The 57,671-nt window shown below is 49.9% G+C and carries 51 protein-coding genes, 1 pseudogene and 1 riboswitch (1 of these 53 running past the window's edge); of the genes and pseudogenes, 27 read left to right on the forward strand and 25 right to left on the reverse strand.

Going from position 1 to position 57,671, the window contains the following annotated elements; translation table 11 throughout:
* From I0P70_RS00005 to I0P70_RS00015, 3 genes and pseudogenes are all read right to left on the reverse strand, one after another.
* Window positions 1–644: pseudogene (locus I0P70_RS00005) on the reverse strand (serine/threonine protein phosphatase); the annotation flags it as partial.
* Window positions 645–847: 203 nt separating this feature from the next.
* Complete coding sequence (gene guaB, locus I0P70_RS00010; protein WP_007657832.1) at window positions 848–2,317, reverse strand: IMP dehydrogenase; 1,470 nt, start codon at window positions 2,315–2,317, stop codon at window positions 848–850.
* 212 nt (window positions 2,318–2,529) lie between these two features.
* The gene (locus tag I0P70_RS00015; protein WP_196114216.1) at window positions 2,530–2,847 is read right to left on the reverse strand and encodes a rhodanese-like domain-containing protein; all 318 of its coding nucleotides are present in this window, start codon (window positions 2,845–2,847) and stop codon (window positions 2,530–2,532) included.
* 106 nt (window positions 2,848–2,953) lie between these two features.
* Between I0P70_RS00015 and pnuC the strand changes: the two genes are divergently transcribed.
* From pnuC to I0P70_RS00035, 4 genes are all read left to right on the forward strand, one after another.
* Window positions 2,954–3,577: a nicotinamide riboside transporter PnuC gene (gene pnuC / locus I0P70_RS00020; protein WP_196114217.1), complete on the forward strand. Its 624-nt coding sequence runs from the start codon at window positions 2,954–2,956 to the stop codon at window positions 3,575–3,577.
* Between the two features lie 146 nt (window positions 3,578–3,723).
* On the forward strand, window positions 3,724–3,900 hold the full coding sequence (locus tag I0P70_RS00025) for a hypothetical protein (RefSeq protein WP_196114218.1): 177 nt from the start codon (window positions 3,724–3,726) through the stop codon (window positions 3,898–3,900).
* A gap of 649 nt (window positions 3,901–4,549) precedes the next feature.
* A complete protein-coding gene (locus I0P70_RS00030; RefSeq protein WP_196114219.1) occupies window positions 4,550–5,071 on the forward strand; it encodes an AAA family ATPase in 522 nt (173 codons plus the stop codon).
* A gap of 14 nt (window positions 5,072–5,085) precedes the next feature.
* Window positions 5,086–5,961: an aldose 1-epimerase family protein gene (locus I0P70_RS00035; RefSeq protein WP_196114220.1), complete on the forward strand. Its 876-nt coding sequence runs from the start codon at window positions 5,086–5,088 to the stop codon at window positions 5,959–5,961.
* 66 nt (window positions 5,962–6,027) lie between these two features.
* Here the strand turns inward: I0P70_RS00035 and I0P70_RS00040 are convergent, their stop codons facing one another.
* The gene (locus I0P70_RS00040; RefSeq protein ID WP_007654857.1) at window positions 6,028–6,276 is read right to left on the reverse strand and encodes a hypothetical protein; all 249 of its coding nucleotides are present in this window, start codon (window positions 6,274–6,276) and stop codon (window positions 6,028–6,030) included.
* A 232-nt stretch (window positions 6,277–6,508) separates the two neighbouring features.
* Window positions 6,509–6,606, forward strand: a riboswitch (TPP riboswitch).
* A 62-nt stretch (window positions 6,607–6,668) separates the two neighbouring features.
* On the opposite strand from I0P70_RS00040, the gene I0P70_RS00045 reads away from it, so the two are divergent.
* The 3 genes from I0P70_RS00045 (at window position 6,669) to ruvB (ending at window position 12,078) form a co-directional block, all read left to right on the forward strand.
* The gene (locus I0P70_RS00045; RefSeq protein ID WP_196114221.1) at window positions 6,669–9,143 is read left to right on the forward strand and encodes a TonB-dependent receptor; all 2,475 of its coding nucleotides are present in this window, start codon (window positions 6,669–6,671) and stop codon (window positions 9,141–9,143) included.
* A gap of 495 nt (window positions 9,144–9,638) precedes the next feature.
* Window positions 9,639–10,817 carry an acyl-CoA dehydrogenase family protein gene (locus I0P70_RS00050; RefSeq protein ID WP_196114222.1) on the forward strand — a complete coding sequence of 393 codons (1,179 nt, stop codon included), beginning with the start codon at window positions 9,639–9,641 and terminating at the stop codon, window positions 10,815–10,817.
* Window positions 10,818–11,034: 217 nt separating this feature from the next.
* Window positions 11,035–12,078, forward strand: coding sequence for a Holliday junction branch migration DNA helicase RuvB (gene ruvB, locus I0P70_RS00055; RefSeq protein ID WP_196114223.1), 1,044 nt, complete (start codon window positions 11,035–11,037; stop codon window positions 12,076–12,078).
* A gap of 98 nt (window positions 12,079–12,176) precedes the next feature.
* On the opposite strand, the gene I0P70_RS00060 is transcribed toward ruvB, so the two are convergent.
* Window positions 12,177–13,223, reverse strand: a complete 1,047-nt coding sequence (locus I0P70_RS00060) for an amidohydrolase family protein (RefSeq protein ID WP_196114224.1) — start codon at window positions 13,221–13,223, stop codon at window positions 12,177–12,179.
* Window positions 13,224–13,395: 172 nt separating this feature from the next.
* Window positions 13,396–13,842, reverse strand: a complete 447-nt coding sequence (locus I0P70_RS00065; protein ID WP_196114225.1) for a RidA family protein — start codon at window positions 13,840–13,842, stop codon at window positions 13,396–13,398.
* A 268-nt stretch (window positions 13,843–14,110) separates the two neighbouring features.
* On the opposite strand from I0P70_RS00065, the gene queG reads away from it, so the two are divergent.
* Entirely contained in the window at window positions 14,111–15,058 is a 948-nt protein-coding gene (queG, locus tag I0P70_RS00070) for a tRNA epoxyqueuosine(34) reductase QueG (protein WP_230391897.1), read from the forward strand.
* Here queG and I0P70_RS21255 read toward each other — a convergent pair.
* Complete coding sequence (locus tag I0P70_RS21255; protein WP_007653987.1) at window positions 15,049–15,240, reverse strand: hypothetical protein; 192 nt, start codon at window positions 15,238–15,240, stop codon at window positions 15,049–15,051. The two genes, queG and I0P70_RS21255, sit on opposite strands and share 10 nt — an antisense overlap.
* A gap of 290 nt (window positions 15,241–15,530) precedes the next feature.
* On the opposite strand from I0P70_RS21255, the gene I0P70_RS00075 reads away from it, so the two are divergent.
* Window positions 15,531–16,970 carry a BatD family protein gene (locus tag I0P70_RS00075; RefSeq protein ID WP_196114226.1) on the forward strand — a complete coding sequence of 480 codons (1,440 nt, stop codon included), beginning with the start codon at window positions 15,531–15,533 and terminating at the stop codon, window positions 16,968–16,970.
* Window positions 16,967–18,046, forward strand: a complete 1,080-nt coding sequence (gene aroC / locus I0P70_RS00080) for a chorismate synthase (RefSeq protein ID WP_196114227.1) — start codon at window positions 16,967–16,969, stop codon at window positions 18,044–18,046. Before I0P70_RS00075 ends, aroC begins: the two co-directional genes overlap by 4 nt.
* 86 nt (window positions 18,047–18,132) lie before the next feature.
* Here the strand turns inward: aroC and I0P70_RS00085 are convergent, their stop codons facing one another.
* Window positions 18,133–19,524 carry a sodium:proton antiporter gene (locus I0P70_RS00085; RefSeq protein ID WP_196114228.1) on the reverse strand — a complete coding sequence of 464 codons (1,392 nt, stop codon included), beginning with the start codon at window positions 19,522–19,524 and terminating at the stop codon, window positions 18,133–18,135.
* A gap of 263 nt (window positions 19,525–19,787) precedes the next feature.
* Between I0P70_RS00085 and I0P70_RS00090 the strand changes: the two genes are divergently transcribed.
* A complete protein-coding gene (locus I0P70_RS00090; protein WP_196114229.1) occupies window positions 19,788–20,402 on the forward strand; it encodes a NifU family protein in 615 nt (204 codons plus the stop codon).
* A 151-nt stretch (window positions 20,403–20,553) separates the two neighbouring features.
* Here I0P70_RS00090 and I0P70_RS00095 read toward each other — a convergent pair whose 3' ends face one another.
* The 8 genes from I0P70_RS00095 to I0P70_RS00130 form a co-directional block, all read right to left on the reverse strand.
* Entirely contained in the window at window positions 20,554–20,955 is a 402-nt protein-coding gene (locus tag I0P70_RS00095; protein ID WP_196114230.1) for a hypothetical protein, read from the reverse strand.
* A gap of 87 nt (window positions 20,956–21,042) precedes the next feature.
* Complete coding sequence (gene secDF, locus I0P70_RS00100) at window positions 21,043–24,063, reverse strand: protein translocase subunit SecDF (protein ID WP_196114231.1); 3,021 nt, start codon at window positions 24,061–24,063, stop codon at window positions 21,043–21,045.
* Window positions 24,064–24,233: 170 nt separating this feature from the next.
* On the reverse strand, window positions 24,234–24,605 hold the full coding sequence (locus tag I0P70_RS00105; RefSeq protein ID WP_230391898.1) for an RNA methyltransferase: 372 nt from the start codon (window positions 24,603–24,605) through the stop codon (window positions 24,234–24,236).
* Between the two features lie 43 nt (window positions 24,606–24,648).
* Window positions 24,649–25,341, reverse strand: coding sequence for a TrkA family potassium uptake protein (locus I0P70_RS00110; RefSeq protein ID WP_007652125.1), 693 nt, complete (start codon window positions 25,339–25,341; stop codon window positions 24,649–24,651).
* Entirely contained in the window at window positions 25,341–25,958 is a 618-nt protein-coding gene (gene udk / locus I0P70_RS00115; RefSeq protein ID WP_196114232.1) for a uridine kinase, read from the reverse strand. The genes I0P70_RS00110 and udk overlap by 1 nt, the downstream gene beginning before the upstream one ends.
* Window positions 25,959–26,043: 85 nt before the next feature.
* Window positions 26,044–26,622: a non-canonical purine NTP diphosphatase gene (locus I0P70_RS00120; protein ID WP_196114233.1), complete on the reverse strand. Its 579-nt coding sequence runs from the start codon at window positions 26,620–26,622 to the stop codon at window positions 26,044–26,046.
* Between the two features lie 108 nt (window positions 26,623–26,730).
* Window positions 26,731–27,069, reverse strand: a complete 339-nt coding sequence (locus I0P70_RS00125) for a hypothetical protein (protein WP_196114234.1) — start codon at window positions 27,067–27,069, stop codon at window positions 26,731–26,733.
* Between the two features lie 51 nt (window positions 27,070–27,120).
* Window positions 27,121–27,630: a phosphoribosyltransferase family protein gene (locus I0P70_RS00130; RefSeq protein ID WP_196114235.1), complete on the reverse strand. Its 510-nt coding sequence runs from the start codon at window positions 27,628–27,630 to the stop codon at window positions 27,121–27,123.
* Window positions 27,631–27,807: 177 nt separating this feature from the next.
* On the opposite strand from I0P70_RS00130, the gene I0P70_RS00135 reads away from it, so the two are divergent.
* The 5 genes from I0P70_RS00135 (at window position 27,808) to hemC (ending at window position 32,154) form a co-directional block, all read left to right on the forward strand.
* Window positions 27,808–28,053 (forward strand): type B 50S ribosomal protein L31, encoded by a 246-nt coding sequence (locus I0P70_RS00135; RefSeq protein WP_007652115.1) that lies wholly within the window; start codon window positions 27,808–27,810, stop codon window positions 28,051–28,053.
* Between the two features lie 146 nt (window positions 28,054–28,199).
* Entirely contained in the window at window positions 28,200–28,640 is a 441-nt protein-coding gene (locus I0P70_RS00140; RefSeq protein ID WP_196114236.1) for a hypothetical protein, read from the forward strand.
* A gap of 69 nt (window positions 28,641–28,709) precedes the next feature.
* Window positions 28,710–29,915, forward strand: coding sequence for a GlmU family protein (locus tag I0P70_RS00145; protein WP_196114237.1), 1,206 nt, complete (start codon window positions 28,710–28,712; stop codon window positions 29,913–29,915).
* Between the two features lie 148 nt (window positions 29,916–30,063).
* Complete coding sequence (locus I0P70_RS00150; protein ID WP_196114238.1) at window positions 30,064–31,191, forward strand: DNA polymerase III subunit delta; 1,128 nt, start codon at window positions 30,064–30,066, stop codon at window positions 31,189–31,191.
* Between the two features lie 9 nt (window positions 31,192–31,200).
* Window positions 31,201–32,154: a hydroxymethylbilane synthase gene (gene hemC, locus I0P70_RS00155; protein ID WP_196114239.1), complete on the forward strand. Its 954-nt coding sequence runs from the start codon at window positions 31,201–31,203 to the stop codon at window positions 32,152–32,154.
* Window positions 32,155–32,255: 101 nt separating this feature from the next.
* On the opposite strand, the gene I0P70_RS00160 is transcribed toward hemC, so the two are convergent.
* Complete coding sequence (locus tag I0P70_RS00160; protein ID WP_196114240.1) at window positions 32,256–33,821, reverse strand: sodium:alanine symporter family protein; 1,566 nt, start codon at window positions 33,819–33,821, stop codon at window positions 32,256–32,258.
* 294 nt (window positions 33,822–34,115) lie between these two features.
* Between I0P70_RS00160 and I0P70_RS00165 the strand changes: the two genes are divergently transcribed.
* The 5 genes from I0P70_RS00165 (at window position 34,116) to I0P70_RS00185 (ending at window position 38,901) form a co-directional block, all read left to right on the forward strand.
* A complete protein-coding gene (locus I0P70_RS00165; RefSeq protein ID WP_196114241.1) occupies window positions 34,116–34,757 on the forward strand; it encodes a peptidylprolyl isomerase in 642 nt (213 codons plus the stop codon).
* A gap of 322 nt (window positions 34,758–35,079) precedes the next feature.
* Window positions 35,080–35,988 (forward strand): SDR family oxidoreductase, encoded by a 909-nt coding sequence (locus I0P70_RS00170; protein ID WP_196114242.1) that lies wholly within the window; start codon window positions 35,080–35,082, stop codon window positions 35,986–35,988.
* Window positions 35,989–36,110: 122 nt separating this feature from the next.
* On the forward strand, window positions 36,111–37,766 hold the full coding sequence (locus tag I0P70_RS00175; protein WP_007660080.1) for a sodium-dependent transporter: 1,656 nt from the start codon (window positions 36,111–36,113) through the stop codon (window positions 37,764–37,766).
* 6 nt (window positions 37,767–37,772) lie between these two features.
* Complete coding sequence (locus I0P70_RS00180; RefSeq protein WP_192811708.1) at window positions 37,773–37,934, forward strand: hypothetical protein; 162 nt, start codon at window positions 37,773–37,775, stop codon at window positions 37,932–37,934.
* 7 nt (window positions 37,935–37,941) lie between these two features.
* Window positions 37,942–38,901: a ComEA family DNA-binding protein gene (locus I0P70_RS00185; protein ID WP_196114243.1), complete on the forward strand. Its 960-nt coding sequence runs from the start codon at window positions 37,942–37,944 to the stop codon at window positions 38,899–38,901.
* Between the two features lie 101 nt (window positions 38,902–39,002).
* Here I0P70_RS00185 and I0P70_RS00190 read toward each other — a convergent pair whose 3' ends face one another.
* Window positions 39,003–39,386 (reverse strand): hypothetical protein, encoded by a 384-nt coding sequence (locus I0P70_RS00190; RefSeq protein ID WP_196114244.1) that lies wholly within the window; start codon window positions 39,384–39,386, stop codon window positions 39,003–39,005.
* Window positions 39,387–39,735: 349 nt separating this feature from the next.
* On the opposite strand from I0P70_RS00190, the gene I0P70_RS00195 reads away from it, so the two are divergent.
* Complete coding sequence (locus I0P70_RS00195) at window positions 39,736–40,566, forward strand: hypothetical protein (protein ID WP_196114245.1); 831 nt, start codon at window positions 39,736–39,738, stop codon at window positions 40,564–40,566.
* A gap of 61 nt (window positions 40,567–40,627) precedes the next feature.
* Here the strand turns inward: I0P70_RS00195 and I0P70_RS00200 are convergent, their stop codons facing one another.
* Together I0P70_RS00200 and I0P70_RS00205 are read right to left on the reverse strand one after the other, a co-directional pair.
* Window positions 40,628–41,110: an NUDIX hydrolase gene (locus I0P70_RS00200; protein WP_230391899.1), complete on the reverse strand. Its 483-nt coding sequence runs from the start codon at window positions 41,108–41,110 to the stop codon at window positions 40,628–40,630.
* A 24-nt stretch (window positions 41,111–41,134) separates the two neighbouring features.
* Window positions 41,135–42,226, reverse strand: a complete 1,092-nt coding sequence (locus tag I0P70_RS00205; RefSeq protein WP_196114246.1) for a S9 family peptidase — start codon at window positions 42,224–42,226, stop codon at window positions 41,135–41,137.
* A gap of 417 nt (window positions 42,227–42,643) precedes the next feature.
* Between I0P70_RS00205 and I0P70_RS00210 the strand changes: the two genes are divergently transcribed.
* The 3 genes from I0P70_RS00210 (at window position 42,644) to I0P70_RS00220 (ending at window position 48,560) form a co-directional block, all read left to right on the forward strand.
* Complete coding sequence (locus tag I0P70_RS00210; protein WP_196114247.1) at window positions 42,644–46,609, forward strand: AAA domain-containing protein; 3,966 nt, start codon at window positions 42,644–42,646, stop codon at window positions 46,607–46,609.
* 109 nt (window positions 46,610–46,718) lie between these two features.
* Window positions 46,719–47,576, forward strand: a complete 858-nt coding sequence (locus I0P70_RS00215; protein WP_196114248.1) for a hypothetical protein — start codon at window positions 46,719–46,721, stop codon at window positions 47,574–47,576.
* A 117-nt stretch (window positions 47,577–47,693) separates the two neighbouring features.
* Window positions 47,694–48,560, forward strand: a complete 867-nt coding sequence (locus I0P70_RS00220; protein WP_230391900.1) for an SDR family oxidoreductase — start codon at window positions 47,694–47,696, stop codon at window positions 48,558–48,560.
* 114 nt (window positions 48,561–48,674) lie between these two features.
* On the opposite strand, the gene I0P70_RS00225 is transcribed toward I0P70_RS00220, so the two are convergent.
* Window positions 48,675–50,798: a hypothetical protein gene (locus I0P70_RS00225; RefSeq protein ID WP_230391901.1), complete on the reverse strand. Its 2,124-nt coding sequence runs from the start codon at window positions 50,796–50,798 to the stop codon at window positions 48,675–48,677.
* Between the two features lie 386 nt (window positions 50,799–51,184).
* Here I0P70_RS00225 and I0P70_RS00230 point away from each other — a divergent pair, with 386 nt between their 5' ends.
* Window positions 51,185–51,376 carry a cold-shock protein gene (locus tag I0P70_RS00230; protein ID WP_007654403.1) on the forward strand — a complete coding sequence of 64 codons (192 nt, stop codon included), beginning with the start codon at window positions 51,185–51,187 and terminating at the stop codon, window positions 51,374–51,376.
* A 72-nt stretch (window positions 51,377–51,448) separates the two neighbouring features.
* On the opposite strand, the gene I0P70_RS00235 is transcribed toward I0P70_RS00230, so the two are convergent.
* From I0P70_RS00235 to ricT, 3 genes are all read right to left on the reverse strand, one after another.
* Window positions 51,449–52,549, reverse strand: coding sequence for an endonuclease/exonuclease/phosphatase family protein (locus I0P70_RS00235; protein ID WP_196114249.1), 1,101 nt, complete (start codon window positions 52,547–52,549; stop codon window positions 51,449–51,451).
* 197 nt (window positions 52,550–52,746) lie between these two features.
* Window positions 52,747–53,214, reverse strand: coding sequence for a gliding motility lipoprotein GldH (locus I0P70_RS00240; protein WP_230391902.1), 468 nt, complete (start codon window positions 53,212–53,214; stop codon window positions 52,747–52,749).
* A gap of 1 nt (window position 53,215) precedes the next feature.
* Complete coding sequence (gene ricT / locus I0P70_RS00245; RefSeq protein ID WP_230391903.1) at window positions 53,216–54,727, reverse strand: regulatory iron-sulfur-containing complex subunit RicT; 1,512 nt, start codon at window positions 54,725–54,727, stop codon at window positions 53,216–53,218.
* 358 nt (window positions 54,728–55,085) lie between these two features.
* Between ricT and I0P70_RS00250 the strand changes: the two genes are divergently transcribed.
* Window positions 55,086–56,501, forward strand: a complete 1,416-nt coding sequence (locus tag I0P70_RS00250; RefSeq protein WP_196114252.1) for a lipopolysaccharide biosynthesis protein — start codon at window positions 55,086–55,088, stop codon at window positions 56,499–56,501.
* A 65-nt stretch (window positions 56,502–56,566) separates the two neighbouring features.
* Here the strand turns inward: I0P70_RS00250 and I0P70_RS00255 are convergent, their stop codons facing one another.
* Window positions 56,567–57,671, reverse strand: the 3' portion of a protein-coding gene (locus tag I0P70_RS00255; protein WP_076420735.1) for a zinc-dependent alcohol dehydrogenase. 59 nt of this gene lie beyond the right edge of the window; the window shows 1,105 of its 1,164 coding nt (coding positions 60–1,164); its start codon lies off the right edge, out of view; it ends in the stop codon at window positions 56,567–56,569.

Below are 57,671 nucleotides of genomic sequence, written 5' to 3' on the forward strand. Positions count from 1 at the left end.
GCTACGAGCAAAATAAGCGACCTGCCTTTCTTGTTGAACGTCAGGTAGGCGACCCACTTCAGGTTGGTGCATAGAAACAAGGTATAGAGCGCGATCAGACCCAGCAGCGGCATGAAGATCAGGCTGCTGTAGTTGAAGTTGAGCAGTGTGAGAAGCAGCGTAGCAAAGAGCAGGATCTCGTACCAGTCCCAGGCGATCTGGATAAACTTGTTCTTATGGTAGAGTATCAACTGTCGCCACACATAGAAAGCCTTTGCCAGGAACAGCACCAGTAAGCCAAAGTTTACCTGATACACCATGTGCAGCAGCAGTGGCGACTGCACGTTGGAATAGTTGGTAACCATGCGGTACACCATATACAAGGCAACACTCAGGTAGGCGGCTATACCTCCTTTGGCAAAGATGTTCCAGAGATAACCGATGAAGTCGATGCCTTTAAGATTGTCAGCACTCATGCGCTGGAAGCCAAAGACAGAAACGATGAAAACGACGATCAGGAAGTTGTTGACAAAAGGCAGATCCAGGCCATTGGAGCTTTCCTGCCGCAAGCTCTCTGCCGCCAACAGCACATTAGCCAGCAGGAGCGACCAGCTGACCAGAGCCGAAGTAATAAATAGAGATTTCGCGTTGGTTCTATAAAGCATAAAACGGAAAACCGTGCTTAGTTTTATCGGCGACAGAAAATGGCTTGCCCGAGACTTTATCAGTTTGTAAGGTAAGAAAAATTTTTGCTCTTTGGCCAAGTTGTCGAGGTGAGTTTTTAAAGAACAACTTGCATAACGTAAAAAAGAAGAAGTAGGTTAGCAAAAGGCCAACCTACTTCTTTTATTGTTGTGTTATGAAATGACTAGCGGCTGTAGTTTGGAGCCTCGCGCATGATCTGTACATCGTGCGGGTGACTTTCACGCAAACCAGCCCCTGTTATTTTTACCATCTTGGCGCTTTGGAGCGCAGGTATAGTCGGGGTGCCGCAATAGCCCATACCGGCGCGGATGCCTCCCACCAGTTGGTAGATCACCTCTGATACCAGGCCTTTATAGGCCACGCGGCCTACTATACCTTCCGGCACCAGTTTCTTGCTGTCTTTTTCGTTGCCCTGGAAGTAGCGGTCTTTCGAACCCTCTTCCATTGCCTCAATAGAACCCATGCCGCGGTACGTCTTAAACTTACGTCCCTCGTAGATGATCATCTCACCTGGCGCCTCTTCGGTACCAGCCAACAGAGAACCCACCATCACAGTGCTTGCACCTCCGGCCAGCGCCTTTACAATATCACCCGAGAATTTAATGCCACCGTCTGCAATCACCGGCACATCCGTACCCTCCAGACCTCTGGCGGCTTCCATCACAGCAGAGAGCTGCGGTACGCCTATACCTGCAATCACGCGGGTAGTACAGATACTGCCCGGGCCAACGCCTACTTTCACGGCATCGGCTCCTGCATCTGCCAGTGCCTTCGCACCTTCGGCAGTAGCTACGTTACCTGCAATCACATCCAGGTTAGGGAAGTTGTCTTTGATCTTGCGCACTACATCCAGCACACCTTTGGAGTGACCGTGGGCTGTGTCAACGCTGATTACGTCCACGCCAGCTTCTACCAATGCTTTGATGCGGTCCATCACGTCTGGCGTTACGCCCACGGCGGCACCTACACGCAAACGGCCGTACTCGTCTTTGCAGGCATTCGGACGGTCTTTCTTCTTCAGAATGTCTTTGTAAGTGATCAAACCCACAAGGTTGCCCTCACCATCTACTACCGGCAGTTTCTCGATCTTATATTGCTGCAGAATGTCTTCGGCCTTAGCCAGGTCAGTGCCTTTCTCGGCTGTGATGAGGTTTTCGGTCGTCATCACGGCTCTTACGGGCTGAGTCAGGTCCTTCTCGAAACGCAGGTCGCGGTTGGTCAGGATGCCGGTGAGCTTGCCCTTGCCATTGGTGATCGGTATACCCCCGATCTTGTTCTCTGACATGATGCGAACGGCATCGCCGAGCGTTGCATCTTCCTCCAACGTGATCGGGTCGAGGATCATGCCGCTTTCAGAGCGCTTCACTTTGCGCACCTGCTCAGCCTGCGCCTTGATCGACATGTTTTTATGGATAATACCGATGCCTCCTTCCTGTGCCATAGCGATCGCGAGTTCAGCCTCGGTTACAGTATCCATAGCGGCAGAAAGCAACGGGATGTTGATTCTTATGTTGCGTGTAAGCTGTGTGGAAGTATCAGTGTTGTGGGGGAGCACCTCGGAGTAGGCCGGGAGCAGAAGCACGTCGTCGTAGGTGAGTGCCTCAAATACAATTTTGGATTGATCAGCGATCATGGCAAATAAATTAGGGGTCCTTATTTGCCGCGTAAAATTACATAAATTAATCCGGATAATTTAGCAAGAGCTGCGAGAAAATTATTCAAAACCTGCTATACGGCTCCCATCAGAAATATTTTAAATCGTTAATAATTGTTCAGAACTGCTTGCGGGGAAATGCTACAGAAGAAGAAAGAGAACGCCTGACTTCAGCAGGTATAGCGCTATACTTAGTACACGCGCATGGTGGGATCTACCTGTGTAGCCCAGGCATGAATGCCGCCTTTTAGATTAAGCAGATTGTCGTAGCCGAGGCGCTGGGTGAGGTAGTTGATGGCCTGTGCGCTGCGGAAGCCATGATGGCAAACCATGACCACCGGTATGTCGCGCCGGACGCGGTTCACCTGCTTGGGCAAGTCCCCTAAAGGGATGAGTTCTCCACCCAGGTTGCATATCTCAAACTCCACAGGCTCACGCACATCTACAATCTGCAGTTCGGCGCTGCGGCTTAGTCTCTCTTTCAGTTCCTGTGCTGTGATCTCATCCATAATAATAAGGCTCCTGTCTTTGCTATACCTTTAGCTTTGGCGTTTTGGTTTCGATTTACAAACTTAGCAACAAATTAGCCTAAAACATGGGCTTACACAGGTATAGATGACAGATTTTTACAATAGCATTCTGGAAGGATTACAGGGCATGAGCCTGATCGAAGTGGTAGGCGTGATCACAGGTATAGCCGGGGTGTGGCTGGCCGCCAAACAGAGTATCTGGACCTGGCCCATCAGTGTGGTGAGTGTGACAGCTTACGTGTTCATTTTCTACGATGCCCGCCTCTACGCCGACATGGGGCTAAACGCCTTTTACATCATCACGAGTTTTTATGGCTGGTACGAATGGCTTTACGGCGGCAAAGGGCATACCGAGCGCAAAGTCACCAACGTTAGGCAACAAGAGTTGTGGGTGTTAATTGCGCTGGTGGTAGCTTTCACAGGCGGCCTGGGTTATTTTCTTGACAACTATACCGACGCCGATTTGTCCTATACCGACTCGGCCACTACAGCTGTGAGTCTAATGGCCTACTGGCTGATGGCCAAAAAGCGCCTGGAGAACTGGTTGGTGTGGCTGGCGGTGGATGTGGTGTATGTGGGAGTTTATGCTTATAAGGAGCTATACTTGACAGCTTTTCTGTATTTTATTTTCCTGATCCTGGCCACAATAGGCTACCTGGACTGGAAACGGGACATGGAAAAGGAAGCTGTAGCTCATGTTACAAAGTGATTGTTAGAAATGTCCTGTTTTATGTTTCTATCTTATGCAGTCATGGCATGGTATGTGCCGTACATGAGTGTAGCTGAGGCAATCGTTGAATTTTAGTGCGCCAAAGTATGCGAGTACCTATGTTCCACGCTACAACGACACTATGTATGAAGAACCACAAGATTGAATTGCCGGACGAACTCAAGTATGAGAACCGTATGAAATGGGGCTACGAGTCTCCAGACGAAAGCCCCAAGCGCCTGCTGCTATGCCAGCACGGCGATAGGCACCCCAAAGAGGTGGAGGTGTATAATTTCTATGATTATAGCTTCACTGAGAATTAAGTATTTGCCTGTATTAACTGTCCAGGCTGTAGTATAAAAAAAGGATACATAATCTATGTATCCTTTTTTTATACTTTGATTGCATCAGATCGTTCTATGGATTTGGTTTGTATCGTTGCTTACCCTCCGCATATATCCGCCTACCTACTATGATATGTAGTAAACTATAAATAGCAAAAATCCATCTATTTTTTAAGATCTAATAGTGTATTAGGTTGAGGTTTAGCTAGTTGGCGGCTAGTTAAAGGGGTGCCGTCTGCAAACTAATATAAAACTGCTCCTACCTCTTCTTGCTTATCCTATAAGCTATTGGTGAATGCGCTCGTATCGCCAGAATCTGATCTCAAATTAATGAATGCTCAAAATTGTTTAAACCAACCAACTATGTAAAACGCACACTACCTGTAATGTTGATTTGTAATTGAGATGGAGAGGTGGATAGTGATAGATTTTAATATAGTCGGTGCATACAAGCTTAATCAGTAAATCAGACAAAACAACGGTAATAGTTAAACTACTTAAAAAGGAATAGCAGTAGGAGGCTGTTGAATAAGGCTGCCGCCAGTGGGTACTGTACCTGCTGGCGGCAGTTTTTTTATGGCAGGTCCTGTGATGGCGACTTTCATCATAATTGCCCTACCTTTGCGGTATGCTGAAAGTCGCCATCACAGGGCCTGAGTCTACGGGTAAATCTACGCTGTCGCAGCAGTTGGCCGCGCACTACAACACAGTGTGGGTGCCGGAGTATGCACGCACCTATATCGAAGATTTGGCTAGGCCCTATACCTTGCAAGACCTTGAGGAGATCGCCAAAGGGCAATTGGCTTTGGAGGCACAGGTGCAGCAGGAGGCAGGCCGCATTTTGTTCTCTGATACCGACCTGCTGGTGATCAAAATCTGGAGTGAGCATGCCTTTGGGCAGTGCCCTGACTGGGTGCTTCAAAAACTAAAAGAGCAGGATTATAACCTTTACCTGCTGATGGGCGTTGATTTGCCGTGGGAGCCTGATCCGCAGCGAGAGCATCCGCATTTGCGCCAGTACTTTTATGATTGGTACAAACGAGAGTTGGAGGCGCTGCAAGTGCCCTATCTGGAGATCAGCGGACAGCACGAAGACCGGCTCGAAAAGGCAATCGGGCGTGTCGATGCATTGCTCCGGCAACATACCTAAACCTATACCTGACCATGCTATACTATTTGCAGAATTATAACTTTAAAGTGGGCGTCGAAAGCAAAGGCGCCGAGTTGCAGCATTTCATCAAGTTGGATGAGCAGCTGGAATTTATCTGGCAGGCTGATCCGGCAATCTGGGGTAGTCACGCACCTAACCTTTTCCCGATTGTGGGGGAACTGCCCGAAGGTACCTATACCTACGAAGATGAGATTTTCGCATTGAAGCGCCATGGCTTTGCGCGCCACAAGGAGTTTAAACTGATAGAGCAGGAAGATGACAAGTTGGTGTTCGAACTTGATGACGATGAAGAAACCTACCAGGTATACCCCTTTAAGTTCAGGCTCCTGATCGCTTATAAGCTGGAGAATAACAAGCTGTCGGTAACATACCAAGTTTTTAACCGCGACAGCAAGGGCATGTACTTTTCCATTGGCGGCCATCCGGGTTTCAATGTGCCGCTTTACGGTGGGGAACGCTACGAAGACTACTTTATCGAATTTGAGAAAGAGGAAACGCTGCACCGCTACCTGCTGACCGATGATGGCCTGCAGAGTGGCGACACAGAAAAGGTATTGGAGCATGATCGGGTATTGCCTCTCAAGCACAGCTATTTTGACAAAGATGCCCTGGTGTTCAAAAACCTGAATTCTGATAAGCTTTCATTGGGAAGCCGCACCAACCAGCGGCGCATCGAGATGACGTTCGAAGGTTTTCCATACTTGGGCATTTGGGCGAAGCCGGGACCATCGCCTTATGTGTGCATCGAGCCCTGGTGCGGTATTGCGGGCCGAGACGGGGAGTCCGGGGAAATCGATAAAAAGGAGGGCATCAATCTACTTAGTCCCAAGCATGTATTTGAGCGTACTTTTACTTTGGAAGTCTTATAATCAAATTGAAAGAACTTCAATCAAAAAGTCCCCTGCTGTATTTTTCGAGCAGGGGACTTTTTGTTTTCATTGCAGGGAAGGTTCCGGAAACTTGGGAACCTTGATGCGTCTCAGGTCATATTGCGGTTCATAATCATTGATGGGCAATGATATGCCGGGTGGCAGGTCCAGATCTGGCAGATCGTCGCCTAGTGGCTCGCCTCCATCGTCATCATTATCAGTAGAGGAAGACCCTCTGAATTTTTTGCGTGGAGCGAAAGCGTAATATGCCAGTATCGTTAGCAGTGCTAAAGTATACAGTAAGCTGATCATCATCACATTTCTTCTTAAACTCTAAAATTGGTTCAGCCGGCCTATTTTCCTGGCAATTCCTACTTGGTATGAGCGGGTGCTTGAAAATGTGCCTTGTATTGTTTTCAACGTAGTTTGCCCGCATGTGGTTATCGGCTTTTGTTAAAATAAAATTGCACTTAACTACTTGATACAGTGGGTTAGCCATAAATTGCCCTGGTCCGTTTTGTTTTCACAGAAAATCAGCCATACCTTTACAGCAGTTTAGGGGTGCCTTATAACAACGGGCTGAGATCATACCCATTGAACCTGATCCGGATAATGCCGGCGAAGGGAAAAACGCGGGGAAACAATGTAGCAGGCTGCCGGCCCCAGGCAGGTCTGTATGTTTCAACTTATTCTTTTCTTACACACCAATGAAAAAATTACTGATTGTGATGGCAGTCGTACTGTTGCCGTTGCAGTTGCTTGCTCAGTACCAACTGAGCGGCTACGTAACCGATGCTGTCAAAAACGAAGCGCTGGCGGGAGCCACCGTTGTACTGGCTGGCAGCAACCAAGTCACCGTATCTGGCCAGGATGGCCGTTATCAATTCCAAAACCTGCCCGAAGGCGAGTATACCCTGCAGGTTTCTTATCTGGGCTACAACAAAGCCAGCAGACAAATCAGGCTGATCGTCGACACAAGCGTGAACATGGCGCTGCAACCGGCTAGTGTAAGCACTGGTGAAGTGCTCGTGTCGTCTACCCGTGCCAACGAGCGAACAGGTACTACTTTCACGAACGTGACGCGCGAAGAGATAGCCGAACGCAACTTCGGTCAGGATCTGCCATACCTGTTGGAGCAAGTGCCCTCTGTCGTGGTAAACTCTGACGCCGGCGCCGGCGTGGGCTATACCGGTATACGCATTCGTGGCTCCGATATCACGCGCATCAACGTAACCGTGAATGGTATACCTGTGAATGACTCCGAAAGCCACGGTACCTTCTTTGTGAATATGCCGGATTTTGCCTCTTCAGTGGAGGACATGCAGGTGCAACGCGGTGTGGGTACATCCACCAATGGTGCGGGTGCCTTCGGAGCGAGCATTAACATCCAAACCCAAAAGGTGCGCCGTGAGGCCTATGCCGAAACCGACAACAGCTACGGTTCTTTTAACACCTGGAAGAACAATGTGCGCTTCGGAACGGGCCTGATCAATGGCAAATTCGCTTTCGATGGCCGTCTGTCACGCATCAAGTCGGATGGCTACATCGACCGAGCCTTCTCTGATCTGAAATCCATGTACTTCTCGGGTGGCTACTATGGCGATAAGACGACGGTGAAGTTTGTGACTTTCTCGGGCCAGGAGCAAACCTACCAGGCCTGGTATGGCACACCGGAAGCGTTGGTATACGGCAACGAGGCAGATCTGCAGGCCTATATCGATCGCAACGGCATTACAGGTAGTGACCTCGAGAATCTGCGCACTGCTGGTCGCCGGTATAACTACTATACCTACGACAACGAAACCGACAACTATCAGCAGGACCACTACCAGTTGCATCTGTCGCATGACTTCTCGCCGGAGCTGACTTTCTCCGGAGCGCTGCACTATACCTATGGCCGTGGCTACTACGAGCAGTTCCGAAACAACGACCGCCTCTCCAACTATGGCTTACCCAATGTGCAGATCGGAGATCAGACCATCAGCCGTACCGACCTGATCCGCCGTCGCTGGCTCGACAACCACTTCTTTGGTGCCACTTATGCCTTCCAGTATGATCCGTCAGCCAGGCTAAGCGCTACACTGGGCGGTGCCGTCAACAGGTACGATGGCGACCACTTCGGTGAGGTGATCTGGGCTCGCTATGCTTCTACCTCCAACATCCGTGACCGCTACTACGACAACAATGCGGTGAAGACGGATTTCAACATCTTCGGTAAACTCACTTATAGCCTGACGGATCAGCTGAGTCTGTTTGGCGACATGCAGGTGCGCACAATCAACTATACCTTCGAGGGTATCGATAACAACTTCGAGAACCTGGAGCAGGAGGTGGATTATACCTTCTACAATCCGAAAGCAGGTATAAGCTACGAACTAAAGCCAGGACATCAACTATACGCCTCTTATGCCATAGGCAATCGCGAGCCGGTTCGCAAAGACTTTACCGAGTCTACTGCCGATAGCCGTCCGAAGCACGAGACACTGCGCAACCTGGAAGCCGGCTACCGTGGTCAGCTTGGATTGGGCGAACTGGCAGGGCGTACATTAAGCGCCAACGTGGAGGTAAATTACTTCTTCATGGATTACAAAAACCAACTGGTGCTGACCGGTGAGATCAATGACGTAGGCGCCTATACCCGTACGAACATTGATCGCAGTTACCGCCAAGGTATAGAGTTGGCTGGAGCAATGTGCCTGGGTAGCTTTGCGAGTCTGAGCAGCAACCTAAGCTACAGCCAGAACAAGTTGCGCGACTTCGAAGAATACATCGATGATTACGATGAAGGCGGCCAGGTGATGAACAGGTATAGCCAGGCTTCTATTGCTTTCTCTCCGGATTTTGTGTCGGCTACGCAACTGGAGGTAGAAGTGCTGAAAGGTTTGAAAGCTGCTTTTATCTATAAAACAGTAAGCAAGCAGTACCTGGACAATACCCAGAACGAAAGCCGCATCATACCTGCCTACCAGGTAGGGGATCTGCGTTTCCGCTACACTACTGGTTTCACAGGTGTCCTGAAAGGTCTTGAGCTTGGGCTACTGGTGAACAACATCTTCAACGAACGCTATGCTGCCAATGGCTATACCTACAGCTACAAAGCAGGAGGGGAGCTAACAACCGAAAACTTCTATTACCCACAGGCCACACGCAATTTTCTGGCTTCTGTCGGCTTAAGATTTTAACATAGATTGAGATTTTTTGGAAAGGCCCCGCCATTAGGTGGGGCTTTTTTTTGATCAGGATTTTAAATGATAGACAGGACTGCTATACCTAATGCGAGAGAACTCAATACGCTTGTTTTCTGCTTTATGGCATGCAACAATTGCATCGGGACGCTGTTAGCACTGAAGTAAATAGGTGCTCAAAAGACCTCACAGCGTCTCCAAAAACCTGTGAGTGTCTGTGCCGACGACGGTATTATAAACATACTGATTAAGTATTATCTTTTTCGCCAATGACAGGTTTTAGTTATACCTCCATTATGCCTACGCCGCGTAGCCAGCAAGACACTCTAGGGCTTCGGAGACACTGTGAGGTCTACGCACTACCCTCCCTCAGCATTTCAATCCTGAAAATCCGTTGGGGAAGGGGCCCTCTATTTTTATTCCTATAAATCCTGATTCAGAAAACTTGTTATATTTGCGTATTACCCTTTCCTTAAAACAACGAAATAAGCTATGGCCTACGAATCATCAGGAGCTCCTGACTACTATAACATTGACGATTTACTGACCGAGGAGCATCTCCTCATCCGCCATACCCTGCGTGACTTTGTGAAGAAAGAAATTTCTCCGAACATCGAGCAGTGGGCGCAGGATGCCCATTTCCCATCTGAGATTGTGAAGAAGTTTGGTGACGTGGGTGCTTTTGGCCCGACTATACCTGCCGAGTACGGTGGCGGCGGACTGGACTACATCAGTTACGGTATCATCATGCAGGAAATCGAGCGTGGCGACTCCGGTATGCGCTCTACCGCTTCGGTGCAGGGCTCGCTGGTGATGTACCCAATTTATGCCTACGGCTCAGAAGAGCAGCGCAAAAAGTACCTGCCTAAACTGGCGAGTGGTGAGTGGCTGGGTTGCTTCGGCCTGACCGAGCCTGACCATGGGTCCAACCCGGGCGGTATGACCACCAACATCAAAGACATGGGCGACCATTACCTGCTCAACGGTGCCAAGATGTGGATATCCAACTCACCGGAGAGCCAAGTGGCAGTAGTATGGGCCAAAAACGAAGAAGGTCGCATCAAAGGCCTGATCGTGGAGCGAGGTATGGAAGGTTTTTCTACCCCAGAGATTCACAATAAGTGGAGCCTGCGGGCCAGTTGCACCGGCGAACTGGTATTTGACAACGTGAAAGTCCCGAAAGAGAACCTCTTGCCAAATGTAGAGGGTTTGCGAGGTCCGTTGGGTTGCCTTGACTCTGCCCGTTACGGCATCGCTTGGGGTGCTATTGGAGTCGCCATTGACTGCTACGAGTCGGCCCGTAAGTATGCGATGGAGCGTATTCAGTTTGACAAACCAATTGGCGCATTCCAGCTCACACAGAAGAAACTGGCTGAAATGTTGACTGAGATCACGAAGGCTCAGTTGCTGGCCTGGAGGCTCGGTACTCTGAAGAATGAAGGTAAAGCGACCACACAGCAGATCTCGATGGCCAAGCGTAACAATGTGGACATGGCTTTGCAAATCGCACGCGAAGCACGCCAGATCCACGGGGGTATGGGCATTACGGGCGAGTACCCGATCATGCGCCACATGATGAACCTGGAGTCGGTGATCACTTACGAAGGTACACATGACATTCACCTGCTTATCACAGGGGCGGATATCACAGGTATACCGGCATTTAAGTAAGCTTATCCTTTTACTCAAAGCGAGGAGATTTATAAGTATAAGAAGGCAGCTGCGAAAGTGGCTGCCTTTACTTTTGCTAATATGGTTAGATATTTAATGATTTTCTATAAAATAATTAGCAAAATTCGTTAAATTCGTCGGCAGAAATGGAGCGAAAGCAAAGCTGAAACTGTTACCTTTAGGTATAGCTTTTAGCTACAATAATACAGTTTATTCTATGAGAGAAGATTATCTCACCGGTAGCAATGACTACATGTCGCCGGTTGAAAAAGACATTGATAAGGCGCTTCGTCCGCTGAGCTTTGCCGATTTTACGGGGCAGGCGAAGGTGGTGGAGAACCTCAAAATTTTTGTGCTGGCGGCCAAAAACCGTGGCGAGGCTTTGGACCACGTGCTTTTGCACGGACCTCCTGGCTTGGGTAAAACTACGCTGTCGCATATCATCGCTTCTGAGCTGGATGCAGGTATAAAAATGACCTCTGGCCCAGTACTGGATAAGCCGAGCGATCTGGCTGGTTTGCTGACCAACCTCGATGCCAACGATGTATTGTTCATCGACGAGATACACCGCCTCAACCCGATTGTGGAAGAGTACCTGTACTCAGCGATGGAAGACTACAAGATCGACATCATGCTCGACTCGGGACCTAACGCCCGTTCTGTGCAAATCAGTCTGAACCCCTTTACGCTGATAGGCGCTACGACGCGTTCAGGTTTGCTCACCTCACCGCTCCGTGCGCGTTTCAGTATCAACTCCCGCTTGGAGTATTATGATGCGGAATTGCTGACTTCTATTGTGAAGCGTTCTTCAGCCCTGTTGGGAGCGCCTATCCATGATGATGCCGCTTTTGAGATTGCCCGTCGTAGCCGTGGTACACCACGTATCGCTAATAACCTGCTGCGCCGTACCCGCGACTTCGCCCAGGTAAAAGGCAACGGTACCATTACCGTAGAGATCGCCAAGTTTGCCCTGAATGCGCTCGACGTAGACCACAACGGCCTGGATGATATGGACAACCGTATCCTGAGCACTATTATCGACAAGTTTAAGGGTGGTCCGGTCGGTTTGTCGACCATCGCGACGGCTTGTGGCGAAGAGTCTGAAACGATTGAAGAGGTATACGAGCCATTCCTAATCCAGGAAGGTTATATCAAGCGTACCTCACGCGGACGTGAAGCCACAGAAGCTGCTTACCGCCATCTGGGTAAGATTCCGCCGCAGCAGGTGGTAGCTGGCGGCTTGTTTGATCAAGCTGAATAAAAACTGTTTGTGATATATTTAAAACGGCAGGCCTTAGGTCTGCCGTTTTTATTTTGCAGGTATAGGAAGGGCTGAAAGTCTACTTTTGTTTAACAGCTTTATTTTATCCGCGTCCCGTTTTTCCAAATTCCCCAGACGTTGCTCAGGGATCCAATATCGCTTGTTAGATCACCTTCAACGAGTAAAAAATTAGCCTTGCTATTCTCCTTGATAAGTTGGTTCTCCAAAAACCTGAAGGCTATGGCTGGGTTGATAGTCGCCGTTTTTAACACCTCCAAATCACTTAGACCACAGGCCTTGAGCAATCTCAACTCTTCCAGTAGGGCATCATGGTAGTTTATACCCAGGTTAGGTGCATCTGTTCCTGCCAATAAGAGAATCTGGCTTTGATGTAGTCGATGTACTTCAGTCTGTATTTTCTCAAAAGGCAGGTGGTGCAAATTAAGTCCCTGTTGGTCGGCGTACTGCAGAAGTTTTTTTGTGGCGAATAAAGTTGGGATCACGAAAGGTTCTTGGGCAGTCAGTTGAGCCAATTGTTCTTCATCCATTGCACTGTCAAACCAGAGGTGAGCAAATCCATTGATCCTCAAATCGCTGATGGAAAGCGCATCGGCCAAGGTGGAAACATGCGCGATGGCTAACTTGTCATATTGATGGGAGGCCTTAATAAGTGCCCTGATGGTTTCAAAGTCTAAGGTAGATCGTAAGGGCTCCCGGATTATCTTGATATAATCAACGCTTTCATCGGCCCTATCACGAACAAAACGCTTTGCCTCGCCAATGTGGGAGACTGTGGGCACGGGATAACCTAGCTGCGTTCCATGGCCACCGGGAACTGTGGCGCCGGGCCCTGAGGTATAGTAAGTAGCGTAAGGTATAGAATCGTTAAATACCCGAAGTTGCTTCGCTTTTTCATTGGCTGTGTATAGGTCGAGCACTGTGCCTATACCTTGAGCCAGACTCTCTTTTAGATGCTGCGGTTCGTACACATGGGCATGCGCATTCACCAATAGCGGTATAATCGTCTTGCCTTTCCCATCCACCACAATTGCCGCTTCACCTGCTTCATGCTCTCCAATAGAGATAATAACACCATCCGAAATCAGTACATCGACCTGCTCCCGAACTGTTGAGCCGTCAAACAACCTAACCTGTTTTATTAACACAAGCTGGCTGTTGTTTCCACATCCAGAAAGTAAGACGCAGCACAAAAGGACCGCTATTATAAGGGCTTGCGTGAGAGCTCGGGAAAGCATGGCATTTTGTTGATAGAACAAGGCAAATGTATGCTATTCCGGTAATAAGTACATACTAGTGTTACTCTGTCTTCCTGATCTCCGCAATAACCTCTATTTCCAACACGGTATCTTCCTCAAACAGCCTCGATACCTGCACCCAGGTAGCGGCAGGGGTATGGGTTCCGTAGTATTTCCTGCGGATGGGCTGGCTTTTCTTGGCTGCCTCGATGTCTGTTGCATACAGGTTTTCCTTCACCACGTGGGTCAGGTCAAGTCCGTACTGCTTCAAGGTTAGTTCGATTGTCTGGTAAACACGCTCCATCGCTTTGTTCATATCGCCTTTCCCGACGGTGCCTGATAGGTATAGCATGTTGCCGCTGCGGTAAGCCTGGGCATAATTCCATTCCTGTTCGCCCTTGGGGTGCAAATGAAAGACTTTTCCATCCTGTAATTTCTGGCCCTGTGCCTGCACGGTATAAGCCAAGCCAATCAGAAAGGCGATCAGTAAGAGGAGATTCTTTTTCATAGTTGTGAAGCTTTTATAGGTTTCTTCTCCTATACCTAAGATTATGCCAACTCAGGAATTGTGCTCAGGAGAGCCACAAGCGTAATTTGAGTGTCAGCACGTCTGCTCAGTATGTTCAAAATAGTACAGCACTGTCCAAAAGCGGGCGATTAGGGCAGCATAAAAGCAAAAGGCATAGTGAGCTCGGCAAAATAGAAGGGAATCGGATTTATTTCTCCGTAAATTTGTTCTTCTCCAGGTATAGCTATACCTGAGCGACACGCATATTTTGAACAAAGCACAATACACATACCTCATCAAGCAGAAAGCACAGGAACTGGGCTTTATGTACTGCGGCGTTTCCAAGGCTGATTTTCTGGAAGAGGAGGCTCCACGGTTGGAGAACTGGCTGAAGCAGAACATGCACGGGCAGATGCACTACATGGAGAACCACTTCGATAAGCGATTGGACCCGCGCTTGTTGGTAGAGGGAGCCAAATCGGTGGTGTCGCTACTGCTTAACTACTACCCGGAGAAAGAAAATCAGCAGTCTGAGGAAGATACTTATAAAGTATCAAAGTACGCCTACGGCACTGATTACCACTTTGTGATCAAAGACAAGCTGAAGACGCTGCTAAACTATATCAACGAGGAGGTAGGAGAGGTAGGCGGTCGTTGCTTCGTAGACTCGGCCCCGGTGCTCGATAAGGCCTGGGCTAAGAAAAGCGGACTGGGTTGGGTTGGCAAGAACTCGAACCTGATCACACCACAGGTGGGCAGTTTCTACTTCATCGCCGAATTGATCATCGATCTGGAATTGGAATACGACGGTCCCATCAAAGACTATTGCGGTTCCTGCACCCGCTGCCTGGATGCCTGCCCGACTGATGCGATCGTGGCGCCTTATGTGGTAGACGGGAGTAAGTGCATCTCTTACTTCACCATTGAACTGAAAGACCAATTGCCACAGGAGATGAACGGGAAGTTTGGAAACTGGATATTTGGATGCGACATCTGCCAGGACGTTTGTCCCTGGAACCGGTTTAGCAAGCCACACCAGGAGCCTGCCTTTGAGCCGCACCCGCAGCTCAAGGAAATGAAAAAGTCGGACTGGGAGGAAATCACGCAGGAAGTCTTTGCGCAGCTGTTCAAGAAATCAGCTGTGAAACGAACAGGTTACAATGGCCTATTGCGCAATATCCGCTTTGTGGAGCAAGGCCCCGGTTCTCAGACCTGAGCTCTGGAGAAAACCTTGTTCAACACAAAGAGATACATCTCCGAAAACTTTTCATAGCACCATTGTTTCAGCTGTTTTAGCTCCTCTGGGATCAAAACCTTGAAGGCTTTTCTCAGTTCTTTTTCAAACAGCTTTCTGTCAAAGCTTACCTTCAACAAGATCGTTTTAACGTACTCCAGCATTTTTGTATATGGTAATTCGGTATTCTAATCTGATATACGAAATTAGTCTAAAAAGTTGATTCAGTTTTGATTAATTTGTAGAATTTTTAGTTAATCAGCTGATCTTGAATGATAATGCACTGACGATTTCTATCACTTAGCTACTAATAGAACGTTCATAAAAGGCTCGTATTTCACAGAAATGGGGAATCAGGGAAAGGTGCAAAAAATTGGAGGGGCGCTAAGAATTGGACAATAATATTCCGGTGGATAGCGACAAGAATTTGTAAATTTGCTATTATACCTGAATTATGCGCCTTACTTTCCTACTTGTGCTGTTATACCTGTCGGTATTGGTGCCTGCCTTTGCGCAGCAGGCCCGTATTGAGTTGGGGAAAAGTCCACTGCCGATCAACACCTACTTCACGGTTTCCATCAGACTGCAGGATCAGCAACTAAAAGACTACTCGCCTTTTCCGGAGATCGAAGGATTCAAAAAAAGTAATCGCTTCTCGTCCACCAAAACGGTCATAGCAGGAGGTAAAACCACCACCGTGCTCACCATTACCCAGAACTACGCAGCCCTGGCCGAAGGCGACTACGAACTAAAGCCGTTTCACATGACCGTGAATGGACAAGCTTTGCAATCTCCCGGCATGAAGATCAAAGTGGGGCCAATGGCTGCTGTCAGTCCGCAGGGGCCTGACCTGGTGATTCCACAGCAGCCGGAGCAGGGAGAAGAGCAGCCCCAGGAGTATGTAGATCAGGAGGACAATGCCTTTCTCACGCTTTATACCGACAAGAAAGAGGTATACGTGGGCGAGGGCCTGAACATAGTGCTCTACTTCTACCTGGCAGAGGAAGATCAACGGCTGCTTGATTTCCATGATTTTGGCAACCAGATAACGGGTATACTTCGCCAACTGAAACAGCCCAATGCCTGGGAGGAGGTGTTTGAAATAGACGAGGTGACTCCTGAGCAGGTGATCGTGCAGGGAAAGCCATACCTACGCTTCAGGCTATACGAAGCCGTGCTATACCCGCTCACAACTGAGCCGCTGCATTTCCCGAAGCTTTCATTGCGCATGCTCAAATACAAAGTGGCCGTCAATCCTACCCTGCTGGAAGATCGCCTTGAAGGGTACAAGACCTTCTTTGCCCGTGAGCGCATCATACCTGTCAAAGAACTGCCGCCGCACCCGCTGCGCGATGTAGTACCTGTGGGAGAATATACGTTGCGCGAAGGGCTGTCAAGCAAGTCAGTGCCGCTGAACAAAAGCTTTAGGTACATGTTTGAGCTGGAAGGGGAAGGCAATCTGGCTGCGATCATGCCTCCAAGCCCTACTACCACAGGGACGTTAGACTTCTATCCGCCCGATCTGCAGCAGGATATTACGTTGCGTGCCGGACGTGTGCAGGGTATGAAGCGTTTTAGCTATTCGGTGCTGGGTCGTGTGCCTGGCACTTATAATCTGGCCGGCGACTTTCAGTGGATTTACTTCAATCCGGTGACTGCTACCTACGATACACTGCGATCTGAGCTGAGTGTGACGGTAACAGGTATAGCCGATGCTGGTACCATGGTGCTGGCCCGCGACCTGGGGCCTTTTTACAAGATCATCGAAAACGAAGACCATACACTGGTTAGCATTTACCAGGATGAGGCCATTAAGCGCTATACCAACATCATTCTGCTGGTGCTTTTGGCTGTGTCAGGGTTTATCTTCTTAAAATACCGCAAAACCAAATGAGCAACACATACGGCAAGATTTTCAGAATAACCACCTTCGGGGAGTCCCACGGCCCAGCAGTGGGCGTGATCGTGGACGGCTGTCCGGCAGGTCTGGAGATAACCACAGACGAGATACAGGCTGCCCTTGACCGCCGTCGGCCAGGCCAGTCAGACATCACCACACCCCGCAAAGAAGAAGATAAGGTAACTATACTTTCAGGCGTGTTTGGAGGTCGTACCACAGGCACGCCTATTGCGATGGTGGTAGGCAACAAGGACCAGGCAAGCCACGATTACTCGCATGTGGCGCAGGCATTCCGGCCATCACATGCCGACTATACCTATACTGCCAAGTATGGCCTGCGCGACCACCGGGGCGGTGGCCGCAGCTCTGCCCGTGAAACCGTGGCACGTGTGGCGGCCGGTGCTTTGGCCGCTAAACTCCTGCAGCATTATGGCATCACGGTGCGCTCCTATGTGTCGCAGGTGGGCCATGTAAAGCTCCGCAAGCACTATACAAAGCTGGATTTGTCGCAGATCGACAGCAATAAGGTGCGCTGCCCTGATGGGAAAATTGCAGCCCGCATGATTGGCCTGATAGAAGATGCACGCGATAATCTGGATACCATTGGCGGCGTAGTGAGCTGCGTGGTACAGAGTGTGCCATCAGGCTTAGGAGAGCCAGTATTCGATAAGTTGCACGCCGAATTGGGCAAGGCCATGCTGAGCATCAATGCTGTAAAAGGCTTTGAGTACGGCAGTGGCTTTGAAGGTGTGAAGCTGCGCGGCTCGGAACACAACGACCAGTTCTATACCGACGAAGAAGGCAATGTGCGTACCCGTACCAACCACTCAGGAGGTATACAGGGGGGCATCAGCAATGGACAGGATATCTATTTCAATGTAGCCTTCAAACCAGTGGCAACCATCCTGAAGCCGCAGCAAACCATTAACGATGCCGGTGAGGAGATCACCCTGCAAGGCAAAGGCCGTCATGACCCCTGCGTGCTGCCACGGGCCGTGCCGATCGTAGATGCAATGGCTGCGCTCGTGCTGGCTGATTTTCTGTTGAGGCAGCGGGTGAATAAGTTGTAGCGTTCTTTTATACTCGTCACTGAAATTAAAAAGAGCCGCTCCCTTCATAAAGGAGCGGCTCTTCTATTATAGCTATACCTCTCGGTTTAGAACAGTCTCAGGTGCACCACCAGGAACCAAACCAGCAGGAAGATTGGAAGCAGGAATGGAATAGAGTAACGCAGGATGTAAGCGAAGAATGATGGCATTTTCACACCGGCACTTTCCGCAATCGCTTTTACCATGAAGTTAGGTCCGTTACCAATGTAAGTGAAGGCACCGAAAAGTACGGCTGCTAACGAGATGGCTTCGAGCTGAATCAATGTTTCCATACCTGCGGCAGAAGTACCGGCGGCAAACTGCCTAACATCCTCTACGTTGTTCTGAGCCAGGTCAAACTTGGCCATAGCCAGTGAAAGGAAGTTGGCATAAGTTGGGGCATTATCCAGGAAGCCAGATAGTGAGCCCGTTGCCCAGTACAAGAAGTTTGGAGTGATGAAGTTAGCGTAAGCAGGCGACGAGGCAATCTCGGCTGAAAGCTGCAGAGCTGGCATCATAGTAAAGAAGATACCGAAGAACAGGAACACTACTTCCAGAATAGGATGGAAGTTGAACTGGTTACCTGCCAGGGCTTCTTTGCTTGAGAAACGGAAGCACATGAAGGCAGCTGATAGCTGGATTATCTCACGGATGTAAGAGAACTTGTTGCCGTCGTAGTAGATGTGTGGCAGAGCATCGATCACGTTCGGGTCCAGGAATACGGCACCGATAATGATAGCCAGCCAGAACAGGTTACGACGACCTGTGAAGCTGAATTCTGTTTTGCCTGTGCTTGGCTCTGGTGTGTCGAGGTGAGCTACGATTTCATCTCCTTTGTTGCGGCTATCCACAAAATAGAACAGTGTGCAAAGCAGGATAATAGAGATTACCCACGGAATAAACAGGTGCTGTAGTGTCCAGAAGAACGGTACGCCTTTGATGAAGCCAATGAACAGCGGCGGATCACCAAGCGGCGTCAACAGACCACCCGCGTTACTCACAATAAAGATAAAGAATACGATCTGGTAAGGCTTGAGTCGGTGCGCGTTGAGGCGCATGAACGGACGAATCAGAAGTAGGGAAGCTCCTGTGGTACCAATGAAGTTGGCTAAAACAGCACCTACGGCTACCAGCGCCACGTTTATGAGTGGCGTTGCTTTGGCATTCACATTCAGGTATATACCGCCAGCCGCAATGTAAAGGGAGCTAAGCAGTACAGCGAATGTAAAATATTCGGCCAGGGTATGGGCAGGCATGTGTACATCGCCTAGCACAAACAGGTAGTAAGCCAACACGGTCAGACCAAGTGTAACGGCTATTTTCTTATAGTTGTGTTCCCAAAAGTGCCCGAAAAAGATAGGACCACTTGCAATAAGTCCGATCAGGAGCAGGAAAGGGATAATCAGAAAACCAGGAACGGCATGCTGCGCTTGCGCCAGCAGAATGTAGTTGTAAAGCATGTTAAACGTGCTGTGTGTTTAGTCGGGACAAAAATTTAACTGCGTCACAAAGTTACATTTTCTGGGCTAAATAGCTAACCAAATTGTTGTATAGACATCGCTAATGCGGCACGATACCTGCTCTATAGACAAGAAATGTACAAGTGTCTTGTTGTTTTGTGAGCTGTGCGCCTTTGCGAGGCACTATCACTTGTCAGAATAATTGAGTAATTTTGGAAACTTTAAGGCGCAGGCCTAAGTTTTAACATAAAACGCTGATATCCATGTTAGATAATAAAGAAAAGACAGTTTCGGTATATGCCGAAGCTAACCCGAACCCCGAGTCCATGAAGTTTGTGATGAACGTAGGCCTTCTGCCAGACGGCCAGAGCGTGGACTATCCTAATTTAGAGAGCGCTGCTGATTCACCTTTGGCACAAGAGCTCTTCAATTTTGATTATGTGTCTCGTGTGTTCATCGCCAGCAACTTCGTGACAGTAACCAAAGCCGCTAACATCGAGTGGGTGAAGCTTATACCTGAGCTGCGCACCTTCCTGAAGTCGTATGTAGAGGCAGGTGGCCCGATCTTCGTTGAAGGTTTCCAGGCAAACAAGCCAGCCACAAGCACTGAATCAAACGGAGAGGTGTCTGATGACGATGCTGCAATCGCGAAGAAAGTAACTGACCTGCTGGAAAACTATGTGCGTCCGGCTGTAGAGCAGGATGGTGGTAACATCTCCTTCAAGTCCTACAAAGACGGTGTGGTAACTGTACACCTGCAAGGTTCTTGCAGCGGTTGTCCATCTGCCACTGTTACACTGAAGGCTGGTATTGAGAACCTGCTGAAGCGCATGGTTCCTGAAGTACAGGAAGTAGTGGCTGACGGTGTGACGATCTAAGCAAGCCCTGCACTATAAAATATAAAGGCCGGCTCTCTGTTAAGGGAGCCGGCCTTTATATTTTGTGATCGTATCATAACGCATATAGCATGATTAGTTCTGCTGCTTCATCTTTACAGGCAGTCGGGTGCTCGTTTCTAAGTATAACGCATCATTTTGTGTGCTTTAATTCGTCTTTGATTTTGGAAAGGTATTTAACTGCTTTTTGTCGATAGGACCACGGTTTCACGTGTGCTGGCAGCCTGCTCAGCCAATGTGAGTTAGGCCCCATGTGGCCAGGCCTTTTCTCGCTTAATGCTGTAGTGGTAGGCAACAATTTCATCGAAAGGATATCGATGCAATGGTCAAGCTGCTCGACCGATGAAAACACAAAAGTAAACCCATCAACTTCTATGTGATAGATTTTGTACATACCGTTTGCGTTTTTCTGGGGCGCTGGCGGATCGAAAGCTTGAGCAGCATACCAAGGCATGCCGTCCTGCTCTATATGCACCCAATATGCCATAGGAAAAGACCGCCAATTGTCGCTGTAGCTTATACTAAAATGCTTCATGGTGTTAAATTAACCAGAACGCCAGAACAAAAAAACTCCCACCCCTTTGCAGAGGCGGGAGTTTTCTGTTTATAGGCTAAGCTTGGCTTATGCTACTTTAGCAGATACAGCTGGCGTTACTTTCTCTTTCACCGTATCCACCACGATTGGCGTCGCGATGAACAGGGAAGAGTAGGTACCAGCCAGTACGCCGATGATCATGGCGAACGAGAAGCCTCTCAGTACTTCACCACCGAAGATGAACAGGATCACCACCACTACAAACAGGGTAAGTGAGGTAATGATCGTACGGCTGAATGTGCTGATCAGGGCTGGGTTCACGATGTCACGCAGCGGCTTGTTCGGGTTGTCGTGCATGTACTCACGCACACGGTCAAAGATTACCACGGTATCATTAATAGAGAAACCGATGATCGTCAGTACCGCTGCAATGAACACCTGGTCCATTTCGTAAGATACGCCAAATAGGTCGAAGATAGAGAACACGGCGATGATCATCAGGGCGTCGTGCAGCAAGGCAACCACACCACCCAGTGAGAACTGCCACTTGCTGAAACGCAGCATCACGTAGATAAAGATACCTACAAGCGCCAGCAATACGGCCACAAGAGCTGTTTTCTGGATGTCGTCAGCCATAGTAGCACCTACCTTAGATGAGCTCAGGATTTCCGGATTCTGGTTGCTGTATTGCTCCAGACCCTGCATCAGAGCAGCTTTCACACGCTCGTCAGCCTGAATGCTTTCATCATCTGCCAACCAGCTGGTTGTGATCTTCACACGGTTAGAAGCACCGAATGTCTTCACTTCTGTACCAGCAGACTCAAAGTCATCCAACAGGGCTGAACGAACATCCGGAGCTGCAATAGCTTGGTCGAAGTTTACAACATAAGAACGACCACCTTTGAAGTCAACACCCAGGTTAGGGCCACCATTGATGTACATGGCCACGAAGCCAAACACGATCACAGCAAGTGAGAAAGCATAAGCTGGCTTTCTGAACTTCATCACATCGAACTTCACGTTGCGGAACATGTTAGCTGAAAGGGCAGTACCGAATGACAGTTTACCGCTCTTCTTGAACACACGCTCTACCAGGATTCTTGAAATGAATACAGAAGTAAAGAAGGAAGTTACGATACCGATCATCAGGGTGATCGCAAAGCCTTTCACAGGACCAGAACCGAAGAAGTATAGGATAAAGCCTACAATGAAGGTTGTTACGTTCGCATCCAAGATAGTCGAGAAAGCTTTGTCATAACCTTTGTTGATCACTTCACGCATGCTGAGACCTTTGAGTGACTCTTCACGCATACGCTCAAATATCAGTACGTTCGCATCCACGGCCATACCCAGTGTCAGTACGATACCGGCGATACCAGGCAATGTAAGTGCTGCACCAAACTGAGCAAGCACACCCAGGATGAAGAATACGTTGAACAACAGGGCAAGGTCAGCAATGAAACCGCCACGGCTGTAGTAAGCGATCATGAAGATAACTACCATGATCAGACCAGCGATTGTAGAGATCAGACCTTGGTTGATAGCTTCCTGACCCAGTGAAGGACCTACGATGGCTTCTTCCACGATACGGGTAGGAGCTGGCATCTTACCGGCCTTCAGGATGTTGGCAAGGTCTTTTGCTTCTTCAATCGTAAAGTTACCAGTGATAGAAGAGTTACCACCTGTAATCTCGCCCTGCACTACTGGCGCAGAGTATACATAGTTATCAAGTACGATCGCCACTTGACGGCCTACGTTGTCGCCTGTCAGCTTAGCCCAACGCTTGCTACCAGCAGGTGTCATGGTCATGTTGATCTCCGGACGACCGTTCTGGTCGAAGTCCTGACGGGCATCGTTCACGGCATCACCTGTCATAGGTGCTTTGCCATCACGGCCTTTCTTCACAGCGTAGAACTCTACGAATTCCTGACGGTTGTCACCCACAAGTGGCTTCACACCCCACAGGAACTTCATGTTAGGAGGGAAGATAGAACGAACATCAGGTCTGTTGAAGATTTCGTTGATTTTGGCAGTGTCGCGCACATTAGCACCGATACCACCTGGCATCATCGTGAACAGACGGCCCATTACACCCATTTGCTCTTCCTGAAGTGACTGAAGTGCATCAGCAGAGTCAGTCTGTGCGGCAGAAGCAAGGGCTGTTGTGTCGGTAGAAGCAGCAGCGGCAGTGTCGTTAGAGGTAGCGGCAGCTTGTGCCAGTACATCGTCAGCAGCAGCATCCTGTACGGTAGCTGGCGTAGTAGCTGAAGACTGTGTGCGGGCTGTTGAAGAACGGCCGATGTTCAGACGACCAGCTTTCTCTTCAGCGTTCAGGTGTTCACTCAGCTGTGTGAAGTAAGGAGAAACTTCTTCAGGCGTCCATACTTCCCAGAACTCCAGGTTGGCCATACCCTGCAGGAGCTTGCGCACACGATCCGGGTTGTCGATACCTGGCAATTCGATCTGGATACGACCGCTGTTGCCAAGGCGCTGGATGTTTGGCTGGCTCACACCGAATTTATCCACACGCGTACGCAGGATGTTGAATGAACGCTCAATGGCATCTTCAACTTCCGTATCAATCGCGTTGATTACATCAGCGTTGCTGGACTCGTAGCTGATCTTGCCACGGTTGGCTGTGTTAGAGAAGATGCGGCTCAGACGACCGTCTGGCTCAATTTCTCTGAAGGCTTCAGCGAACAGGGAAGTGAATTTCTCCTGGCTGTTGCGCTGCATTTCCTGCGCACGGGCAAGGGCTTTGAGGAAGTTAGGGTCTTTGCTGTTGCCAGACATAGACTTGATGATCTCGATAGGAGACACTTCCAAAACCACGTGCATACCGCCACGAAGGTCAAGGCCAAGGCCCAGTTCGTTTTCTTTTACCTCCTGATAGGTATACTCAGCACCAAGGAAGTTGTAAACAGGCTCTCTCCACACCGAATCAAGGTATGACTGCTGTTGGGCGTGGTCTACGTTGCCTTGTGCGTCTGTGGCGTAGGCCTCAGCGTCTTTCTGCACACTGCGGGCAACGAACGAGAATGACAGGTAGTACAGGCAAAGCGCCGATACTATCAAGGTCATAACGATAATAAAATTCTTATTCCGCATGGGTTGGTTGATAAATAAAGTATAGTTGAAATAATGATAATGCTCTGATAATCACAGCGGTGCTATCTTCTAATAACCAATAAATGCTGTGATGCTGTTCCGCTATACCTGAGAAAAAGGTATGCGCAACGGGACAGGACCATGGGAGGGCCTGTGGGGAAAGGGTTCGCTTAGGGAGCGTTGGGTTGAATGGAAATAGGGAGGAAGCGGGCTACAAAGCCAACTCCAGGCGCTCTGGCTGCATAAGCAGGCAGCGCTTCATCAGTAGGTATAGCAAAGGCTGGTACAGGAGTGGGCTTCAGCGCATCCTGCTCCAGATTGAGCACTACGAAGGAAGTTGTAGCCTCCAGCGTAACCTTTTGCTTGATAACCGTTTTTTCCTGCGGAGCCGTGGCCAGTTGGGAGGCCGACTTAACAGGAGTGCCTTGCGCCGTGTAGGTATACGCCACCACTTCCTGGCCATTGAGCATAAGCGCCCAAAGCAGGGTTACGGTCATCAAAAGATGACGGAAGTGAGGAAGTATAGCGTTTGCGTTTGGCATATAGAAAGCAAATGTAAAAGCTTTCGTTGAAAAATAAAACCTGTTAGCGGTTTATATCAATAAATCGTTTGATATCGTGCTTCTTTCCGATAAGAATCAGAATGTCAGAAGGATAGATAATGGTGTCGGCCTTCGGAACACCGATGATGTGCTCCACCTGCGTCGGTTTACCGTCCTGGATCTCCTCAAAGAAGCGCTTAATCGTGATCATGTTGAGGTTGTACTTCTCACGTAGCGATATCTTCGCCAGGCTCTTGTTGGCAATGCCACGCGGGGTATTGATCTCCACAATTTCGTAGTTGTCAGGCAGCGGCAGGAAGGTGCGGATGTTTGGCTGCAACAGTCGCTCGGCCACGGTTTTACCAACCTCGCCTTCCGGCGAAAGGATCTCCTGCACGCCCATTTTCTCCAGAATACGACGCTGCTGCTTGTTCGAAGCACGTGTGATCACACGCTTGATGTTCAGCTCCTGCAAGTTAGCTGTAGTAATCAGCAGGGCCTCGAAGTCCTCGCCGATAGCCACGATGGCCGCATCCATGTCCTGCACGTTCTGTGCTTCGAGGGCACGGATGTCAGTGGCGTCAAGGGCAACGGCGTAAGCCACTTCGTCCTTAATGGCTTCCACGTGGTCTTCGTCATTATCGATGGCGAGCACTTCTGCGCCGCGTTCAGCGAGTGTGCGGGCAATGGAGTTGCCGAAGATACCGAGGCCGATTACTACGAACTTGTGTCGCATTATTTTATCTTGGAGTTAAGGTATGTGGTCAGCACATCCAGCCCGCGGTCGAAATTCTCGTTGTTCGGGATGATGATGTCTGCGTCGTTCTTGTAAGGCTTGATGTACTTCTCGTAAGTAGGCGCCACATGGTGGGTATAGCGGTACAGCACATCGTCCAGGTCATAGCCGCGCTCCACTTTGTCGCGCACGATGCGACGCTGCAGCTTGATGTACTCTTTGGCGTCGATGTATACCTTTAGGTCGAGCAGTTTGGCGATCTCCTCAAAATAGAAAACAAAAATACCCTCTACCACCACGATCGACGCTGGTTTGAACTCCAGCTGCTTCGGTACCACATTGGGGTTGTTGAAGGTATATTCTTTGCGGAAAACGCTTTCGCCACGGCTCAGCTGCAGGATGTCCTGTGCATAAGCGTCGTCGTCGATGCAGGAAGGGAGGTCGAAGTTGACAACCCCGTTGAGGTCGCGGGTCTGGTGCTCGCGGTCTTTGTAATAGTTATCCTGAGAGATCAGACAAATATTCTCAGGCGAGAAAGAAGCAAGTAGTCTATTCAAAAAAGTGGTTTTCCCTGAAGCACTACCTCCTGTAATTCCGACGATGAATGGCTTTTGCATTGGAAGTTATGGTATCAGGCTACAAAATTAGTCTTTTAAGGCCAATGTGGCTACAGCCTGTGCTAATTATTTTACCTCCCCAACGCTATTGTGCTTTCAAAAATTCCACCAGCTTCCGGATGGCCTCGCCACGATGACTGATGGCGTTTTTCTCCTCTGGTGTCATCTCTGCGAAAGTACGGTCATAACCCTCCGGTACAAACACCGGGTCGTAGCCAAAACCCTTATTCCCTTTCCATTCGGTGGTAATCTGACCGTTCACGGTGCCTTCGAACTGATGCTCCTGCCCATCCAGGTATAGCGTGATGGAAGTGCGGAAGCGGGCACGGCGGACGTCGTGGCCCTCCAGGTTCTTGAGCAGGTGGCGGATATTGTCGACGTCGTTGCGCTGCGGACCGGCATAGCGGGCAGAGTATACGCCTGGCTCGCCGCAGATAGCGTCTACTTCTAATCCGGTGTCGTCAGCGAAGCAGTTCACTTTATACTTCTCCCATACGTATTGTGCCTTCTGGCGGGAGTTGCCTTCCAGCGTATCCTGGTCCTCGGCCAGCTCCTCGTGGCAGCCAATGTCCTCGAGCGTGAGCAGTTTGTACTTGCCTTCGAGCATTTGGCTCACCTCGGCTACTTTGTTTTTATTGTTGGTGGCGAAGCAAAGTTCTTTCATTGATCAGGATTCTCAGGATTTAAGGATTGGCAGGATTGCAATATGCATCTCCTTAGCCAAGTTGAGTATTACGTGCTGAGATATTGTAGGATTAGCTTTAGCCTAAAATCAGTCTTTAGCGGAAGCAGTGACAGTTTGTGAGCGGCGTTCCATGTTTTTGAGCTGGTTATACCTTTTGGTATTGGCGTTCCAGTGGTAAGCATGTATGCCCAGACCGATCGTACTGTAGATCAAAAGTCTGATAAAGAAGTCAGAAGAGGTATAGGCTTCGGCAAGTGCTGCGGTGTCCCAGGCCTCTAGCGCATCCCATGCCTGGAAGAGTTTCGAAAAGATACCTACCAGCACTCCCCACAGCAAACCGCGTGTGATAATGTAGCGCCATTGACCGCCTTCTTTCACTTTGGCCCATTTGCCAATAAAGCCCACTTCTTCTTTGTTTAACTGCATAGCTTCAGTTTAGAGTTTTCACCTTCTTTTGTAGAAGGCGCTGGAATATTTTTAATGTAGGTACGCTGCTATTTCATTTTCCTGGAGCACCACATCCACACGCTCCCGCAGGGTAGTGGCCAGCGAGTAACCGGTATAGGTAGACGATACCGGGAATAGGGTATGGTGACGGTTCACCAGCGTCGCGATCTCCACTTTTTTGGGATTGTGCGGCAGCAGGGCGTTTAAGGTATAGGCCAGTGTTTTGCCTGTGTTCAGCACATCATCCACAATAATCACGACGGCATTCTGGAGCGCAGTTCCCTCCGGGCTGATGGCAACCGGTGTTTGTAGCGGAGCTGTTTTGTCGAGTGTGACTTGCAGGAGCGTTACCTTGATAGGCGAAATCTTCTCCAGTTCCTGTGCCAGCATGCCTGCCAGGGTATAGCCGTTGCGGTGTATGCCTGCCAGCACAAGGGTCTGTTCCTCAAAGTTCTGCTCGTATACCTCATAAGCCATGCGGGTGATCTTTTGCTGGATCTGGCCCTGGTCGAGTATCAGGTTTTGCTGTGGGTGTGTCATGTGGGTATCGGTGTAATGTATGGCGCTGTGCCTGAGACAAATTTATATAATTATCGATAGCAACTGCATACCTGAGTAAATGAGTAAAATAATTTGGTTAGTAGCGTTTTAATTTCAAAAATACTTATTAAATTTGCAGTCCGATTCAGAAATTAAGGTTAATTAACGTTTATAATAATGAAAAAAGGCATTCACCCAGAATACAGAGATGTGGTATTTCAGGATATGACGAGTGATTTCAAATTCATCACGCGTTCTACGATGAACTCTGACGAGAAAATCACGATGGAAGACGGCAAGGAGTATCCAGTGATCAAAGTGGAAGTTTCTTCTGCATCACATCCTTTCTACACTGGTAAAAACATCTTTGTGGATACTGCGGGTCGTGTGGAGCGTTTCAACACACGTTACAAGAAAAAATAAGCAGGTATACCACCTGGTTAAAACGTTTCAGAAAAGTCTTCCTGAGAAATCGGGAAGACTTTTTTATTTTTACCTTCAGTCGAGGCATTTGGCCCGGTTTCTGTTATAGCAAAAACTATATATAGATGCTTACTAAACCACTGACTATGAAACTGAAAGCTACCCCTCTGTTTGCCATGCTGTCGCTCCTTGCCTTCGCCTCCTGCGACAAAACCGAAGAAGTTATACCTGAGCCCGAGCCTGTCGATAAGACGGTGGTATTCCAGGTCTTTGGCAATCAGAATTTCTCTTACAGTCAGTATGCGGAGGAGGAGATCACGATTGAACTTTTGATTACCCGAACGAACAGGGATGTAGCAGATGCGATTGAAACGGTGGTTTTCGACAGCACCTTTACGATGGCCTTGAAAGAGATACCTGTGCGGGCTAACAGAATCGTAATCAGGAAAACTGTGCCGGCGGTGCTGGATGCCGAAGAGGATGTGTTTATCGGAACAGGCTATACCTACAGGCAGAACTCCTTTGGCAAGAACCAAACCTTTCCTGCCGGCCAGCAAGAAAAGAATGTGGAACTGACGGTCTATTAACGAAAAGATTATACCTAATTAAGCCAGTCTTCCTGAACTATTTCGGGAAGACTTTCTATTTTTGTAGCTATGAATATCATTCTCTTCGATGAACCTGTTATCCGGCAGTCGCTATTGCCGCTGACTTTCACAAGGCCAGTGGCCGAGATCCGCGTTGGTATTATGACCATTGCGGAGAAGTGGCAGACCTATGCGGGGGCAACCGTGTCGTATCTGACGCAAACATACCTGCAGCATAAGTTTCCGGCGATTTATGACACGCACAATGTTTTTGTGAATGGTGCCGTATGTCCGGATGAAGAACTGATGGAGCAGGTGAAAACCCTGAAGGTAGGAGAGGGTCTGTATTGTGAAGGTTTGCTGGTTGCACTCAATGCCGATAACCTGGACCTGCACGATGCGGCAGACCTGGTCATGCATTCTTCTGCGAAAAAGATTGAATGTGTACCCAAGAGCATCATTCGGGAGGTGTGGGAGATTTTCGTGCAGAACGGGGATCAGATCCGCAGCGACTTCAAAGTGTTGACGGAAGGTCGCATCAGCCAGCCTGTTGGTGACAAGTATACCATGGTGTATGGCGAGGAGAATATCTTCATCGAAGAGGGTGTGAAAATCCGTGCGGCCATACTCAATGCGGAAAACGGCCCTATTTACATCGGCAAGAATGCTCAGATACACGAAGGCGCAATCGTTAAAGGTCCGTTTGCGATCTGTGAAGGCAGCAACGTGAATGTTGGCGGTAAGATGCGAGGCGACGTAACCATCGGGCCTTTCTCTAAAGTAGGCGGGGAAGTAGCCGCTTCGGTGATCTTTGGCTATACAAATAAAGGCCATGAAGGCTACCTGGGCAACTCGGTGTTAGGCGAATGGTGCAACCTGGGTGCCGATACAAATACATCAAACCTGAAAAACAACTACGCCGAGGTGAAGATCTGGAGCTACGCCAAAGGCGGCTTTAAAAGCACCGGTCAGCAGTTCTGTGGCCTGATCATGGGCGACCACAGTAAGTGCGGTATCAATACCATGTTCAATACAGGTACAGTAGTAGGTGTGAGTGCTAACATCTTTGGGGCTGGCTATCCGCGCAACTTTATACCTTCCTTCGCCTGGGGAGGCGCCGCCGGCTTCGAAACCTTCCAGCTGCGCAAAGCAAACGAAGTAGCCGAGAAAGTAATGGAGCGCCGTAACCTGGCTTATGACAAAATAGAACAGGATATTATGGCGGATATCTTTGAACAAACCCGCGAATACCGGGTGTGGGATAGGAAAGTATAATTGTTGGTTGTTAATTGCTAATTGTTGGTTTAAAAATGGGAATTGTCTCCAATTGATAAAGAGACTACTTCCATTATTTCCAACAATCCGATTAGTATAGAGCAATTGACAATCATCAATCAATAATTAACAACCAACAATTCAAAAATTGCATTTCTCTCAAATAATAGGACATCAGGAAACGAAAACCTTGCTGGTTAATTCGGTGCGGCAAAACCATGTGGCGCATGCGCAGCTGTTTCTGGGGCAGGAGGGAAGTGCCAATCTGGCTATGGCGCTAGCCTATGCCACCTACATCAACTGCGAGGACCGGCAAGCCGATGATTCATGTGGAACGTGCAATAGCTGCGTGAAAATGAACAAGCTGGTGCACCCCGATTTCAACTTCGTGATGCCCGTGACCAGCACCAAGTCCGTGACCAAGGATGTACTGAGCCAGAAGTTCCTGACGGAGTGGCGGGAGTTTGTACTGGCCAACCCCTATCAGGGGCTGAATGAGTGGATGCAGCATATTGGTGCCGAGAACAAGCAAGGGAATATCTCCAAAGAGGAAAGCCGTCAGTTGGTGAAGCTGGTTTCACTGAAAGCCTTTGAAGGGGATTATAAGATCGTGCTGATCTGGCTACCGGAACTGATGCACCCATTCGCCGCCAATGCGCTGCTCAAATTACTGGAGGAACCACCCGCTAAAACACTTTTTCTGCTGGTGTCGCAATCAGCCGAGAAATTGCTGGCGACCATTACCTCCCGTACCCAGATTGTGCAGGTGCGGGCTTTCACTGAAGGTGAGGTCATCTCATACCTGCAGGAGAAGCACGGTCTTGACGACACAGCTGCTTACCAGGTAGCACAATTGGCTGAAGGTAGCCTGAACGCCGCTACCAAACTCACCAGCGAGGTCAGCAGCGACTATTTCACCTTCTTCACCGACTGGATGCGAAACTGCTATAGCTACAAATTCGACAAGGTGGTGGACTTCAGTGAGGAGTTTCAGAAGCTGGGACGTGAGAACCAGAAGAACTTTCTGCTCTATGCGCTCAACCTCTTCCGCAAGGTGATGCTCTACGGTGTGGATCCTTCGCTGATCGCTTATTTGCCCTCAAACGAGCTCGATTTCGTACAGAAGTTCTCGAAGCTGATAACACAAAACAATGCCGATAAACTGACGCAGGAACTCAATGAGGCACATTATCACATAGAGCGAAATGCCAATCCGAAAATGGTTTTCGTGGACAGCTCTATCCAGATCGCCCAGTACCTGCGCAATGCTAACTAAGAAGATATCATGGAAAATAATACAGCGATAAAAACCATCAACATCGGAACACGCGGCAGTAAGCTGGCACTTTGGCAGGCGCACGCCGTAGCCGACAAACTACAGGCCGCAGGTTTGGATACTGAGATCGTGATCATCAGTACTAAAGGCGACCAGATATTAGACCGCTCCCTCGATAAGATCGGCTCGAAAGGCGTATTCACTGAAGAACTGGAAGTAGGCCTGCGAGACGGCAGCATCGACATAGCCGTGCACAGTGCTAAAGATGTGCAGTCGTCTATACCTGAGGATCTGGAACTGGTAGCCTTTATGGAGCGCGAGCAGGTGAACGATGTGATTCTGTCTTTTAACCCGGATTTCAAGCTGGAGCGCGACAGCAAGGTGGTAATTGGCACTTCGTCAACGCGCCGCAAGGCTTTGCTCAGAAAATACTACCCGAACGTGACCACCGCCGAGTCACGCGGCAACCTGCAGACGCGTTTGCAGAAACTCAAGGACGGACAGTTTGATGCTCTGATGCTGGCTTACGCTGGTGTGTTCCGGATGGGTTATGACGACCTGATCGTGCATACCTTCCCGGAAGATGAGTTTATACCTGCCGCCGGTCAGGGCAGCGTGGCTGTAGAGTGCGCCCGCAACCTGGAGCCGGAGCTAAAGCAGCAACTAAAAGACGCGCTTGACCATGCAGAAACCCATGTTTGCCTGGTGGCAGAACGGGCTTTCCTGCGCACCATGGAAGGCGGCTGCAGTATACCTTCTTTCGCACTGGCTACCTTAACAGCTGAAGGCAAGGTGAGCATTCAGGGTGGATTGGTAAGTCTGGATGGACAGCAGCACCTGTACGATAAGTTTGAGGGCGATCAGGCAGAAGCTGAGTCGCTGGGTGTGAAGCTGGCTGAAACGATTCTGGGTCGTGGTGGTGATCAGATATTGAAAGACATCAGAGCTGAAAGAGGCGAATAGCCTGTCAGAAAACTATACCTCCGTAAAATAAAAACGGGTCGCTTGCTTTTCGCAGGCGGCCCGTTTCTGTTGTAGGTATAAAGTATACCTGTTATCTATACCTATGCCTCAGCTTCAGCTTTTAAATGTGCCGCTTCAACCGCCGCCGGTGTGAACGGCTGTTTTTTACTGGAGCGTGCATAGGCTAGGAAAGCCTGCATCTCGTTTTTCACGACCGGGGCCAGGATGAACAAACCTATCAGGTTCGGAATACTCATCGCAAAAAGCATCGCATCAGAGAAGGCTACGACACTATTGAGTTGGATCGGTGCACCCAGTACCACGAAGGCGCAGAACAATACTTTAAAAGAGATATCAGCCGACTTAGTGTGGCCAAACAGATAGGTCCAGGACTTCAGACCGTAGTATGACCAGGTAATCATGGTAGAGAAAGCGAACAGGATAACTGCAGCAGCAAGTATAAGCGGAAACCAGTCGATTACGGTGGCGAAAGCGGAAGAGGTAAGTGCAATGCCGTCGCCTGTGTCCTGGGTATAGGCACCCGTAACAACTATTACGAGGGCCGTCATGGTACAGACAACTACTGTGTCAATGAAAGGCTCCAGTGAAGCGACGAAACCTTCCGTTACAGGCATGTTGGTTTTCACGGCGGAGTGCGCAATGGAGGCCGAGCCTATACCTGCCTCGTTCGAGAAAATACCACGGCGCAAGCCTTGAATCATAACGCCAACCACACCGCCGCCAATGGCCGTTGTAGTGAAGGCACCTTCAAAAATAGCCACAAAAGCTGCTGGGATTAAAGTAAAGTTGACCAGCAAAACTATAATAGCAGCCACAATGTAAACGCCGCACATCAACGGAACCACTTTCTCGGTTACCCGGGCTATGCTCTTCATACCTCCCAGAATCACCAAACCTACCAGCACAGCCATAATCAAACCGAACATCCAGGAATTACCGCCTCCAAAGAAGGAAGCCTCTGCGCCGCCCGTTACGGATATAAACTGCTGCGTTGCCTGATTGATCTGGAACATGTTGCCTGCTCCCAGTGCACCGCCTATACACATCACTGCAAAAAAAGCAGCCAGGAATTTACCCAGGCCCGTCATGCCACGTTCCTGCAATCCCTTTTTTAAGTAGTGCATCGGTCCGCCTGATACGGTGCCGTCGGCATGCACATCGCGGTACTTCACACCCAGCGTACACGAAACAAACTTAGTGGACATACCGAAAAGGCCTGCCATGATCATCCAGAAGGTAGCACCTGGTCCGCCGAGTGATATGGCGATGGCCACACCCGCAATATTGCCCAGGCCTACTGTGCCAGATACAGCAGCTGTCAGCGCCTGGAAGTGGGACACCTCTCCGGGGGCACCGGGCTGGTTGTACTTGCCGCGCACAATGTCCAGCGCATACTTAAACCCTCTGATGTTGACGAAGCCCAGGTATACAGTAAAGAATAGCGCGCCAGCCAGCAACCAGACCAGGATAAGTGGTATACCTGTGCCAGCCACTTGTACTTCATAGAAGATGATGTCAGAAATGAACTGCGCAGTAGGAGCTACGGCTGCTTCAATTTTTTCGTCGATAGTGGTGGAGGGAGCCTGTGCCTGCGCACCGCCTGAAGCAGCAAGGCTAAGACCTGTTATGAGTAGTACTTTTTTCATTAAATAAGGGTAGGTAAGTTTAGTCAGCATGCATGAATATAACTTTATTTGACGGAAGTAGGAAATTAACATCTAATTTGCTTCCGCAGGTACAGCATAAAGTTCTTAAAGTGCAAGCTATACCCTGTATACGAAAGGGCTCTCTTCACATGATGCTGTGGGTGTGGATTTTATTCTGAAATAGAAGTATTCGTATGAGGGGGCAGAAAATGAGGTCAATGCGTGAAAAGGTGCCAAAAAGGCTTAAATTTGAAATTTAGACCTAATTTTAGACGATAAACCTATACCACAAACATGAATCTGCTTAGAAAGATCGCTACTTTCATGATACTGCTGGCCTTGTTGCCTATGGCCGTACTGGCTCAGAAAGCTCCGAAAGGCAAAGACCAACTGGTAACCATCTCTACGCCGCATGGCGAAATGAAACTGCTGCTCTACGACGACACGCCTCTGCACAAAGACAACTTCCTGAAACTTATCCGCGAGGGCTACTACGACGGCACTACCTTCCACAGGGTAATCGATGGCTTTATGATACAGGGGGGCGATCCGAACACCAAAGACGATGACCCGCGCAACGACGGTATGGGTAATCCGGGCTATACCATTCCCGCTGAGATCAAGCCGAAGTACAAACATGTGCGGGGCGCTCTGGCCGCTGCCCGTATGGGTGACCAGGTGAATCCTAAAAAAGAGTCGAGCGGTTCGCAGTTCTACATCGTGGAAAACCACCAGGGCACGCCACAATTGGATGAAGCTTATACAGTGTTCGGGCAGGTGATCGACGGCCTGGATGTGATCGATAAAATAGCTGAACAAGCTGTAGACGGCCGTAACCGACCGCTTTCGGATGTGAAAATAACTGTGAAAGTGGAGGACGTGAAAAAGAAGAAGATAGCCCGCAAGTACAACTATACCTATCCGCAGGCAAATTAACTTTCGTTGGAGCTGACTGTCTGTTTTTCATTTAATAGAGAAACGCACAGTAACTGTAGAATCTTAAGCCAAATGGCAGTTTCCTTTAGTGGGAGAGGGCTGATGCACTTGTTATCATGAACAGGGCTGTTTTATTATGAGAAAACAAGCTCCCTTCCCCCAGAGGTTAAGCCAATGCCATTTGCTACCAAGATCCTTTCAGGATGACAAAAGTAAAACGGAATGACCTCGCTCCCAAGTGGACTTAGTTTGCAAGCTAATACCAAACCAAGCATAGAAGAACTCTACTGAGAATCTTCACCTAAACCAAGAAACAGAAAACATGAAAAGAATACTGATTACAGGCTCCAACGGCCTGCTGGGCCAGAAACTGGTTACCCTGTTACTTCCTCGCACCGATGTAGAACTGCTGGCAACCAGCCGTGGCGATAATAAATTAGCTGAGATCTTCCCGACATTGGCTTTTGCCTCGATGGATGTGACCAACCCGATAGAAGTGGAGCAAGTGGTAGCAGACTTTAAACCAACGCATCTGATCCATACCGCTGCCATGACGAACGTGGACCAGTGCGAGTCTGACCGTGAGGGTGCTCTCAGGCTCAACCGCGACGCAGTGGCCTTTGTAGTAGAGGCCTGCGAAAAGCACAATGTCCACCTGATCCACCTCTCCACCGACTTTATTTTTGATGGAGAGGATGGTCCTTATGACGAGGAAGCGGAGGGCAACCCGATCAGTTTTTATGGTGAAACCAAACTGATGGCCGAGGAGATCGTGAAAAAGGCGAAATGCAAGTGGACGATACTCCGCACCGTGCTGGTGTACGGCGTGGTGCACGACTACGGCCGCACGAACATTGTGCTGTGGGTGCGTGATAGCCTGCGGGCCGGCAAAGTGATCAAAGTAGTAACCGATCAGTTCCGTACCCCAACGCTGGCTGAGGACCTGGCCATGGGCTGCTGGCTGGCCGTGCAGCACGACGCCGAAGGCATCTACAACATCTCAGGTAAGGAAATGTACACACCTTATGACATGGCAATGCTCGTAGCTGACTACTTCGACCTGGACAAATCACTCATCGATAAAGCTGATGGCAGCACCTTTTCGCAACCTGCCAAGCGTCCGCCGCGCACTGGTTTTATCATCACCAAAGCCGAGCGTGAACTAGGGTACAAGCCCCATACCTTTGAAGAGGGTATAGCCATGGTCGCAGAACAGGCTGATATGTATTAAAAATATTGAATTTAATATGGTTCAATCAGAACCATTGTTTAAATTGTAAGCTTTAAATCCCTATTATCCGTGCCTTTACACTAAACCAACTAATCTAAACTAACCAACCTTTACCTCTTTTTATGAGTGCTAACAAAGAATCATGGGGCTCCCGGGTGGGTCTCATTCTGGCCATGGCCGGCAACGCAGTGGGTCTGGGAAACTTCCTCCGTTTCCCAGTGCAGGCGGTGCAGAACGGCGGTGGAGCTTTCATCATACCCTATCTGATCTGCTTTCTGGTAATGGGTATTCCGCTCCTCTGGATTGAGTGGTCCATGGGCCGCTTCGGTGGTAAGTTCGGTCACCACTCCACACCGTTTATTGTGGATACGATGCACCGCAACCGCCTCTGGAAGTACATCGGGGTATTTGGTATCTGGACCAACATCGCGGTAGCCTCATATTACTGCTACCTGGAGTCCTGGACGCTCTCTTACGTGTTCCACTCCATCGGCGGTACCTTCGCCGGGCTTGATCAGAACGGCGTGTCAGCTTTCTTCAACGAGTATGTAAGCCTGGGTGAATCTACCTTCGGTATACCTTACGAACCGATCGTTTTCTTTGTGATCTGCTTGCTGCTTAACACCTGGATCCTTTCTCAAGGCCTTGCCAAGGGTGTGGAGCGTGTTGCCAAGATCGGTATGCCCTTGCTGATTCTGTTCGGTATTTTTCTGGCTTACAAAGGCTTCACTATCACGGCAGGTGAGAATGGCGCAATCAACGATAGCTCTGTAGGTCTCAACTTCCTTTGGACACCGAACTTCGATGAGCTATGGTCGCCAAGTGTATGGCTGGCAGCTGCCGGTCAGATCTTCTTTACCTTGTCGGTAGGTATGGGTACCATCCATTGCTACGCTTCTTATGTGCGCTCCAAAGACGATATCGCCCTTAATGCGATGTCTGCCGGTTGGATGAACGAGTTTGTGGAAGTGGTGCTAGGTGCTGCTATCCTGATCCCGATCTCTATTGGTTACCTGGGTGTTGACGGTGTGACTGAACTGGTGAACAGCCAGGGTGGTCTTGGTCTTGGTTTCCGTACGCTGCCATACCTGTTCTACCAGTGGGGCGATGTGCTGGGTGCTGTAGCCGGTGTGATGTGGTTCGGCCTCCTGTTCTTTGCCGGTATTACTTCGTCACTTGCCATGGGTACGCCTTGGATCGGCTTCCTGCAGGACGAGTTCAACTGGAGACGCAAGCCAGCCGCCTGGTCGTTTGGTCTGATCGTGTTGCTGCTAGGTATGCCAACGGTGCTGTTCTTTAAATATGGTGTATTCGACGAGTATGATTACTGGGCGGGAACCGTATCGTTGGTAGTGTTTGCGCTATTTGAATCTATTCTGTTTGCCTGGGTGTTTGGAATGAACAAGGGCTGGCGTGAAATCACCTCCGGTGCCGACATTCAAGTGCCTAATTTCTATAAGTTCATTATCAAGTTTGTGACGCCGCTACTCTTGCTTTGGGTATTTATAGGCTCGCTTATTACGCCAAAAGGCGGTGACTGGGCCGGAGCCTTTGCTAATGGCTGGGAACTGGACGATAGTTCGATCATCAATAAGATCAAGAACTCCAGCCTGAAACGACAGCTTGCCGAAGCGACTGATCCGGAAGTGATTCAGCAGTTGCAGGATACACTGTTCTTTGTGAACGCTTCGCGTACATTGTTAGTAGCTGTATTCCTGAGCATTGCGCTGCTGGTATACATTGCCTACAAAAAAAGAGTTAGAGAAGGAAGAATTTAGGAAACTATGAATACATCTGCACTTGTTGTCATGCTCAGTACCATATTGCTGGTAACTGGCTTAATGTCATACTTCTTTTACCGGGTGCTGAATGCACCTCCAAAGCCGGAGCCCGATTCGTATCTCGACAATGATGACGAGATAGAGCGGCAGGCTCCACGGGCATAAATTAGAAATGAGAAAACTCAAGTACTGGATTCGACGCAACTTTGGCTTCTCGCAAGGTGAGGTAAACGGGTTTCTGGTACTGATAGGGGCAATGGTGCTGCTAACGGCAGCACCATTGCTATTTAAATGGGTTACAAAGTCTGATCCCACCTCTACTGATAGTAGCCCATCCGACAAGCAGCTGCTTGATAGCCTGGTGGCTCAACTCGAAGCCAAACAGCCAGAGCCGACAGGTAGGGGACAGGTATACCAGTTGCCTGTAACACTGCAGCCTTTCAATCCTAATAATCTGACGGAAGCGCAATGGCAGGAACTGGGCATGCCAAAATACATGGTGAAACGCATCCTCAACTTCCGTAACAAAGTAGGCGACTTCACTTACAAGGCACAGCTCGGGACCATCTACGGCCTACCTGATTCGGTTTTCCAAAAGCTGTACCCTTATATCCAACTCCCCGAAACCAAACCTGATAGGTATAGCCGCAACCAAGGTATAGCCGGTAGTCCACGGACTGCGCCCAATCCCAATTGGACCAGTAACCCACGCCCAAGAGAGCGGTTTATCCTGGCGCCTTTCAACATCAACTCCGCTGATACCACGGCGCTAAAACAGATAAGAGGCATAGGCAGCAAACTGTCGGCAAGGATCGTGAAGTACAGGGATGGTTTGGGTGGTTTCCACAGTATGGCGCAGGTGCAGGAAGTTTTCGGGCTGCCACCGGCCGTAGTAGACAGCCTGCAGAAGTATACCTTTGTGCCAAAAGCTTACACCTTGCAGCAGCTGTCACTTAATCAAGCCAATGCAGATCAGTTGAAGGCACATCCTTATATCAGTTCTAATGTGGCGCGAGCGATTGTGGCTTACCGCGAGCAGCATGGTGCTTTTACATCAGTTGAAGATATTAAAAGAATTAAGATAATAGATCAGGAAATATACCAAAAGGTTAAACCTTATTTAATACTTTAATACTATATATTTACCATCAGTAAATATATATAGAGCTGAGAGAAAAAGAGCCCAGACATATTCATATCTGGGCTCTTTTAATTATTCTAAACTAGTGACTTCTACTGTTTCTGCGTAGTTGGTTTAGCATCAAGCTCCATATTATAAACTTTAGGCTCGTATTTCATAACGGCACCTGTCAGTGCATCTATGCCCCAAGCAAGTGGAGATAAGAAGTTTAATACGCTAACAACATTAAATGCTTTTTGTAGCTCGAAAGTTTTAGTCTCATAGCCATCAGCTTTTAGTGTTACAACCTTGTCATTTAAGCTTCTTTTTACGCGAATAGATTCACCAGTATGACCCACTTGGATGCCATCAATCTCTATTTTAGCTTTCTGATCTGAATTGATAACAATTGTGTCTTTTGTACCAGTAAAGAGGGTTGCACAACTCTGTGTGAGAATCATTGCGACAAGAATTAAGCTTGTAGATAATTTTTTCATAAGATGAAGTATAAAATTATTTGATAGTAGACACAAATGTAGAATTAATATTACATAATTCATATATAATAATTACTATATATTACTTGTCCTATTAACATTATGAATGGAAACGTGCGGCAGATCAAGATCGTGACGCAGGAGCTGTTTGAGAAGATCAGCCCTTACCTGGTGTTGTAGGGTGTTCAAATCTAAGCTGTGCGAAAATAAGAGAGTCGATTGTGTGAAAATTGCACAGCATCTCACCTTTCTCAATACAGATATAAACTATATTTGCTGTCAGCCAAAATCATTTGAAAGACAAACAACAGCCTACCTGGCAGAAAACTGCCGACAATCATTCTACCTTATGAAACAGCTTCTACTTTCACTTCTGTTGCTCATCACAACTCAGTACAGCTATGCCCAAGCTGATACACTCTTCACGACCAGCGCAACCATACCTTGCATCGTAAAAGAAATAACTCCGGAAATGGTGAAATACTCTCATGTAGGGGAGGAGTTAGTCAACTCAGTGTATAGAAATGCTGTGCAGAAAATTGTGTTCCACAATGGACGTGTGCAGACGTTTACGGAAGCGGCTGCATTTAAAAAAGTAAGCAATAGAAAGGACTTTGACAACGTGACCGTAACACAACTCGAAGGAGATGTGAAAGGCTTATTTAAAATTGGAGAAATCAGCTCGGCAGCTCAGGGGGCAACGCTATTTTCTGATATGGGAGCGGTAAAAGAACGGGCATTCCGGAAGATCAAAATTATGGCAGCAATGATGGGTGCAAACGTCGTATACCTGACGCAGAACCAAACGGTAGCGAATAGTTTCAATATTCATAATAACAGCACAAGCGCAACCGCCGGCACATTTCTTTCAGGTGCAGTCTATACCACGCAATTATTAAACGCTGAAGAGTTCAAAGCAAGACTAGCTGGCAAAACTGAATTTAATGTGGTCGAAAAAGCAAGCTTCAAGAGTGGCTCAAACGACATGACAGTATATCCTTCCAAATATAAATTCAAACTACGGGAGGTAAAGGATGACAATGGCCTGATTATACTGGATGGTGATCTGCAGGGGGCAAGCAAGTATAACAAGTTCAGGATAGCGTCTTTTGACGAAGACTTCTTTTACATTTTCTACGAAGAAAAAGGCGTCTACTATAATGTAAAGCTTGTGATATAGGCTGTACGAAAAGTCGTTATGATCAATTATTTGTGGGTAGGTGACTGGCCAGAAGCGAAATCTATTTCTCTGTTTTATGGATCAGTTGCTCCGCCTTTTCCAGCGCCTGCCGTTCGCTTTTGAAAGACAGCAGTTCTTTGGCCGCTTGCAAGTCTACCCAACGGGCTTCGTTCACTTCCCAGTCGTGCTGTCCGATATCGCCTGTCTTGTAAGCCAGCAGAAAGAAATGCACAAACTTGTGAAATCGAACTCGCTGTCCGGCCTTGTTTCCCACATACCAGTACTCAATCGTATCGATCTTCTCAACCAGCGTGGCTGTTACGCCTGTTTCTTCCTGCACTTCACGTACGGCAGTCGTTTCAGGTGTCTCGCCGGGGTCCACGATGCCTTTAGGTAATTGCCAGCGGGCGGGCTTGCCAACCGAGATCAGGGCCACTTCTATACCTGACAGTCCGTGCTGAAACACGACTCCTCCAGATGACACCTGCTCTAGCGTAGGCAGGCCAGGTTTAGCTTGTTCTTCTTTTTTTGAAGCGTCAGACATTGGCTCGATCTATCCACATAATGATCACTGACCAGCCACAGGCTCGGCCGGAGGGGCTGGCATCTTCTTCTGCTGTTCATTCAGCCAAAGCAGACCGGGGTTATAGGCCATGTCGTGCACACCCTCAAACAGGGTTAGCCTGACATTAGCTGACTCCCGCACAAACACAATTTTGGGGTCTTTCGCTCCGAAATATTTGTCGCGGGTGGTAGCCCCTTCCATCCCTTCGGGCAGGGCCTGCTCTTCCAGGATATAGTCAATTTCCTTTTGGGAGATGGTATCGGCAGGATTGGCCAGTATGTTAAAGGCCCTGATGGAATGGTCAGGTGGTACGAGAACATCGACTGTGCCATGTGCCAGGAAGATCGGCACCTCTTTGGCATTGTGGATGTAAGTGCTCGGGCTGCGGCGCTTGCATTCTTCGGCGGCGGGCGTGCCAGGTATAGGCTCTCCGCCACAAGCTGTCACCACGTGCCGGTTGTAGTCGCGGTGCGGGTAATTCTGGCTGAAAGCATACCAGTCAACCAGGTCGAACACGGGCACCCAGGCCACTACACCTGCCCAGATTTCGGGGTGTCGTCCGGCTGCCACCAAAGCAGTCATAGCGCCGCCCGATGAACCCAGGATGTAAATGCGCGACTCATCTATTTCAGCGTTTGCTTTGGCGTAATTCACTGCGTCTACCAGGTCCTGAATGGCCAGGTCAGAAGCCATGGCTTCCGGTTTGTTGAACTTGCCACGGTAGTTAGGGTGTATAAAGGCCCAGTCATACTCCTTGGACCAAAGCGCGAAGGGAATGCTCACTTCCTGCAGATACTCGCTGCTCCAGCTGTGCAGCATCACCAACAAGGGGCGAGGGCCAGTTGTTTCGGAGGTATAGAACAGCGCCGGCTGCTCGTTCCCGTCGAGCGTGGACTTGATCTTGATTTCCTTTATTTCAGGCACCTGCTCTTTCCACTTTTGGATACTCTCGTCCGCAAACTTGGAAGGGTATTTTTTGGAGGTAGTGTACTCGTCCATACGAGCTACTTCTTTCTCCATCCGCTCTTTGCGGCAGGCAGACAGCAGCGTGAGGACCAGCCCGAGCAACAGGAGCAGATTTATGGGTTTTCTCATAGTAAATATTGGTGCAAATCGGATGCAAGCTACAGCTTGTGCGTGATACTACAACTGCTGTTCAGGTGAAAATGTTATAAGGAAAGCAGATCACAGAAGCGCAAAATAGCTTAACCGGAATTTTTATTCCATACGGTTAAATATGCACTATAGGTTAAGCGGCGGCGGGTTTATGCAGTTTACAGGTTAGGAGATGCCTAGGCTATGATCCAAGTGATAGTCTGTCGCTTTGTGTGGCAACAGGAAGGCCAGAAAATAAAAAACACTCCTGTATACAGCATACGCGCTGCCGGAGTGATGACGATCTTATCGCTTCCAAGTCCACTAAATTCATGCTAACTTGCCGTAATGCTGCCAAGTTGCCGTATAGCTACAGACTATTCTGCAATTCCATCCGTTTTCGGAGCAATACACTTTATGAAATCCATCCTCAAATGCTATCGCCATCGCCTGCTCAACCTGAGCGCCGGCAACAGAGCCCTGCTGCTGTTGCGGCTTTCGCGTGAGCTGCATCTCGATGTTAGCGAGCTGGATTTCATCAACAACAAACCCGCTTTCCATGTGCTGGAGAAGGTACTCAGTGGCAAAAATGCCGTGCTGGCCCCCTTTGCTGACAGTCGCTACGCTCCTGTGACGCCAGTGAGCCAACGCTTGCGCTACATTCGCCGCAAGGCTGACATGATCGAAGAAGAGCGTGGAAGCCGGGAGCTATACCTTGGCTGGCCTTTTGTGCATGGCAAGTTTGCCGATGGTACCACCGTGCGCTGCCCGCTGCTGTTTTTTCCGGTACGGTTGCAGATCAATGGCAAGCAGGAATGGGAGCTTATACCTGATCCGTCGCAGCCGGCACAGTTCAACCAAAGTTTTGTGCTGGCATACGCGCATTACATGGGTACCCCGTTGGCCGAGCCCTTACTGGAGCTTGATCTGGGCACACTGCCCACGCACCCGCTGGAGTTTCGCACGCAGGTATACGAACTACTGAAAGAGAACCAGCTGACAGTGCATGCAGGCCGTGATTTTTTTACTGATAAACTCAAGCCATTCCACGATTTCCGGAAGGCCGACTATGAAGCTGATCTGAAACCCGGTCAGCTATACCTGGAGCAGGAAGCTGTGCTGGGGCTATACCCGCAGGCTGCCTCTTATCTGCTAAGCGACTACGATGAACTGCTGCAGCGTGATGGTCTGCAGGAGATGGAAGACCTGTTTGCGGTACCCGATGCAGGTATAGGCCAGTCAGCCACACAAGCGCAGCATACCTTTACCGCTTTTGCCATGGATGCCTCGCAGGAGGCCGCCTTGCAGCAAGTGAAGTTGGGGCGCTCGCTGGTGGTGCAGGGACCTCCGGGTACGGGCAAGTCGCAACTGATTTGTAACCTCGTCTCAGACTTCACGGCCCGGGGCAAACGGGTACTGGTGGTGAGCCAGAAACGTGCCGCCCTCGATGTGGTGCACCAACGTTTATCGTCTGCCGGTCTGGGTCCGTTTGCAGCACTGGTGCACGATATCAACGCCGACCGCAAAAACATCTACCAGCAACTGCTGCTGCAGATAGACCAGCTGGAAGAATACAAGAAGCAAAACCACGCCCTCAACAGCATCTATACCGACCGTACTTTCCTGGAAGTGAGTCGTGGCATCAACCAATGCCTGCAAAAGCTGGAGGCTTTCCGTACAGCCCTGTTCGACAGTAGCCGCTGCGGCTGGTCACCCAAGGAGCTATACCTGCGCAGCAGCCTGCAGCAGCCTCATGTGCAGCTTCCGGAGGTGTTCAGGCAGTTTACAGCTGATACCATCCATGATTTTTTGCCTCGTCTGCGGGCTTGCCTGCAGCAGGGCATTGTGCTGGAGCAGCCTGGCTTCATCTGGAAAGAGCGCCACAGTATGCAGGGCTTTGGCTGGCCGCAGCGGCAGGAACTGGAGCGTACCATCGAGGCACTGTCTGAGCAGTACCGTGCCCTGCGGCAAGGTATAAGCCAACTCAGCGGTTCTGACTTTGAACTGAGCAACCTGGAGCGCTACCGAAGCGCCTACGACACCTTAGACGAACTGCAGCACATGCTCGAGCAAGAAGGTGTGCCCGAAGTGCTGCAACCCCTGCTGCGCAAACAGGCCAAAGCATCAGAATTGAAAAAACTGGTTCGTCAGCTCAAAGGGCTATACCTGGTGTGCCCCGCTCCGGACGCAGCCATACCGGTCGAGCAGCTGACGCTGGTGAAATCGGCCATCTCAGCTTATGAGGCGCAGCAGAAAGATTTCCTGAAAGGTATAGGCTGGTTTTTCTCACAGGATAAAAAAGTGCTGCAGCAGGCATTAGGCAAATACAAGTTTGACCTGACCCCTAAGGGGGTAGGCGAACTGCAGCGGCGCATCGAACTGCGGGAGCAGGCTCAGGAGCTGATCAAAGCCATCAACAAGAGCATTGGCTATACCCTGCGACTGGAAGACAACCCGACACCGATGCTGCAAAAACTGGAGGTAGCGGAGCAGGCTCTGGAGGCGCACCAGTTGCTCAGGCAGCTGCATCGGGAGCGTGTGCTGCACGAAAAGATGTGGCTGGAGACAAACCTGTCAGGGCACTTGCAAGCCCTGGCACAGGCACTGCAGGTGTTTGAACAGCGCTACGGGCAGTGGGAGCAGTGGCTCCCTAAAACACAGATAGAGAAGCTGACAGAACAGGAAGGTTACAGCAAGCTGATGCTGGACGCTCTGCAACAGTATTTCGATCAAATAGTAGCTTACGACGAGCTGAATAGTACACTGACTTTAGCCCAACGGGAGGTATGCCACCAGGTGCTGCACGAAGGTATAGCCACTGCACAAGATGGAGAAGTACTGTTCCTGAACAGTCTGTACCTGGCCTGGCTGCACGAGCTCGAAAGCCAGAAGCCTGAACTTCGCATGCCTGACAGTGGCGAGCTAGACCGTGTAGAAACAGAACTGCAAAGCCTCCTGCAGCAAAAGCAGGACCTGAGTCAGGAAATCGTATTGTCGCGACTACGCGAGCAGACCTACCGGCACATGGAGTATAACCGGCTGGGTAATGCCGTGACCTATCGCCGCCTACATGCCCAGGTCAGCAAAAAACGCAGCCTGTATCCGATCCGCAAACTGTTCGAACTGTTCAGTGAGGAGATCCTGAACCTGGCACCATGCTGGCTGGCATCGCCCGAAACAGTATCGGCTGTTTTTCCGCTGGAGCGCTGCTTTGACCTGGTGATCTTTGACGAGGCCAGCCAATGCTTTGCTGAGACAGGTATACCGGCCATGCTGCGTGGGCAGCAGGTGGTAGTGGCCGGCGATGAGCAGCAGTTGCGACCATCAGACCTGTACCGCTCACGCTGGGGCGGCAATGGTGACGAAGAACCGGAAGAGCTTACGGCGGAGTCGCTTTTGCAGCTTTGTGGGCTATACCTGCCGCAGACCATGCTCACACAGCACTACCGCAGCCGCTTCCCCGAGCTGATCGATTTTTCTAACCGCCACTTCTACCGCAACCGCCTGGAACTTATACCTGAGTTACAGGATGTGAATGCCCGTCAGCCTGCTATCCAGTTTGTAAAAGTACAGGGCCTGTGGCAGCAAAACAGCAACCTGCCAGAAGCGGAGAAAGTGGTAGAGCAGGTACTTCAGCTGCTACAGAACGGTGCACAGGATATAGGTGTGATCACTTTCAACTACAATCAGCAGATGCTAGTGCAGGACCTGCTGGAGCAAAAGACCCAGTTGCAAGGTATAGCCTTGCCACTAACCGTGACGGTTAAGAACATCGAGAACATGCAGGGGGATGAGAAGGAGGTCGTGATCTTGTCGGTAGGGTATGCGCCGGATGCCAAAGGCCGTATGGTAATGCAATTTGGTAGCCTGAACCAGGCTGGCGGCGAAAACCGGCTGAATGTGGCGATCACCCGTGCCCGGCAAATGGTGATCGTGGTGAGCAGTATCCGGAGTGAGCAGTTGCTGGTAGAAAACGCGCAGCACGCCGGCCCTAAGCTGCTTCGCGATTACCTGCATTATGCCCAGCAAGTCAGCCGTCGCTACTTCAAGTACGAACCACAGGTACTACCTATGCCGGCACAGGTACCGATGCTAAAAGAGCAGCTGGCGCAACTGGTGCCTGCTTTGCAAGCCGCCATGCCTTTTGCTGACCTGACCACCGTGGAGGACGGCAACTATAGCAGCGTGGTACTGACCGATGACGACCTGTATTTTAACAACCTCTCGGTTCGCCACGCCCACGCCGACATCCCCAAACTACTACAGCAAAGGCACTGGCCCTTCCAGCGCGTGTATAGTCGCCAATTCTGGGCTAATCGCAAAGCCTTACTGGATAAGTTCAGGAGTCTGGAAAGTTTGGAAGGTAGAAAGTTGAAAAGTTAGAGAATAGACGAACTACAGCGTCAGACCGCGACCTGTCACCAATCGTGCATCAAACCATTCAATAGCTGATAAATCATCAATTAACAGTTAAAAATCACCCACCAAATAAATGCTCATCAAACTTTTCACCCTGTATGTATACCTGCAAACTGCTTTGTGCGGCTGCGGAGCGGACAGGCGCAACAGCGACTTTGAGCGATTGCGGAAAGATTATAAGGTGAAGGTGCAGCGAATTGGTCGTTTAGATAGCCGCATGAAAGAGAGCTCAGGGCTTGCACATGCATCGGACAGTACCTTCTGGACGCACCCTGACAGTGGTGCTCCGGCTGAGCTATACTTGTTTAACCTGAAAGGGGAGCTGCTGCGAACAGTACCATTGCCGCTGCCCAACCGGGACTGGGAGGAGCTGGCGGAGGACCGAAAGGGGAACTTGTATATCGGTGACTTTGGCAACAATGCCAATGCCCGCCGCGATCTGCGAGTGTTCAAGGTGCAGCAGGAGGGTATGACCGTGCAGGACACTATCAATTTCAGCTTTGCTGATCAGCAGGAGTTTCCCCCACCCACACGGCAGCGCCACTTCGATCTGGAGGCCTTTTTTTATCGTACTGACAGTTTGCATCTTTTCACCAAAAGCCGCGCCCGCAAAGGCATCACCCATCGCTATACCCTGCCCGCTTTAGGCGGCACCTATACCCTGGAGCCACAGGAAAAACTTCGTGTCAGTTCTGCGATCACTGCTGCTGACAGCGCCCCGAACGGAAAAGATTTTGCCTTGCTCGGGTATGGGCGGCTATACCTGTTTGAGCCCGAAGATGAGCAGGTACAATTTGCGGGCAAGCGCTACTGCCTGCCACTGGCCCGCACAGGTCAGGCCGAGGCGATGCTATACCTGTCGCCTAGCGAGTTGCTCATTAGCAACGAAAATGGAAAGCTATACCTGGTCAGCTTTGAGCCGAAGCGCTGATTTTCTTCATCCCCTTCAACCTATCACTAACATGATCAGTTTATAAGTAAAGCTGTACAATGACACGGCAGAAGGCCTTGGCACGTATAGCTAACATACCCCTTAACAGATAAGACTATGCGACAAACGATATTGGTAACTGGCGCTACAGGTACAGTAGGCCGTGAAGTTATAAAACAACTGGCCATGCAGGATGTGAATGTGCGGGCAGGCGTGCACTCCGTTATAAAAGGCGAAAATCTAAAGCGATTGCCCGGTGTGGAGATTGTGGAGACCGACTTCCGGGACCCTAACTCCCTGCACGCAGCTTTCACGCATGTAGATGGGCTCGTGCTCATCACGCCACTTTCTGAAGACCAGTTGGAGATGGCTCGTAACCTGGTAGAAGAGGCCAAGCGGCAGGATGTAAAGCATATCGTAAAACTTTCAGCACTGGGAGCCGGAGCTGAGCCGGGTATACAGCTCGGCCGCTGGCACCGTGAGATGGAAACTTATGTTGAAGAGAGCGGCATCCCCTATACTATCCTTCGGCCGGCTGGCTTTATGCAAAACCTGGTGAACTACAGTGCTGATTCAATAAAAGGTGAAGGCAAATTTTACATGCCAGTAGGGGAGGGAAAGGTCAGCTACATCGATACCCGCGATATAGCGGCAGTGGTTGTAGAAGTGCTGCTGTCAGAAGAACACATGGGAAAGGTATATGAACTCACCGGACCAGAGGCCCTTTCGCATCATGAAATGGCTACCTTGCTGGGCGAGGCAACAAGTAAGAAGGTAGACTTTGTGGATGTGCCGGAAGAAGCAGCCCGCGAAGCCATTAAGTCGCATCGTACACCTGCCTCAATTACCGATGCTTTGCTGGAGCTATACGCAGCGTACAAGGCGGGTAAATCAGCTAAGGTAAGCAACACAGTGCAGGAAATCACAGGCCGGCCTCCTCACAGCTTCCGTCAGTTCGCACAGGACTATCAGGAGTGCTTTTGATGGATCAGGTATAAAGTGGTCTGCATAATCCAGCATGTGTAAAGTTGGAGAACGACAAAAAAAGAGCGCCTTCCCTGATTCAGGGAAGGCGCTCTTGCTTTAGCTTATTGCTGGTTAGTCCAGGTCACGGTAGCGGTCGCTTCTTCTTGTTTCGAAGCCGCTGTCGTCGCCGTAGCTGGAACGTCCGCGCTGTGAGTAATCCTGGTCACCCATGCCGCTGCGATAGTTTTCGCGGGAAGATGAACCTTGGTTATCGCTGTAGTAAGACGTGCCGCTGTCCATAGAACCGTAACGGCTCTGATCGCCGCCGCGTCCGCCCTGGCCATAACCACCTTCACGGTAACCGCTCTGGCCATAGCCACTCATGCCGCCGCCTCTGGAAGAGCCGCCCATAGAGCCACCACCGCCAGACGAACTGCCGTAGCCGCCACTGCTCATACCTGAGCCCATGCCGCTTCGTGAGCTACCATAGCCGCCCTGCGAAGAAGAACCATAGCCGCCTTGTGAGCTGCCGCGTCCGCTCATAGAGCCATAATCGGCACCTTGTGAACCATAGCGGGAAGAGCCGCCGTAACCGCCCTGCGAACCAGAGTTGTCATCATAAGAACGGCCGCTTCTGCCGCGGTCCTGAGATGAACGATACTCGTCATTATAGGAGCCGCCACGAGATCCGTAGCCGCCTTGTGAGCCATAACCACCCTGCATGGAGCTTTGGGAGTCGTACCCTCTTTGCGAACCATAGTCATCTCTATCATACTCGCTCATACCTCTGGAAGAGCCATAGCCCATAGAACCATGTCGGTCGCGATCACCGTAGCCGCCGCCCTGGGAGCCACCCATAGAGCCACCGCCTCTGGACGAGCCGCCATAGCCGCCGCTCATGCCTGAGCCCATGCTGCCGCTAGAGCCGTAACCTCCTTGTGAGCTGCCGTAACCTCCCTGAGAGCCACCGCGGCTACTCATAGAACCGTAATCTCCTTGAGATGAAGAACTGTAGCCGCTGCTGTCGCCGTAGCCGCGTTGCATGCCGCTACCCTGAGACGAACCATAGTTGCCCTGTGAGCCACGCTGACCATAGTCACCCTGACCGTAACCTTGTTGGTAACTGCCCTGGCTGCCATAGCCGCCGTGCATATTTGTTCTGGATGATCCGGAGCCAGTCATGCTGGAGCCGTAGCCTTCCTGGCCACTCATGCTACCACCATAGCCGCTCTGAGATGAGCCGCCGTAACCACCTTGAGATGAGCCACCATAGCTGCTGCCCTGGTTGCTGCTGCGATAGCCACCGCCTTGCTCATATCCACCTCGGCCGCTGTCGTAGCTGCCATAGCCACCCTGGTTAGAGCCGCTGCCCTGCATACCGAAGGAGCCTTGTGAACCACCGTAGCTCTGGCCACCGATGTTATCACCTTCTCTGTCCTGCATGCCACCTTGCATACCTCCTCTTGATGCACCAAAGTCCTGGTCCTGGTAGCGGGCGCGATTGCCTTCCATGCCACCCTGGTTGCCATAGTTGAAGCCACCCTGTGAACCCCAGTCAGACTGAGAGGAAGAGCCGTAGCCACCGCTCATGCCACCGCCGCCGGAGCCACCACGGTTCATAGAACCATAGCCGCTGCTGTCGCCGTAGCCGCGCTGCATGCCACCGCCTTGCTGTGATGAGCCGTAGTCACCCTGATAACCGTAGCCACTCTGGCCGCCATAGCCGCCGCTGTGCTGCGAGCCATAGCCATAACCACCTTGTGAGCCATAGCCCTGCTGGTCGCTAGAGTTCTGGCCTCCCTGCTGCGAACCGTAGCCGCCCATGCCGCCTTGCTGACCACCCATGTTGCCTGAGCCCTGGTTGCTTTGCTGCGAACCACTCAGACTGCCATAGTTTTGGTCGCTGCTACCCATAGATGAGCTACTGCCCATTGAGCTGCTGCTACCTGAGTCGCTGCTCTTGCCGCTTTTAGAAGTAGAAGATTTAGATGTTTTAGAATCAGAAGACTTGGCAGAAGTTTTAGAGCCTGACTTGGCTTTGGTGCCCGATGCTGTCTTGCTTTCAGAAGAAGACGACTTGCTGCTGCTGCTCTTGGAAGTAGGATTAGAGCCTGAAGAGGATGATGCGCTTGTGCCGGAACTTCCCTGGTTTGATGATCCCATATTGGAGCCGCTTTGGCTGGAGCTACCCGATGACATGCCACTCGACATGCTTCCAGACTGGCTGGACGATTGGTTTTTTTCGTTTTCTTTCATAGTTCTGATCTCCTCAGTTTATAGTTATAGATTAATTTGGAATGGTAAAAACCCATTAGTACATCTCATTGCCACAGCCCGACACCAGGTGTCAGGGAAGTGGCAAATCCCTTGTTCAGTCGGAAGCAAAAAAATGGTAATTATACCTTTTTACTTAGTGTAACTGAACGTTTTAGCTATACGAACCTCGTGTGGGAGGGTTATTAGGCATGATAGCAGAGAGCACCCGAAAAGACTCACCGCATGCACATGCGCCGATGGGGCATGAGGGAGCAGGAAGATCAGCTATGTTTCTGATTCAGATTGGCTTATTATATTTTTCTGAATTTGGTTATTTATAAGAACTTATTTTTTACCTTTGCTTCCATTATTAACAATTATTTATCATGCAAACAGGTAAAGTAAAATTCTACAACGTATCGAAAGGCTTCGGATTCATCATTGCTGACGATACAAACCAAGACATCTTCGTTCACCAGACTGGTCTTGTTCACGAAATCCGTGAGAATGACCGTGTTTCTTTCGAAGTGAAAGATGGCAAAAAAGGATTGAATGCAATTAACGTAGAGCGTATCTAAGTTAAAGATCATATAGCCCTTTAGGCAGGGCATTCATCTATTTTGACCCGCTCAGTTTACTGAGCGGGTTTTTTATTTTACCCCATTTTCGGCTTCTTTTTCTTCGCTGCGCTCCTCACCTTTTTCCAGGCCTTCCTGTATCAATTCGTTCGCCTCTTCATGGTCTTCGGCATCTGCTTTGGGAGGCTGCTGTTCCTCCTCATGTTTCGGTTCATAGTTTAGCGTGATCAGAATGGGGAAGTGATCGGAGCCGAACTTTGGCAGGCGCTCCATATGTACAAGCCGGAACGAAGGATCATAAAAGACATGGTCCAGGGGGTAGCGGAATAGTGGTACGTAAGCATTGTACGTGTTATAAAAGCCACGGCCAACCCTGGGGTCCAGCATGCCGCTGATCTGCTTGAACAGCTTGGTGGTGCTTGACCAGGCCACATCGTTCAGATCACCGGCTACAATAGAAGGGTGCGGTGAATTCTTGACAGCCTTGGCAGCAATCAGGAGTTCTGCTTCCCGGGTCTCGGTGTTCTGCATAAGTCGCGGCGGCTGAGGATGTACTGTGTACAAGTCGAACTTCAGACCGCTCGGCAGCTCCACGACTGTATAAAAAGAAGGGATGTCGTCTTCCACCATAAAGCGGATCTCACTATCCAGCAGCTTGAATTTGCTGTAGAGCAGCATGCCGTAGGTATTCTCCAGCGGCTTTTTGATTGCATAAGGGAACCGCTTGTCTAACTCAGGCTGAAGGTGTTCATGCCAGGCATGGTTAGGTTCGTTGATCAGCACAATGTCAGGGTCGGTACGCAGTACGAGCTGCAAGAACTGCTCATACTTTTTATTGGTCATGCGCACATTCGAAATCATCAGGCTAATAGTGTTGGCGGGCTGTTGCACTTCCGTGCGCAATGCTTCTCTGGGAGCAAGAGGCGTAAAGTAATAGACAAAGCGCATCTCGTTGATAATAGCCAGACCCCACAGCACGAGCATAGCAGTCTCGCCGGTGCTACCTGTCACACCATATAGTGCGATGTATGCCACTAGCACACCTGTCAGCAGTATGGCCACGTGAAAGCGCGGAAAATCAAGCACTCTGATCCACCACAATGGGGACTTAATGAGTGGCAGAAAAGAAAATAGCGTCAGGACGAATCCGGCTATTTGGAGGGTGAGCTTCATATAAGTGCAAGCTAATAGGGATGGTACAGTAAGATATACTGCATACTTTCAACTGTAATTTTTTGTTGTAAGTACCTTCGGTTTCTTGCCAGGGTATAAAGTAATCGCTATAAAGTATAGGGAGCTAACCGGTGCAAAAGAAAAAGGGCCGAAGCTATACATTAGCTTCGGCCCTTTTACGGTAACTGTACCTGTTTCTAATTGGTAACTTCTTCTACACGCACGCCCACTGCCAAAATATTAGGAAGCGGATCACGACGCATGTATTGCGTCAGCTGCAGGCGGTAGGTACCTACTTGTGGGAAGGCAACCTCCTTTAGCACAAGTGACTGCATATCGTAGATGTCGCTCGAACCTTTTCCTTCAGGTTTGCCTGTTTTGGCATCCATCAGATGCAGCTCATGCAGCGCTGCCGATACCTCACTGCTATCAGGAGCCGTCAGGCGGTGCTGCAGGTATAGGTTATAGTAGTCATAAGCCAGTGAATAGCGCACATTGAAGTACACGTTATACCTTTTGGTCGTGTCATCAATGGCAAACTCAAAAACCGGCGCATTGTCCACTGTCCAGTTTTTATCAGGCAGTTCTATATTCTGCTCATATACCCGCGAGGGGTCACAAGCTGTCAGTAGAAAGGTGCATGCTACTGACAGCATTAGCATCATGTTACGCATCAGACGAAGGTGTTTTTGGTTGGTTTGGTTTTGGACCACGGTTCGGTCTGCGTGACTTCTGACGTCTGGGCTGCTGGGATGCGCCATCGCCCTGAGGCTGCTGGCCATCCGGTCTGCCTTCGCCGCGCGGTTGTCTGGGCTCTCCACCTTCCCGAGCGGCTCTGGGCTCACGAGGCTGCTTCTGGTCTCCTCTTGGTTGTCTTTCCTCCCTGTTTTCACGTCCTTCGCGATTGCCACGGTTGCGTGGCGGGCGCTGCTTTTTAGGTCGCTGTCCCTGTTCAGATGGCTGTGCTTCGGTGACTCCTGATTGAGGAGCTGTAGTAGCTTTAGCCTGCTGGTCAGCCGCCTTGGCCTCACGTGGACCTCTGTCACGGCCACGGCCATCACGAGGGCCTTTGCCTTCCCGCTGTCCTCTGTCCTCACGTGGGGCACGCTGCTCTTTAGGCTCACGTGCGTCACCCTGATTACGTGGCTGGCCTTGTTTGACCTCTGCACCTTCAGCGGCAGGTTTTTTCTTCTTTTTCTTCTTTTTCTTATTCTTAAACTTATCGTCGAGTCGCTCAAGGCTGCCTTCTACCTGGGCCACAAACTCATTCTGCTTCGGCTCGTTTACAGGCTCCTCTACCAGCATTTCAGGCACTACACCCTGGCTGTTCATCTTCAGGATTTCCTGCACGCGCTCCACCGGCACCGGGTACCAGTTGTTGTCGCCTCTGTAGCCAAACCACATCATCTTTTTGAAGATATCGGTTTTCTGCAGCATGGCGTCTCCCTGCTTGGTCTGCAACGGACGCGACACAGTAGGTATATCCTTAAGCGCCGCCATGTAAGTTTCCAGCTCGTAGTTGAGGCAGCACTTCAGGCGCCCGCACTGTCCAGAAAGCTTACTTGGATTAAGAGAAAGGTTTTGGTAACGGGCCGCCGTGGTAGACACGCTCTTGAAATCGGTGAGCCACGTAGAGCAGCACAGTTCGCGTCCGCATGAGCCTATACCTCCAAGGCGGCCGGCCTCGTGACGCAGACTGATCTGGCGCATCTCGATGCGTACCTTAAATTCCTCAGCCAGCTTCTTGATCAGGTCACGGAAGTCAACGCGGTCGTCGGCAGAGTAGTAGAACGTCGCCTTGGAACGGTCGGCCTGGTACTCCACATCCGAGAGCTTCATTTTGAGGCCCGTCTGCTGGATGATCTCGCGAGACCGGTACATGGTGGCAGCTTCCTGCTCTTGCACTTCGCGCAGTTTTTCCAGATCACGTTCATTGGCGATGCGGTAGATGGTGCGGATCTCCTCGTTATTATCTACCTTCTTTTTGAGCATCTGCAGGCGCACGAGTTCACCTTTCAGCGACACAGTGCCGATGTGATGTCCGTTGGGTACGTCTACTACTACCGGGTCACCGGTTGTCAGGTCGAGTCTGTTTATGTTGCGGAAGAAATCTTTGCGTCCTCCCTTGAATCTTATTTCTACGATGTCGAACTCCTCAAACGCGGTTGGTATTTCCATATCGCTGAGCCAGTCGAACACATTTAAACGGTTGCAGCCTCCAGTGCTACAACCGCCGTTGCTTTTGCAGCCACCCGGTTTTTCGCTGGTGCCGCATCCGCCACTAGAACATGAACTACATCCCACTATTTATATCTCCTATATAGCCGTGAGGCTTCTTGTTTTCTTGTTGTCTGAATTAACAAATATACTAATTTTTTGAGCTTATGCTCAATTAGCGGCAATTGTACCTGCGCACTGAAACAGTGCAGAGCACAATTTAGTGCTTTTACCGCGAAATTTTAATCTGGAGTTGCCTATTTCTGAAAATGCGGATACGCATAGCGGCTGTGTACATTTTATACCCTATTTTTAGGGAATGCTACGCAAACTCCTGTCACATGCTGCGATCTACGGTCTGTCTGCCCAACTGCCCCGATTGGCAGGCGTGCTGGCCCTGCCACTGATCACGCAGTACCTGACACCTACCGATTATGGTGTAGCAGGGGTGATAACAGCTTACTACAGTGCTCTTCTGGTGATGATGTCACTGGGATTTACCGTGGTCATGGACAATAGCTTTGCGCGTCACCCCACTCGTTTTCAATGGATCTGGCGACAGCTTTATGGCTTTCTGACATATTGGTCACTCCTGTACGGGCTGCTGTGTATGGGGATAATCTACATGGCGGTGCCTGCCGATGCGCAGGATAACCGATTGCTTATCACCCTGCTCACAGGAGCACCTCTGCTCTTTTTTGTAGTCACCGATTTGTTTGGGGGCATGTATTGCCTTCACTTGCAGCGTCCGTTGCCTATTGCACTGCGCTCTTTTCTGATGGGAGGAGTGAACGTCATCCTGACCATTTACTTTATTGCAGGCCTGAAAATGGGCTACATGGGCTGGTTCTATGCTAGCCTGCTGTCATCTGCCGCCGGTTTTGTAGTGAGTGTTTACATTGTAGCAAAGCAGGGGCTTTGGCCTATTTTCAACTTTAAGTGGTACCGGATCAGGCACAGTCTCAAGGTGTCACTGCCGGCCGTGCCCCATGGCTTTTCTTTTTTCATGCTCGATACATCTGACCGCCTGGTGCTGGATGTGTTGCATGTACCTGTCGGGCGGATTGGCCTTTACAACGTAGCCTCAAATTTCGGCATTTATTTCTCGTCGGCCAGTTTTGCAGTGGTGCAGGCAGCGACACCCCTGTACATGAAGCTCTATGCTCAGACGAAAAGTATAGAAGCCGCATTGCAGGCCCGCCACATGACCTATACCTTGCAGCTGATCTTTTTCGCAGCCACATTTGTCGGGAGCCTTTGGATGAAGGAAATCTTTGGTTTTTTGATCCGCAACGAAGAACTACAACAAGCTTATCCCTTGGCGATTGTGATCCTGATGGGGTATAACTTCCGGCCGATGTATATGGCGGCGATTAACCTGCTCACTTTTCACGAAAAAACGGCTAAACTCTGGCGCATTTCCACTGTGGCAGGTATAGGCAATATTCTGCTCAACCTGGTCCTGGTACCACTTTACGGATTTCAGATGGCAGCTTATACGACCTTTGCAGCGCTGATGTACATGGGCTACTCAGGGTATTACCTGAAAGCATACCGGGAACTGGCTTTAGTGAAGTTTTACCCAGTCTGGTGGCTGCTGGCTACCATTGTGCTGCTGGTGCTGGCCTATCAGCTCCGTGAAGTTGAAGTGCTGGAAAAAGTTGCTGTAACAGCTGTAGTGACAGTGACAGGTATAGTGGCAGCTTACAGGTATAAGAAACTGGCTCAGGTATAAGCTATAAAAAAACAGGAAGTCAGCATGACACTAACTTCCTGTTCCTGCTTTTGTATTAGTCCCTTTTACGGCTTCAACACCACCTTCACACAGTTGTCTTCTTTTTTGTTGAAGATGTCGTACATGCGGGAGGCTTCTGCCAGCGGAACGGTATGTGTGATAATGTCGTCGAGCTTCACTTTGCCATCCTGTACTATTGAAATAAGGTTGTCAATGTAGCGGTGTACCCAGGCCTGACCGCCACGTAGAGTGAGGCCTTTGTCAAACCACTTGTAGAGCGGGAAGTTGTTGTAAGGCGAACCGTATACACCAACTACCGTCACAGTACCGGCACGTCGCACAGAGTCCATGCAGTTTTCGAGCACCTTCATGGTGCCTTTCTCCATTTGTACTACGTTCATGGCTTTTTCCAGCACGGTACGGTCGGCTTCCATACCTACGGCATCGACGCACACATCGGCACCATAGCCACCTGTCATCTCACGGATCACCTGCACCGCATCAACTTCCGAAGCGTTGATCACTTCTACATTAGCTGATTTGCGGGCCATTTCCAGGCGGTATGGCTGTATGTCGATGCCAATCACACGCTTGGCGCCTTGCAGCCAGGCCGATTTCATGGCCATGATACCAACTGGGCCACATCCCCATACGGCTACCGTTTCACCGCCTTTCAACTGAGCCCAGTCAATGGCAGCCCAGCCAGTCGGAAATATATCAGTCAGGAAAAGCACCTGCTCATCTGTGAGATTGTCCGGCACTTTGCGTGGTCCGTAGTCGGCATAAGGGACGCGCACGTATTCTGCCTGTCCGCCATTATAGCCGCCGTAGATGTCGGTATACCCAAACAAAGCTGCACCGGCGCCTTTGGCCATCACAATTTCGCCTTCAGGGCCATAATGATCTGGATTGGAGTTTTCGCAGTGCGTGGGCAGCTGCATGTTGCAGAAGTGGCAGGTACCGCATGAGATGGGAAATGGCACTACCACGCGATCACCTTTTTTGAGGTTCTTTACGCCTGTTCCGACTTCTTCTACAATGCCCATAAACTCATGCCCCATGACCATATCGCGGAGCTGAGGCACCATGCCGTTGTATATGTGTAGGTCGGAGCCGCATATGGCTGTGGATGTTACACGAAGGATACAGTCGCGGGCATCTTCAAGTCGC

It is taken from the genome of Pontibacter sp. FD36, from assembly GCF_015686655.1.
Lineage (GTDB): Bacteria > Bacteroidota > Bacteroidia > Cytophagales > Hymenobacteraceae > Pontibacter.

Excerpts from the sequence above, each read along its gene's own strand:
- guaB (WP_007657832.1), bottom strand. The coding sequence starts at position 2,317 with ATGATCGCTGATCAATCCAAAATTGTATTTGAGGCACTCACCTACGAC.
- I0P70_RS00015 (WP_196114216.1), bottom strand. The coding sequence starts at position 2,847 with ATGGATGAGATCACAGCACAGGAACTGAAAGAGAGACTAAGCCGCAGC.
- pnuC (WP_196114217.1), top strand. The coding sequence starts at position 2,954 with ATGACAGATTTTTACAATAGCATTCTGGAAGGATTACAGGGCATGAGC.
- I0P70_RS00025 (WP_196114218.1), top strand. The coding sequence starts at position 3,724 with ATGAAGAACCACAAGATTGAATTGCCGGACGAACTCAAGTATGAGAAC.
- I0P70_RS00030 (WP_196114219.1), top strand. The coding sequence starts at position 4,550 with ATGCTGAAAGTCGCCATCACAGGGCCTGAGTCTACGGGTAAATCTACG.
- I0P70_RS00035 (WP_196114220.1), top strand. The coding sequence starts at position 5,086 with ATGCTATACTATTTGCAGAATTATAACTTTAAAGTGGGCGTCGAAAGC.
- I0P70_RS00040 (WP_007654857.1), bottom strand. The coding sequence starts at position 6,276 with ATGATGATCAGCTTACTGTATACTTTAGCACTGCTAACGATACTGGCA.
- I0P70_RS00045 (WP_196114221.1), top strand. The coding sequence starts at position 6,669 with ATGAAAAAATTACTGATTGTGATGGCAGTCGTACTGTTGCCGTTGCAG.
- I0P70_RS00050 (WP_196114222.1), top strand. The coding sequence starts at position 9,639 with ATGGCCTACGAATCATCAGGAGCTCCTGACTACTATAACATTGACGAT.
- ruvB (WP_196114223.1), top strand. The coding sequence starts at position 11,035 with ATGAGAGAAGATTATCTCACCGGTAGCAATGACTACATGTCGCCGGTT.
- I0P70_RS00065 (WP_196114225.1), bottom strand. The coding sequence starts at position 13,842 with ATGAAAAAGAATCTCCTCTTACTGATCGCCTTTCTGATTGGCTTGGCT.
- I0P70_RS21255 (WP_007653987.1), bottom strand. The coding sequence starts at position 15,240 with ATGCTGGAGTACGTTAAAACGATCTTGTTGAAGGTAAGCTTTGACAGA.
- I0P70_RS00075 (WP_196114226.1), top strand. The coding sequence starts at position 15,531 with ATGCGCCTTACTTTCCTACTTGTGCTGTTATACCTGTCGGTATTGGTG.
- aroC (WP_196114227.1), top strand. The coding sequence starts at position 16,967 with ATGAGCAACACATACGGCAAGATTTTCAGAATAACCACCTTCGGGGAG.
- I0P70_RS00085 (WP_196114228.1), bottom strand. The coding sequence starts at position 19,524 with ATGCTTTACAACTACATTCTGCTGGCGCAAGCGCAGCATGCCGTTCCT.
- I0P70_RS00090 (WP_196114229.1), top strand. The coding sequence starts at position 19,788 with ATGTTAGATAATAAAGAAAAGACAGTTTCGGTATATGCCGAAGCTAAC.
- I0P70_RS00095 (WP_196114230.1), bottom strand. The coding sequence starts at position 20,955 with ATGAAGCATTTTAGTATAAGCTACAGCGACAATTGGCGGTCTTTTCCT.
- secDF (WP_196114231.1), bottom strand. The coding sequence starts at position 24,063 with ATGCGGAATAAGAATTTTATTATCGTTATGACCTTGATAGTATCGGCG.
- I0P70_RS00105 (WP_230391898.1), bottom strand. The coding sequence starts at position 24,605 with ATGCCAAACGCAAACGCTATACTTCCTCACTTCCGTCATCTTTTGATG.
- I0P70_RS00110 (WP_007652125.1), bottom strand. The coding sequence starts at position 25,341 with ATGCGACACAAGTTCGTAGTAATCGGCCTCGGTATCTTCGGCAACTCC.
- udk (WP_196114232.1), bottom strand. The coding sequence starts at position 25,958 with ATGCAAAAGCCATTCATCGTCGGAATTACAGGAGGTAGTGCTTCAGGG.
- I0P70_RS00120 (WP_196114233.1), bottom strand. The coding sequence starts at position 26,622 with ATGAAAGAACTTTGCTTCGCCACCAACAATAAAAACAAAGTAGCCGAG.
- I0P70_RS00125 (WP_196114234.1), bottom strand. The coding sequence starts at position 27,069 with ATGCAGTTAAACAAAGAAGAAGTGGGCTTTATTGGCAAATGGGCCAAA.
- I0P70_RS00130 (WP_196114235.1), bottom strand. The coding sequence starts at position 27,630 with ATGACACACCCACAGCAAAACCTGATACTCGACCAGGGCCAGATCCAG.
- I0P70_RS00135 (WP_007652115.1), top strand. The coding sequence starts at position 27,808 with ATGAAAAAAGGCATTCACCCAGAATACAGAGATGTGGTATTTCAGGAT.
- I0P70_RS00140 (WP_196114236.1), top strand. The coding sequence starts at position 28,200 with ATGAAACTGAAAGCTACCCCTCTGTTTGCCATGCTGTCGCTCCTTGCC.
- I0P70_RS00145 (WP_196114237.1), top strand. The coding sequence starts at position 28,710 with ATGAATATCATTCTCTTCGATGAACCTGTTATCCGGCAGTCGCTATTG.
- hemC (WP_196114239.1), top strand. The coding sequence starts at position 31,201 with ATGGAAAATAATACAGCGATAAAAACCATCAACATCGGAACACGCGGC.
- I0P70_RS00160 (WP_196114240.1), bottom strand. The coding sequence starts at position 33,821 with ATGAAAAAAGTACTACTCATAACAGGTCTTAGCCTTGCTGCTTCAGGC.
- I0P70_RS00165 (WP_196114241.1), top strand. The coding sequence starts at position 34,116 with ATGAATCTGCTTAGAAAGATCGCTACTTTCATGATACTGCTGGCCTTG.
- I0P70_RS00170 (WP_196114242.1), top strand. The coding sequence starts at position 35,080 with ATGAAAAGAATACTGATTACAGGCTCCAACGGCCTGCTGGGCCAGAAA.
- I0P70_RS00175 (WP_007660080.1), top strand. The coding sequence starts at position 36,111 with ATGAGTGCTAACAAAGAATCATGGGGCTCCCGGGTGGGTCTCATTCTG.
- I0P70_RS00180 (WP_192811708.1), top strand. The coding sequence starts at position 37,773 with ATGAATACATCTGCACTTGTTGTCATGCTCAGTACCATATTGCTGGTA.
- I0P70_RS00185 (WP_196114243.1), top strand. The coding sequence starts at position 37,942 with ATGAGAAAACTCAAGTACTGGATTCGACGCAACTTTGGCTTCTCGCAA.
- I0P70_RS00190 (WP_196114244.1), bottom strand. The coding sequence starts at position 39,386 with ATGAAAAAATTATCTACAAGCTTAATTCTTGTCGCAATGATTCTCACA.
- I0P70_RS00195 (WP_196114245.1), top strand. The coding sequence starts at position 39,736 with ATGAAACAGCTTCTACTTTCACTTCTGTTGCTCATCACAACTCAGTAC.
- I0P70_RS00200 (WP_230391899.1), bottom strand. The coding sequence starts at position 41,110 with ATGTCTGACGCTTCAAAAAAAGAAGAACAAGCTAAACCTGGCCTGCCT.
- I0P70_RS00205 (WP_196114246.1), bottom strand. The coding sequence starts at position 42,226 with ATGAGAAAACCCATAAATCTGCTCCTGTTGCTCGGGCTGGTCCTCACG.
- I0P70_RS00210 (WP_196114247.1), top strand. The coding sequence starts at position 42,644 with ATGAAATCCATCCTCAAATGCTATCGCCATCGCCTGCTCAACCTGAGC.
- I0P70_RS00215 (WP_196114248.1), top strand. The coding sequence starts at position 46,719 with ATGCTCATCAAACTTTTCACCCTGTATGTATACCTGCAAACTGCTTTG.
- I0P70_RS00220 (WP_230391900.1), top strand. The coding sequence starts at position 47,694 with ATGCGACAAACGATATTGGTAACTGGCGCTACAGGTACAGTAGGCCGT.
- I0P70_RS00225 (WP_230391901.1), bottom strand. The coding sequence starts at position 50,798 with ATGAAAGAAAACGAAAAAAACCAATCGTCCAGCCAGTCTGGAAGCATG.
- I0P70_RS00230 (WP_007654403.1), top strand. The coding sequence starts at position 51,185 with ATGCAAACAGGTAAAGTAAAATTCTACAACGTATCGAAAGGCTTCGGA.
- I0P70_RS00235 (WP_196114249.1), bottom strand. The coding sequence starts at position 52,549 with ATGAAGCTCACCCTCCAAATAGCCGGATTCGTCCTGACGCTATTTTCT.
- I0P70_RS00240 (WP_230391902.1), bottom strand. The coding sequence starts at position 53,214 with ATGATGCTAATGCTGTCAGTAGCATGCACCTTTCTACTGACAGCTTGT.
- ricT (WP_230391903.1), bottom strand. The coding sequence starts at position 54,727 with ATGGAAATACCAACCGCGTTTGAGGAGTTCGACATCGTAGAAATAAGA.
- I0P70_RS00250 (WP_196114252.1), top strand. The coding sequence starts at position 55,086 with ATGCTACGCAAACTCCTGTCACATGCTGCGATCTACGGTCTGTCTGCC.